The organism is Streptomyces sp. NPDC003720, from assembly GCF_042875075.1.
Classification (GTDB): domain Bacteria; phylum Actinomycetota; class Actinomycetes; order Streptomycetales; family Streptomycetaceae; genus Streptomyces.
In genome coordinates this window covers 205,661-257,350 of sequence record NZ_JBIANZ010000003.1, presented here as the reverse complement: position 1 = coordinate 257,350, position 51,690 = coordinate 205,661, and the positions used below count along the sequence as shown (strand labels likewise).

Annotated in this window: 58 protein-coding genes and 1 tRNA gene (1 of these 59 running past the window's edge); 18 read left to right on the top strand and 41 right to left on the bottom strand. The window is 71.3% G+C overall.

The annotated features are described in order from the left end of the window. The first annotated feature begins 4 nt into the window (after positions 1-4). Both ACFYU0_RS10090 and ACFYU0_RS10085 read left to right on the top strand, forming a co-directional pair. Entirely contained in the window at positions 5-2,722 is a 2,718-nt protein-coding gene (locus tag ACFYU0_RS10090; RefSeq protein ID WP_389299935.1) for an FtsX-like permease family protein, read from the top strand. Between the two features lie 328 nt (positions 2,723-3,050). Further along, on the top strand, positions 3,051-4,037 hold the full coding sequence (locus ACFYU0_RS10085) for an ABC transporter ATP-binding protein (protein ID WP_389299378.1): 987 nt from the start codon (positions 3,051-3,053) through the stop codon (positions 4,035-4,037). A gap of 88 nt (positions 4,038-4,125) precedes the next feature. On the opposite strand, the gene ACFYU0_RS10080 is transcribed toward ACFYU0_RS10085, so the two are convergent. The 3 genes from ACFYU0_RS10080 to ettA are packed head-to-tail and all read right to left on the bottom strand — an operon-like array spanning position 4,126 to position 6,899. Then, on the bottom strand, positions 4,126-4,803 hold the full coding sequence (locus ACFYU0_RS10080; protein WP_351659132.1) for a hypothetical protein: 678 nt from the start codon (positions 4,801-4,803) through the stop codon (positions 4,126-4,128). After that, on the bottom strand, positions 4,800-5,228 hold the full coding sequence (locus tag ACFYU0_RS10075) for a thioesterase family protein (protein WP_351659130.1): 429 nt from the start codon (positions 5,226-5,228) through the stop codon (positions 4,800-4,802). Before ACFYU0_RS10075 ends, ACFYU0_RS10080 begins: the two co-directional genes overlap by 4 nt. A gap of 6 nt (positions 5,229-5,234) precedes the next feature. Continuing rightward, positions 5,235-6,899: an energy-dependent translational throttle protein EttA gene (gene ettA, locus ACFYU0_RS10070; protein ID WP_351659127.1), complete on the bottom strand. Its 1,665-nt coding sequence runs from the start codon at positions 6,897-6,899 to the stop codon at positions 5,235-5,237. A 367-nt stretch (positions 6,900-7,266) separates the two neighbouring features. Between ettA and ACFYU0_RS10065 the strand changes: the two genes are divergently transcribed. From ACFYU0_RS10065 to ACFYU0_RS10055, 3 genes are all read left to right on the top strand, one after another. Then, complete coding sequence (locus ACFYU0_RS10065; RefSeq protein ID WP_351659124.1) at positions 7,267-7,545, top strand: hypothetical protein; 279 nt, start codon at positions 7,267-7,269, stop codon at positions 7,543-7,545. Continuing rightward, positions 7,542-8,153 (top strand): sulfocyanin-like copper-binding protein, encoded by a 612-nt coding sequence (locus ACFYU0_RS10060; RefSeq protein WP_389299373.1) that lies wholly within the window; start codon positions 7,542-7,544, stop codon positions 8,151-8,153. Before ACFYU0_RS10065 ends, ACFYU0_RS10060 begins: the two co-directional genes overlap by 4 nt. A gap of 197 nt (positions 8,154-8,350) precedes the next feature. Continuing rightward, on the top strand, positions 8,351-8,635 hold the full coding sequence (locus ACFYU0_RS10055; RefSeq protein ID WP_389299370.1) for a hypothetical protein: 285 nt from the start codon (positions 8,351-8,353) through the stop codon (positions 8,633-8,635). Positions 8,636-8,666: 31 nt separating this feature from the next. Here the strand turns inward: ACFYU0_RS10055 and ACFYU0_RS10050 are convergent, their stop codons facing one another. Further along, on the bottom strand, positions 8,667-9,503 hold the full coding sequence (locus ACFYU0_RS10050; protein ID WP_389299368.1) for a ribonuclease BN: 837 nt from the start codon (positions 9,501-9,503) through the stop codon (positions 8,667-8,669). Positions 9,504-9,747: 244 nt separating this feature from the next. Here ACFYU0_RS10050 and ACFYU0_RS10045 point away from each other — a divergent pair, with 244 nt between their 5' ends. Further along, a complete protein-coding gene (locus ACFYU0_RS10045) occupies positions 9,748-10,185 on the top strand; it encodes a hypothetical protein (RefSeq protein WP_351659113.1) in 438 nt (145 codons plus the stop codon). A gap of 61 nt (positions 10,186-10,246) precedes the next feature. On the opposite strand, the gene ACFYU0_RS10040 is transcribed toward ACFYU0_RS10045, so the two are convergent. From ACFYU0_RS10040 to ACFYU0_RS10025, 4 genes are all read right to left on the bottom strand, one after another. Then, positions 10,247-11,650, bottom strand: a complete 1,404-nt coding sequence (locus ACFYU0_RS10040; RefSeq protein WP_389299365.1) for a Cys-Gln thioester bond-forming surface protein — start codon at positions 11,648-11,650, stop codon at positions 10,247-10,249. A 294-nt stretch (positions 11,651-11,944) separates the two neighbouring features. Beyond that, positions 11,945-12,415: a single-stranded DNA-binding protein gene (locus ACFYU0_RS10035; RefSeq protein WP_389299932.1), complete on the bottom strand. Its 471-nt coding sequence runs from the start codon at positions 12,413-12,415 to the stop codon at positions 11,945-11,947. A 228-nt stretch (positions 12,416-12,643) separates the two neighbouring features. Continuing rightward, positions 12,644-14,989, bottom strand: coding sequence for a GTPase (locus ACFYU0_RS10030; RefSeq protein ID WP_389299363.1), 2,346 nt, complete (start codon positions 14,987-14,989; stop codon positions 12,644-12,646). Between the two features lie 3 nt (positions 14,990-14,992). Further along, positions 14,993-16,600, bottom strand: a complete 1,608-nt coding sequence (locus ACFYU0_RS10025; protein WP_351659104.1) for a dynamin family protein — start codon at positions 16,598-16,600, stop codon at positions 14,993-14,995. A gap of 272 nt (positions 16,601-16,872) precedes the next feature. On the opposite strand from ACFYU0_RS10025, the gene ACFYU0_RS10020 reads away from it, so the two are divergent. Next, positions 16,873-16,945, top strand: a tRNA-Arg gene (locus tag ACFYU0_RS10020). Between the two features lie 90 nt (positions 16,946-17,035). On the opposite strand, the gene ACFYU0_RS10015 is transcribed toward ACFYU0_RS10020, so the two are convergent. The 13 genes from ACFYU0_RS10015 to ACFYU0_RS09955 all read right to left on the bottom strand — a co-directional run bounded on the left by ACFYU0_RS10015 (position 17,036) and on the right by ACFYU0_RS09955 (position 24,987). Next, a complete protein-coding gene (locus ACFYU0_RS10015; protein WP_389299360.1) occupies positions 17,036-18,262 on the bottom strand; it encodes a tyrosine-type recombinase/integrase in 1,227 nt (408 codons plus the stop codon). Beyond that, a complete protein-coding gene (locus ACFYU0_RS10010) occupies positions 18,262-18,453 on the bottom strand; it encodes a helix-turn-helix domain-containing protein (protein WP_360662609.1) in 192 nt (63 codons plus the stop codon). Before ACFYU0_RS10010 ends, ACFYU0_RS10015 begins: the two co-directional genes overlap by 1 nt. After that, positions 18,450-19,829 (bottom strand): replication initiator protein RepSA, encoded by a 1,380-nt coding sequence (gene repSA / locus ACFYU0_RS10005; RefSeq protein ID WP_389299357.1) that lies wholly within the window; start codon positions 19,827-19,829, stop codon positions 18,450-18,452. The genes ACFYU0_RS10010 and repSA overlap by 4 nt, the downstream gene beginning before the upstream one ends. Further along, positions 19,822-20,010, bottom strand: a complete 189-nt coding sequence (locus ACFYU0_RS10000) for a hypothetical protein (protein WP_389299355.1) — start codon at positions 20,008-20,010, stop codon at positions 19,822-19,824. The genes repSA and ACFYU0_RS10000 overlap by 8 nt, the downstream gene beginning before the upstream one ends. Positions 20,011-20,095: 85 nt before the next feature. Next, positions 20,096-20,647 carry a GGDEF domain-containing protein gene (locus tag ACFYU0_RS09995; protein WP_389299353.1) on the bottom strand — a complete coding sequence of 184 codons (552 nt, stop codon included), beginning with the start codon at positions 20,645-20,647 and terminating at the stop codon, positions 20,096-20,098. Between the two features lie 80 nt (positions 20,648-20,727). Continuing rightward, on the bottom strand, positions 20,728-21,042 hold the full coding sequence (locus tag ACFYU0_RS09990) for a SpdD-like protein (RefSeq protein ID WP_389299350.1): 315 nt from the start codon (positions 21,040-21,042) through the stop codon (positions 20,728-20,730). Between the two features lie 23 nt (positions 21,043-21,065). Continuing rightward, on the bottom strand, positions 21,066-21,221 hold the full coding sequence (locus tag ACFYU0_RS09985) for a hypothetical protein (RefSeq protein ID WP_250399629.1): 156 nt from the start codon (positions 21,219-21,221) through the stop codon (positions 21,066-21,068). A gap of 10 nt (positions 21,222-21,231) precedes the next feature. Next, positions 21,232-21,423, bottom strand: a complete 192-nt coding sequence (locus ACFYU0_RS09980) for a mobile element transfer protein (protein WP_250399630.1) — start codon at positions 21,421-21,423, stop codon at positions 21,232-21,234. Between the two features lie 16 nt (positions 21,424-21,439). Then, positions 21,440-22,108 (bottom strand): DUF2637 domain-containing protein, encoded by a 669-nt coding sequence (locus tag ACFYU0_RS09975; protein ID WP_389299346.1) that lies wholly within the window; start codon positions 22,106-22,108, stop codon positions 21,440-21,442. Further along, positions 22,108-22,299 carry a hypothetical protein gene (locus ACFYU0_RS09970; RefSeq protein ID WP_389299344.1) on the bottom strand — a complete coding sequence of 64 codons (192 nt, stop codon included), beginning with the start codon at positions 22,297-22,299 and terminating at the stop codon, positions 22,108-22,110. Before ACFYU0_RS09970 ends, ACFYU0_RS09975 begins: the two co-directional genes overlap by 1 nt. Positions 22,300-22,354: 55 nt before the next feature. Continuing rightward, positions 22,355-23,710: an FtsK/SpoIIIE domain-containing protein gene (locus ACFYU0_RS09965; RefSeq protein ID WP_389299341.1), complete on the bottom strand. Its 1,356-nt coding sequence runs from the start codon at positions 23,708-23,710 to the stop codon at positions 22,355-22,357. Position 23,711: 1 nt separating this feature from the next. Then, positions 23,712-24,068, bottom strand: a complete 357-nt coding sequence (locus ACFYU0_RS09960) for a hypothetical protein (RefSeq protein ID WP_389299338.1) — start codon at positions 24,066-24,068, stop codon at positions 23,712-23,714. Between the two features lie 139 nt (positions 24,069-24,207). Next, positions 24,208-24,987: a GntR family transcriptional regulator gene (locus tag ACFYU0_RS09955; RefSeq protein WP_389299336.1), complete on the bottom strand. Its 780-nt coding sequence runs from the start codon at positions 24,985-24,987 to the stop codon at positions 24,208-24,210. Between the two features lie 18 nt (positions 24,988-25,005). On the opposite strand from ACFYU0_RS09955, the gene ACFYU0_RS09950 reads away from it, so the two are divergent. From ACFYU0_RS09950 to ACFYU0_RS09940, 3 genes are all read left to right on the top strand, one after another. Further along, positions 25,006-25,470, top strand: coding sequence for an NUDIX hydrolase (locus ACFYU0_RS09950; protein ID WP_389299335.1), 465 nt, complete (start codon positions 25,006-25,008; stop codon positions 25,468-25,470). Between the two features lie 8 nt (positions 25,471-25,478). Continuing rightward, positions 25,479-25,874, top strand: a complete 396-nt coding sequence (locus tag ACFYU0_RS09945) for a hypothetical protein (protein ID WP_389299332.1) — start codon at positions 25,479-25,481, stop codon at positions 25,872-25,874. A 521-nt stretch (positions 25,875-26,395) separates the two neighbouring features. After that, entirely contained in the window at positions 26,396-27,082 is a 687-nt protein-coding gene (locus tag ACFYU0_RS09940) for a hypothetical protein (protein ID WP_389299330.1), read from the top strand. 45 nt (positions 27,083-27,127) lie between these two features. On the opposite strand, the gene ACFYU0_RS09935 is transcribed toward ACFYU0_RS09940, so the two are convergent. The 3 genes from ACFYU0_RS09935 to ACFYU0_RS09925 are packed head-to-tail and all read right to left on the bottom strand — an operon-like array spanning position 27,128 to position 28,776. After that, positions 27,128-27,655, bottom strand: a complete 528-nt coding sequence (locus tag ACFYU0_RS09935; protein ID WP_389299929.1) for a transposase — start codon at positions 27,653-27,655, stop codon at positions 27,128-27,130. After that, on the bottom strand, positions 27,652-28,191 hold the full coding sequence (locus tag ACFYU0_RS09930; protein ID WP_389299328.1) for a winged helix-turn-helix domain-containing protein: 540 nt from the start codon (positions 28,189-28,191) through the stop codon (positions 27,652-27,654). Before ACFYU0_RS09930 ends, ACFYU0_RS09935 begins: the two co-directional genes overlap by 4 nt. 60 nt (positions 28,192-28,251) lie before the next feature. Next, entirely contained in the window at positions 28,252-28,776 is a 525-nt protein-coding gene (locus ACFYU0_RS09925) for a hypothetical protein (protein ID WP_389299326.1), read from the bottom strand. Between the two features lie 409 nt (positions 28,777-29,185). On the opposite strand from ACFYU0_RS09925, the gene ACFYU0_RS09920 reads away from it, so the two are divergent. Then, on the top strand, positions 29,186-29,764 hold the full coding sequence (locus tag ACFYU0_RS09920; RefSeq protein WP_389299325.1) for a DUF4352 domain-containing protein: 579 nt from the start codon (positions 29,186-29,188) through the stop codon (positions 29,762-29,764). Between the two features lie 158 nt (positions 29,765-29,922). Here ACFYU0_RS09920 and ACFYU0_RS09915 read toward each other — a convergent pair whose 3' ends face one another. After that, positions 29,923-30,600, bottom strand: coding sequence for an HNH endonuclease family protein (locus ACFYU0_RS09915; protein WP_389299322.1), 678 nt, complete (start codon positions 30,598-30,600; stop codon positions 29,923-29,925). Positions 30,601-31,719: 1,119 nt separating this feature from the next. On the opposite strand from ACFYU0_RS09915, the gene ACFYU0_RS09910 reads away from it, so the two are divergent. Continuing rightward, on the top strand, positions 31,720-32,385 hold the full coding sequence (locus ACFYU0_RS09910; RefSeq protein ID WP_389299319.1) for a hypothetical protein: 666 nt from the start codon (positions 31,720-31,722) through the stop codon (positions 32,383-32,385). Positions 32,386-32,916: 531 nt separating this feature from the next. On the opposite strand, the gene ACFYU0_RS09905 is transcribed toward ACFYU0_RS09910, so the two are convergent. Continuing rightward, on the bottom strand, positions 32,917-33,744 hold the full coding sequence (locus ACFYU0_RS09905; RefSeq protein ID WP_389299316.1) for a hypothetical protein: 828 nt from the start codon (positions 33,742-33,744) through the stop codon (positions 32,917-32,919). A 305-nt stretch (positions 33,745-34,049) separates the two neighbouring features. Next, on the bottom strand, positions 34,050-34,253 hold the full coding sequence (locus ACFYU0_RS09900) for a hypothetical protein (RefSeq protein WP_351659098.1): 204 nt from the start codon (positions 34,251-34,253) through the stop codon (positions 34,050-34,052). Between the two features lie 299 nt (positions 34,254-34,552). On the opposite strand from ACFYU0_RS09900, the gene ACFYU0_RS09895 reads away from it, so the two are divergent. Both ACFYU0_RS09895 and ACFYU0_RS09890 read left to right on the top strand, forming a co-directional pair. After that, positions 34,553-35,005: a S26 family signal peptidase gene (locus tag ACFYU0_RS09895; protein WP_351659095.1), complete on the top strand. Its 453-nt coding sequence runs from the start codon at positions 34,553-34,555 to the stop codon at positions 35,003-35,005. A 29-nt stretch (positions 35,006-35,034) separates the two neighbouring features. Beyond that, on the top strand, positions 35,035-36,909 hold the full coding sequence (locus tag ACFYU0_RS09890; protein ID WP_389299313.1) for a BTAD domain-containing putative transcriptional regulator: 1,875 nt from the start codon (positions 35,035-35,037) through the stop codon (positions 36,907-36,909). Here ACFYU0_RS09890 and ACFYU0_RS09885 read toward each other — a convergent pair. From ACFYU0_RS09885 to ACFYU0_RS09870, 4 genes are all read right to left on the bottom strand, one after another. Continuing rightward, positions 36,890-38,857, bottom strand: coding sequence for an ABC transporter ATP-binding protein (locus ACFYU0_RS09885; RefSeq protein ID WP_389299311.1), 1,968 nt, complete (start codon positions 38,855-38,857; stop codon positions 36,890-36,892). The two genes, ACFYU0_RS09890 and ACFYU0_RS09885, sit on opposite strands and share 20 nt — an antisense overlap. Continuing rightward, a complete protein-coding gene (locus ACFYU0_RS09880; protein ID WP_389299308.1) occupies positions 38,854-39,357 on the bottom strand; it encodes a TlpA family protein disulfide reductase in 504 nt (167 codons plus the stop codon). The genes ACFYU0_RS09885 and ACFYU0_RS09880 overlap by 4 nt, the downstream gene beginning before the upstream one ends. A gap of 10 nt (positions 39,358-39,367) precedes the next feature. Further along, positions 39,368-39,940: a MauE/DoxX family redox-associated membrane protein gene (locus ACFYU0_RS09875; RefSeq protein ID WP_389299306.1), complete on the bottom strand. Its 573-nt coding sequence runs from the start codon at positions 39,938-39,940 to the stop codon at positions 39,368-39,370. Positions 39,941-40,021: 81 nt separating this feature from the next. Next, entirely contained in the window at positions 40,022-40,219 is a 198-nt protein-coding gene (locus tag ACFYU0_RS09870) for a hypothetical protein (protein ID WP_351659082.1), read from the bottom strand. Positions 40,220-40,581: 362 nt separating this feature from the next. Here ACFYU0_RS09870 and ACFYU0_RS09865 point away from each other — a divergent pair, with 362 nt between their 5' ends. Continuing rightward, positions 40,582-41,250, top strand: coding sequence for a Type 1 glutamine amidotransferase-like domain-containing protein (locus ACFYU0_RS09865; RefSeq protein WP_389299927.1), 669 nt, complete (start codon positions 40,582-40,584; stop codon positions 41,248-41,250). 173 nt (positions 41,251-41,423) lie between these two features. Here ACFYU0_RS09865 and ACFYU0_RS09860 read toward each other — a convergent pair whose 3' ends face one another. Continuing rightward, positions 41,424-41,834, bottom strand: a complete 411-nt coding sequence (locus ACFYU0_RS09860) for a hypothetical protein (RefSeq protein WP_389299303.1) — start codon at positions 41,832-41,834, stop codon at positions 41,424-41,426. A gap of 82 nt (positions 41,835-41,916) precedes the next feature. After that, positions 41,917-42,357, bottom strand: coding sequence for a VOC family protein (locus ACFYU0_RS09855; protein ID WP_351659074.1), 441 nt, complete (start codon positions 42,355-42,357; stop codon positions 41,917-41,919). 268 nt (positions 42,358-42,625) lie between these two features. Between ACFYU0_RS09855 and ACFYU0_RS09850 the strand changes: the two genes are divergently transcribed. Beyond that, positions 42,626-43,243, top strand: a complete 618-nt coding sequence (locus ACFYU0_RS09850) for a TOPRIM nucleotidyl transferase/hydrolase domain-containing protein (RefSeq protein ID WP_389299300.1) — start codon at positions 42,626-42,628, stop codon at positions 43,241-43,243. Positions 43,244-43,376: 133 nt separating this feature from the next. On the opposite strand, the gene ACFYU0_RS09845 is transcribed toward ACFYU0_RS09850, so the two are convergent. Together ACFYU0_RS09845 and ACFYU0_RS09840 are read right to left on the bottom strand one after the other, a co-directional pair. Next, on the bottom strand, positions 43,377-43,784 hold the full coding sequence (locus tag ACFYU0_RS09845) for a hypothetical protein (protein WP_389299297.1): 408 nt from the start codon (positions 43,782-43,784) through the stop codon (positions 43,377-43,379). Between the two features lie 95 nt (positions 43,785-43,879). Further along, positions 43,880-45,892, bottom strand: a complete 2,013-nt coding sequence (locus ACFYU0_RS09840) for a hypothetical protein (protein ID WP_389299294.1) — start codon at positions 45,890-45,892, stop codon at positions 43,880-43,882. A 196-nt stretch (positions 45,893-46,088) separates the two neighbouring features. On the opposite strand from ACFYU0_RS09840, the gene ACFYU0_RS09835 reads away from it, so the two are divergent. Further along, positions 46,089-47,048 (top strand): D-2-hydroxyacid dehydrogenase family protein, encoded by a 960-nt coding sequence (locus tag ACFYU0_RS09835; RefSeq protein ID WP_389299290.1) that lies wholly within the window; start codon positions 46,089-46,091, stop codon positions 47,046-47,048. A gap of 100 nt (positions 47,049-47,148) precedes the next feature. Here the strand turns inward: ACFYU0_RS09835 and ACFYU0_RS09830 are convergent, their stop codons facing one another. Beyond that, entirely contained in the window at positions 47,149-47,760 is a 612-nt protein-coding gene (locus ACFYU0_RS09830; RefSeq protein WP_389299287.1) for a DUF2087 domain-containing protein, read from the bottom strand. 283 nt (positions 47,761-48,043) lie between these two features. Between ACFYU0_RS09830 and ACFYU0_RS09825 the strand changes: the two genes are divergently transcribed. Then, the gene (locus ACFYU0_RS09825; RefSeq protein ID WP_351659057.1) at positions 48,044-48,334 is read left to right on the top strand and encodes a chaplin; all 291 of its coding nucleotides are present in this window, start codon (positions 48,044-48,046) and stop codon (positions 48,332-48,334) included. A 70-nt stretch (positions 48,335-48,404) separates the two neighbouring features. On the opposite strand, the gene ACFYU0_RS09820 is transcribed toward ACFYU0_RS09825, so the two are convergent. From ACFYU0_RS09820 to ACFYU0_RS09800, 5 genes are all read right to left on the bottom strand, one after another. Continuing rightward, positions 48,405-49,271 carry a tyrosinase family protein gene (locus ACFYU0_RS09820; protein WP_389299284.1) on the bottom strand — a complete coding sequence of 289 codons (867 nt, stop codon included), beginning with the start codon at positions 49,269-49,271 and terminating at the stop codon, positions 48,405-48,407. Beyond that, positions 49,255-49,743 carry a tyrosinase family oxidase copper chaperone gene (locus tag ACFYU0_RS09815; protein ID WP_351659051.1) on the bottom strand — a complete coding sequence of 163 codons (489 nt, stop codon included), beginning with the start codon at positions 49,741-49,743 and terminating at the stop codon, positions 49,255-49,257. Before ACFYU0_RS09815 ends, ACFYU0_RS09820 begins: the two co-directional genes overlap by 17 nt. Positions 49,744-49,943: 200 nt before the next feature. Continuing rightward, positions 49,944-50,348: a DUF5949 family protein gene (locus ACFYU0_RS09810; protein ID WP_389299281.1), complete on the bottom strand. Its 405-nt coding sequence runs from the start codon at positions 50,346-50,348 to the stop codon at positions 49,944-49,946. A gap of 255 nt (positions 50,349-50,603) precedes the next feature. Next, entirely contained in the window at positions 50,604-50,894 is a 291-nt protein-coding gene (locus ACFYU0_RS09805) for a hypothetical protein (protein WP_351659046.1), read from the bottom strand. Between the two features lie 188 nt (positions 50,895-51,082). Continuing rightward, positions 51,083-51,690, bottom strand: partial view of a hypothetical protein gene (locus tag ACFYU0_RS09800; protein WP_389299279.1) — the 3' portion only. 241 nt of this gene lie beyond the right edge of the window; 608 of the gene's 849 nt are visible here — the last part of the coding sequence; its start codon lies beyond the right edge, outside the window; the stop codon is at positions 51,083-51,085.

The window sequence follows — 51,690 nt, the reverse complement described above, 5'->3', positions numbered from 1 at the left end:
TGACGTGCGTTCCGCACCGGCCGTGGTCGCGCCCTGGGTACGGACCCGGCTGCGGGCCTCCCCCGGCGCCGCACTCGCGCTCGCGCTGCTGGTCGCGCTGACCGCGTGCCTGGCGGCCGCGCTGCCGCGCGCGGTGGACCGGTACGAGGACGCGGGCCTGCGGCAGGCCCTCGACCAGGAGGGCCCCGACCACACCACCGTACGGGCGACCTCGTCGACACCCGAGTACGGCACGTCCGGCGAGGACCCCGCCGTCCCGTTCAGCCCCGGGGTCCTGGAACGGCAGTACCGGAAACTGCTGCCCGTGGTTGACGGTGCGGTGCCCGTCGACCGCGCCCGGTCGGCGTACGGCGTGACCACCCAGGGAGGCAGCACGGCGACCGAACCGTGGCTGCCCCGCCCGACCGGCCTGCCCGCCGAGGTGACACTGGTCGCGCAGAGCGGCCTGGCCGGACACGTGCGCGTCAGCGAGGGCCGGCTGCCGCGTGCCACGGGCCGGGTCGACGCGGACGCGCGCCGGACGGAGGCCGCCGTCTCCACCGCCACCGCGAAGACCCTGCACATCAAGCTGGGCTCGGTCATCCGCGTGCCCAGTGTCGACGGCCTCCTCTCCGTCCGCATCACCGGGATCGTCGCCCCCCGCGACCCGGCCGGGGCCTACTGGTCGACGGTGCCGCTGCTGCGCACGCCCACGCTGGAACGGCTGCCCGACCCCGGCCCGCCGCAGACCTACTGGCACGGCGCGCTCCTGCTCTCGCCGAAGGCGACCCTCACCGTGATGGGCACCGGCAGGAACGCCTTCCGCTACTGGCACTTCGCTGCGGACACCCGCGGGCGGCACGCCCATGACGCCGGCCGGCTGCGGTCCGCCGTCGCGTCGCTGGAGTCCGGCCCGGGTCTGCGGCAGGCCCGTTCTCTCACCGATCCCGACCTGGACGTGGACACCGGTCTGGACGACGTGGTCATCGCCTTCGAGCGGCTGCGCTCGGGCGTGTCCCCCCTGGTCGGGGTGGCCGCCGCCGGCACCGCCACGGTCGCCGTCGTCGTCCTGGTCATGGCGGGCGGCCTGGCCGCCGACCGGCGCCGCGCCGAACTCGCCCTGCTGCGTGCCCGGGGCGTCTCCCTGCCCGGCCTCTTCGGCCGGCTGCTGGCCGAGACCGCCGTGGCCGCCGTGCCCGCCGGGGCGGCGGGTCTCGCGGCCGCCCGTGTCCTGCTCCCCGGCGCCCGCGACGCCCACTCCGTCGCCGCCGCGCTCGCCGTCACCCTGGCCGGCTGCGCCGCCCTCCCGCTGCACGCCGCTCTCGCCCACCGCTCGGTGCGGCTGACCGTCCCCCGGGAGGACATGGTCTCGGCACGCCCCTCCCGCCGTCGCGCGGTCGCCGAACTGACCCTGCTGGTGCTGGCGGCCGGGTCGGTGGCCACCCTGCGCGGCAGGGGCACCTCGGCAGGCCGACTGGTGTCCCTCGCACCGGTGCTGACCGGCGTCGTCGCGGCCCTGCTGCTGCTCCGCGTCTACCCGCTGCTGCTGCGCCGCCTGGCCCGCCCGGCCGGCCGGCTGCGGGGCGCGGTGGCCCCGCTGTCGCTGGCCCGCGCCGGCCGCACCCGCGCCTCGGCGGTACTGCCCCTGCTGGCCCTGCTCACCGCCCTGACCACGGCGGCCTTCGGCGGCTCGGTCCTGGCGGGTGTGGCCGAGGCCCGCGACAACGCGGCCCTGCTCACCGTAGGGGCGGACGCCCGCCTGGACTCGGCCACCGCGCTGCCGGCCGGCCTCGCCGCCCGGGTACGCGCCCTGCCCGGGGTCGGCGGGGTGACCCCGGCGGCCATCACCTACGAGGCGACCCCGACGGACGGCGTGGAGACGGTGCCGCTGGTGGGCGTGGACCCGCCCGCGTACGCCGGGCTGACCGCCCGGACGGGGCTCGGCGCCATCACGGCGGACCAGCTCGAGGGGCGGGACCCGCACTCGCTCCCGGCCCTCGCGTCCCCGGCCGTCGCACGGAACCACGGCATCCGGCAACCCTTCTCGGTGCGGCTCGCGGACGGGAGCACGGTCACCGTCCGGATCACCGCCGTCCGCGACCGCACCCCGGCGGCTACCGCCGGCGACTTCCTGGTGGTGGACCGCGCCGGGCTCCCGCCGTCCGCCGCCCGGCCTACGACGCTGCTGCTGACCGGCGCCCACCCGGACGCCGCCGCGCTGCGCCGCACGGCCCCCGCCTCGGCCACCACCCGGGTCCTCGCCGAGGAACGCGCCGGGTACGCGGACTCGCCGCTGCAGGCCGGCGCCGGGCGCGTCTACAAGGCGGCGGTGGCGGCGGGCGCCGGCTTCGCCGTCCTCGCCCTGCTCCTCGCCCTGCTGCGGGCGGCCCCGGAACGCGCCGCGCTCCTCGCCCGGCTGCGCACCATGGGGCTCACCCGGGCCCAGGGCCGCCGCCTCCTCGTCCTGGAGTCCCTCCCGCAGGCCCTCCTCGCCGCGGCCGGCGGCATCTTGACCGGCTGGGCCGCCATCCGCCTCCTCTCCCCCGGCATCGACCTGACGACCATCGCCCTCGCCTCGTCCCAGACCCCGGTGGGCAGGGCCGTCCTCCGCCCGGACGCCTGGTCCCTGGCCCTCCCGGCCCTCGCGGTGGTGGCCCTGGCAGCAGCGGTAGCCACCACCCAGGCCTGGTGGACGACCCGCCGAAGCTCGGTCAGAGAACTCCGAGCGGGAGACCCCCGATGACCCCACCCCCCGCACCCGGGCACACGTCCCCCGCCGAAGCCCCGGACACAGCCCCGGACACGCCCGCCGCCCCACCTGCGGGCATGCGTGCCGCTAAGGGCGGCACGGGTGGGCGATGGGGGTCCCCCCGCTCGAGCGAAGCCGAGAGTGGGGAAGGCACCCCGCAAGCGCGGGCAAGCGGAACGCCCCCGGCCGACACCGACCCCCCGCACCCGCAAACACCGGCACCCGAAACACCCTCGTCCGGCACCGTCACCGCACCCCCGCAATTCCCCGCACACGAAACACCCCAGCCCCGGCAGCACAGGGCACCCCAGCAGGAGACCCCATGACAGCCGACCCCACGAGTACAGACACCCCGCGAACAGACACCACCCTCACCGACCTCACCACCCGCCTCACGGAGTCCCGCAACAACCCCGCCTACGGCCACGACGCCCTCATCACCTGCGACCGCCTCGTCCGCATCTTCTCCGCGGACGGCATCGAGGTGCAGGCCCTCCAAGGCCTCGACCTACTGGTCCGCGAGGGCGAGTTGATGGCCCTGGTCGGCGCCTCCGGCAGCGGCAAGTCCACCCTGATGAACATCCTCGCCGGCCTGGACACCCCCACCGCCGGCGGAGCCCACGTCGCGGGCCGCGACCTGCTCACCATGACCGCGAAGGACCGCCTCGCCTACCGCCGCGAGGTCGTCGGCTTCGTCTGGCAGCAGACCTCCCGCAACCTCCTGCCCTATCTCACCGCGGCCCAGAACGTCGCCCTGCCGCTCCAGCTCTCCGGCACCCGCGTACGCCGCCGCGCCCGCGCCGAACGAGCCCTGGAACTCCTGGACCTGCTCCAGGTGGCCGACTGCCGCGACCGGCGCCCGCACGAGATGTCCGGCGGCCAGCAGCAGCGCGTCGCGATCGCCGTGGCCCTCGCGAACGCCCCCGCGGTCCTGCTCGCCGACGAACCCACCGGCGAACTCGACTCCCAGACCGGCGCGCAAATCTTCGACGCCTTCCGCACGGCGAACGAGACCCTCGGCACCACCATCGTCATCGTCACCCACGACCAGACGGTGGCCGGCGAGGTCCGCCGCACGGTCGCCATCCGGGACGGCCGGACCTCCACCGAGGTGCTGCGCCGCAGCGAGGTGGACGCCACGACCGGCCACGAGACGGTGGTCGCCCGCGAATACGCCATGCTCGACCGCGCGGGCCGCCTCCAGCTGCCCGCCGAGTACACCAGGGCCCTGAACATGCGCGACCGCGTGGCCCTGGAACTGGAACCGGACCACATCGGGATATGGCCGGACGACAGCGGCGAGGTATGACCAGGAGAGGAAGCGGCCCGCGACGGAGGACCGGCGGCCGAACGGCAACGGGACACAAAGCCGCCCCCAGCCGCCCCGGCCGAACCCCTCAGCGCACGCTGACACCCAGCGCGCCGAGCCCCGCCCGCCGCACGGCGACGGACCCGTAGGGCGTCCGCAGCCTCAGCCACGCCCCCGAGGAGAACAGCCCGGTGTCGGCCGCGCCGGTGCCCGGCCGCAGGAAACCGAGGGACTGGGCCGCGTGCACGGCCCGGACGGGAAGCGGGGTGTCCCCGACCTCCCGGGACCAGATGTCCCGCCCTATGCCGTCCAGCTCCGCACGGGTGCGCCGCTCCGGCGGCAGCTCCTCGGTACGGGACCGGAACTCGGCGACGGCCTCGGCGACCGTCGTGCGCAGCGCGTCCGGCACGGGCAGCCCGGGCTCGGGCCGCCAGCCGCCGCGCGGCGGCAGCACACCGGCCCACGGCGGTCCGGTGACCGCGGCCGGCACGGCGGCCGTGGCCGCCCGTTCGTCGACGGACTCCAGGAGCTCACCGGCCGAGACGGTGACGTCGAGCGTGACGTCCAGCCCGTTCTCGTACGGCTTGGCGAGCCGCACCGCGCGGATCGTCAGCACCTCGAAGGACGGCGGCCGGCCGAACACGGCGAGCGCCGTACCGGCCGCCTGCAGGCGCACCGCGGCCCCACGGTCGTAGTGGAGCAGCCGGGAGAGGAAGGCGGCGAGGTCGGCCGCCTCCGTCTCGTCGGCGAGGTGCAGGACCGTCATGCGGCGACGGCCTCCTCCGAGGACTTCGCGTCCTCGGCGGCGTCCGTGTACTCCTGGAGGAACTCCCGCTCCTCCTGGGTGATCCGGCGCGGCCGCTGTGCCTCGAAGTCGAACGGCACGATGACGGTGGAGGCCCGTACGTAGACGAGATCCCCGTCCTTCACCTCGTAGGAGATGGTGAAGGACGCGGCACGGATCTCGGTGACCCACAGCTCGATGTCCACCGGGTGGTGCCGGTGGACGAGCTGCCGCTTGTAGTCGATCTCGTGGCGCGCCACCACGGACCCCTGCTTGAACTCCTTGTCCGGGCGGAACAGGAAGTCGATACGGGCCTCCTCCAGATAGCGGAGGAACACCACGTTGTTGACGTGGCCGTACGCGTCCATGTCCGCCCAGCGCAGCGGGCAGCGGTAGATGTGGCGCAAGACCGATCAGCCCCGGGTCAGCTTCTTGTAGGTGGCACGGTGCGGACGCGCGGCGTCCGCGCCGAGGCGCTCGATCTTGTTCTTCTCGTAGGACTCGAAGTTGCCCTCGAACCAGAACCACCTGGACTCACCCTCGTAGGCGAGGATGTGCGTGGCGACCCGGTCCAGGAACCACCGGTCGTGGGAGACGACGACGGCGCAGCCGGGGAACTCCAGCAGCGCGTTCTCCAGGCTGCTGAGGGTCTCGACGTCGAGGTCGTTTGTGGGCTCGTCGAGGAGCAGCAGGTTGCCGCCCTGCTTCAGGGTCAGCGCCAGGTTGAGGCGGTTGCGCTCACCGCCGGAGAGGACGCCGGCCGGCTTCTGCTGGTCCGGTCCCTTGAACCCGAAGGCGGACACGTACGCGCGCGACGGCATCTCGACCTGTCCGACGTTGATGTAGTCGAGCCCGTCGGACACGACCTCCCACAGCGTCTTCTTGGGGTCGAGGTTGGCGCGGCTCTGGTCGACGTAGGAGATCTTGACGGTCTCGCCGACCTTGATGTCGCCGGAGTCCGGGGTCTCCAGGCCCTGGATCATCTTGAACAGCGTGGTCTTGCCGGCGCCGTTCGGGCCGATGACGCCCACGATGCCGTTGCGCGGCAGCGTGAAGCTGAGGTCGTCGACGAGGACCTTCTCGCCGAAGGCCTTGTTGAGCTTGTCGACCTCGACGACGACGTTGCCCAGACGCGGGCCCGGCGGGATCTGGATCTCCTCGAAGTCCAGCTTCCGCATCTTGTCGGCCTCGGCGGCCATCTCCTCGTACCGGGCGAGACGCGCCTTGGACTTGGCCTGACGCCCCTTGGCGTTCGACCGCACCCACTCCAGCTCTTCCTTGAGCCGCTTCTGCCGCTTGGCGTCCTTCTGGCCCTCGACCTTCAGACGGGTGGCCTTGGTCTCCAGGTACTTGGAGTAGTTGCCCTCGTAGCCGTGCAGGCGGCCGCGGTCGACCTCGCAGATCCAGCCGGCCACGTTGTCCAGGAAGTACCGGTCGTGGGTGACGGCCACGACGGTGCCCGGGTACTTGGCCAGGTGCTGCTCCAGCCAGTTCACGGACTCGGCGTCGAGGTGGTTGGTGGGCTCGTCGAGGAGCAGCAGGTCGGGCTGCTCGAGCAGCAGCTTGCAGAGCGCGACGCGGCGCTTCTCACCACCGGAGAGGTTGGTCACCGGCCAGTCGCCGGGCGGGCAGCCCAGCGCGTCCATGGCCTGCTCCAGCTGGGCGTCGAGGTCCCAGGCGTTGGCGTGGTCCAGCTCCTCCTGCAGCTTGCCCATCTCGTCGAGCAGCGCGTCGGAGTAGTCGGTCGCCATCAGCTCGGCGATCTCGTTGAACCGGTCGAGCTTGCCCTTGATCTCGGAGACGCCGTCCTGGACGTTCTCCAGGACCGTCTTCTCCTCGTCGAGCGGAGGCTCCTGCAGCAGGATGCCCACGGTGTAGCCCGGCGACAGGAACGCGTCGCCGTTGGACGGCTGCTCCAGACCGGCCATGATCTTCAGCACGGTCGACTTACCGGCGCCGTTCGGGCCGACGACACCGATCTTCGCTCCCGGCAGGAAGCTCAGGGTGACGTCGTCGAGGATCACCTTGTCGCCGTGCGCTTTGCGCGCCTTGCGCATGGTGTAAATGAACTCAGCCAAGAGAAACCGTCCGGCAGCTTGAAATCTGGCAGTGGGCAGATACACCCCATCTTGCCGTACCGCCACCCCTAGGCGGAAACCCGTCTGCTCCGGGCGCTCTGAGCTGGGGTTTCACAGGTGGCAGCGGTGACTCGTCCGTCAGCGTCGGGCGCCGCCGGTCGGCCCCGGCCACCGTCGCAAGGCCATCCGGCTGCACGGATACCGGGTCAGGGTCCGGGAGCCGCGCGAAGGGTGGGGCTGAGCGGTCCGTCCGCGCCGCGCATTGGGCCCTACGGCCCGCTGGTGGGGAGCTATGGCCCAGGCCGGGTGACGACTCACCGATCCATCCTGGCATTGACACAGTCGTCTGCCGAGGGAAGTGATCGGCATGATGTGGTACGACGGCGGATGGGGCTGGGGCGGCTGGTTCGTCATGACGGTGTCCATGGTGCTGTTCTGGGCCGTGCTGATCGTCGGACTCGTCGCGCTGGTGCGCTACCTCGCCGGTACGCGTCATCACCGGCAGCCGGGCCCGCAACCCCCGGCCGGCGAGGGCTGGGGACAGGAGCGGCGGGCCGAGAGCCTGCTCGCCGAGCGGTTCGCACGCGGCGAGATCGAAGAGGACGAGTACAGACGCCGGCTCGCGCTGCTCAGGGAGCACCGGTGACCAGGCGTGGCGGCCGCGGGGTCTGGCCGGCGGTCGCCGTCGCCGCGGCGGCCCTGGTGCTGGGCATCGTCACGACGGGTCTGATGGCCGCGTCCGGAGCCTTCCACCGGACGGCGCCGGCGTCCCTGCGGGCCGGGGGTGCGCGGTGCACCGCACCGGCCGCTACAGGCGCTGGGGTCGACGTGACCGTGTGGGACTCGGGCCGCATGATGACGGGCCCGAACCGGCCCGCGCCGAGCACCGGTCGTCCCGGCCGGCACGGCATGGGCATGATGCGCCTGGTCGTCCATCCCACGACGGTCCCGGCGGGGAAGGCGACGCTGCGGGTGGTCAACGCGGGAACCGTCGCACACGAGGTGATCGTGCTGCCGCTGCCGGCGGGCCGGGCCGCCGGGGACCGCGCCGTCGGATCCGACGGTCGGGTGTCCGAGGCGGGCAGTCTCGGCGAGGCGTCCCGGACCTGCGGCCGCGGCGCCGGGGACGGCATCGCCGCCGGCTCGGCGGCCTGGACCACGGTGACGCTGCGGCCGGGCCGCTACGAGCTGCTGTGCAACGTCCCCGGCCACTACGCGGCCGGCATGTACGCGGAGCTGGACGTCCCCAAGTGAGCACGGAGGACCCGTCCGTCACCGCCGTCCGGCACCGCCGTTCGCCGGCGGCCGGTCGCGGCCGGTCTCCGTGCTCGGTTCGGATGACGCCGTGCGCCCGGTCGAGTGTCTTCCGGGCGCGCCACGAGCGGGACACCGGCGTCGACGGGTAGGTCGCTTCGAGCAGTGCGTGATCGGGAGCGACGAGGAGATCAGCGATGTACGCAGTGGTTCGGCGGTACGAAGGGGTGACGGATCCTGCCGAGGCGGGCCGCCGGGTGGACGAGGGGTTCGTACCCCTCCTGCGCCAGGTCCCCGGATTCGTGGCCTACTACTGGGTCGACGCCGGGGGCGGAGTGATGCTCTCCACCAGCGTCTACGAGGACCAGGGCGGAGCCGACGAGTCGGTCAAGCGGGCGGCGGACTTCGTACGCGACAACCTCGCGTCGCTGCTCCCCAACCCTCCGCAGGTCACGGCCGGCGAGGTCGTCGCCGCCGGGTGACGACAGCCGCCGGCGGGCTGGGCGTGGCGGTTCACCGGAGGGCCCGGCCGACGATCGCGCCCAGGTGGATCACCACGCCGACCGCCACCAGCCAGGACAAGATGACCATCACGACGCCGATGGGCCCGTACTTCTGCTCGTTGGCCACGATCGCCGCGGAGAAGTAGCGGGCGGAGAAGAGGCCGAGGCCGGTCCAGCACACGCTGGTGACCAGGGCCGGCGGGAGGAGGGCACGCCAGGACACCCGCCCGGCGAGCAGCGCGTACATGCTGCCCCACCAGAAGACGACCGCCCAGAGGAAGCCTGTCAGGCCGGTCAGGAACCAGCCGTGGAGCACCCTGACGAAGGCGGCCTGAGCCGCCGCGTAGGCGAACATCCCGGCGAGCCAGACGAGCCGGGCCGTGGTCTTCCACTTCGCGTTCTCCGGGATGTCGAACAGCATCCGGTACCAGCTCTGCAGGGTGCCGGCCACGGCCAGGACTCCGAGCAGGAGCAGTACGGCGCTCGTCCCGGTCAGGGTGTACGAGGTCGTGGTGGGCGCGAACAGGGTCGCCACGGCCTGGGCCGCCTGCTCGTTCAGCCCCAGCCAGCCGGCGATGACCGCGGCCGTGTCCTGTCCGGCCGCGGCCGTCAGGATGATCAGGAACGGGAAGAAGCACAGCAGCGCGAGCGCGGCCAGCTGGAACGAGTGCCCGAAGAAGTCGACCGCCGAGAGCCGGACCCACAGCCGGCCCGGCCCGCTCTCCTCGAAACGGCGGAACCCGTCCTGCCACGCCTGCTCCGCACGCCGTCGGAGGCCGGTGTGTGACGGGTGGGGTGTCTTCCTGCCGTCGTCCATGCCGTGATGCCCCAGGGTCCGGTCCGCCATCCGCCGGATGCGGGATCCCCCCTGAGTGACGGCGATCGCGAGTCAAGCGTAGGCACCCCCCTGTGCGGGTGCGCGTCGAAGCGGGCGGGCGGGGTGAAATCACCCGGGCCGAGTGATGTCACCGCTCCTCGCCAGGCGCACTGTGGATCCGCAGACGTCGTCCGGAGCCCGGGGAAGGACGAAGGGAAGCGCCCTCACTGATCGCCGGACGCAATCGCCGGACGCAATCGATCGAGGCCCAGAAATGACCACGACACACACCACACAGGCCCGCAAGCAGCAGTGGGCCGGCGGGTTGATGCTCTTCGCCGCCGTCATGCTGATGATCGCCGGAGTGATCGACATCTTCCGCGGCATCATGGGGATCGCCGCGGACGACGTGTTCATCACGACACGCGGTTACGTCTTCCGGTTCGACCTGACCGGCTGGGGCTGGGTCACCCTCATCCTGGGCGCCGTCGCCGTGGTGATCAGCCTGGGGCTGTTCCAGACGGCGAAGTGGGCGCGGATCTCCGGCATCGCCGTGGCCGGGCTGATCATCCTCGCCAACTTCCTGTCCCTGCCGTACTCCCCGCTCTGGTCCACCCTGATGATCGCCTTCGCGGGCGTCGCCATCTGGGCCATGTGCGTGGCCCAGCCCGGGGAGACCGGCCCCGGCGGCGGCACGCCGCGCGCCGGCTGACCGGCGGCGGCACACGACTCACCCGGCCGCCCGGATCAGGGAGTACCGGCGCGGCCGGGCCTCACTCGCCCGCCGCCGTTTCCTTCCCGCGCAGGATCACCAGCACCGCGCCGCCGATCACCACGAGTCCGATGGCCACCCCGGCGATCATCGGGGTGATCGCCGAACTGCCCGTGGCCGCGAGGTCGGTGTCGGGAGCCGTGCTGTTGCCGCCGACCGTCGCGGGGCTGGGCTCGCTGAGGGTCTGGGTGGACTCGTTGGTGACCGTGCCCTGCGTCTTGCAGTCGAGGACCCCGGTGAACCGGTGGCTGAAGCCGTTCGGACCGGTGATCGTGAAGTCGTAGGACTGGTCCTCCTGGAGCGGGACCGTCACCGTGCGGGCGGCCCCGGCCGGGATGGTGTGCTCGGCGCCCATCAGCTCGAAGGCGAAGGGCTGGTCGCCCTTGTTGACCGCGGTGATGTCGACGCCGCTCTTGGCGCAGTTCTTCCGGGCCGACACCGCCACGCCGCCCTTTTCCGCCCAGGTGGCGCCCGCGGTCGCGGAGACCGTGGACTCGCTGGAGCCGGCCAGTATCTGGGTCTGGCTGCGGCTCTCGGAGGCGAAGGCCCGGCCCACCGGGACGGTGGTGGAGGCCTGGACGGTCAGCTGGGCGGAACCGTCCGCCGCGCCCTCGGGGACGTCGAAGAACAGCTGACTGCCGTTCTTCGCCGAGGTGATCACCTTGCCGGTCCTGTCGATGATCCGCACCCCGCCGGCGCCCACGCCGGCCGGTGCGCCGACCGTCACGCCGCGCGCGTTGGTGTGCACGGTCACCGGTCCGAGCAGATCGCCGGGACGGCCGGAGACGGAGGGCGGGTCCAGGGTCAGCGAGGCCTGCGGCTCGACGCTGTCGCGGGCGCTCTTCTCCAGGTAGTCCGCGAGCTTCTCGGCCTGCGGGTCCACGGCGTCGACCTTCGCCCCGTCCGAGTAGCGCCAGATGGCCACCTGTGTGCCGGCCGCCGCGTCCTGCTCGCTCAGGCCGCTCACGCCCGCCCGCCCGGCGAGCGTCGCGAGGTCGTTCACCTGGGGGTAGGAGTTCTGCAGGATCCAGCGGATCTTACCGGCGTCCTTGTTGGTGCCCAGCGAGGTCCCGCTCCAGGGGGTCTCCTGGTAGTGGGCGTCGCGCTGGGTGGGGTTGTGGATGTCGACGCAGTAGGTCTGCAGGGTGCCGCCGCCGTCCACGGACATCTCGAACAGGCCCGCGGACACCTGCTGGTCGCCGCCGTCCTCGTGGATCACGGCCTGGCCGTACGTCTTCAGGCCGCCTATCGTCGCCGTCGCGCCGCCCTGGGTCTGCGGTGTCTCCTCGGCCGCGGCCGTACCCGCGCCGAACAGCACGGTGGTCGCCGCGAGGCCGGACGCGAGCGTCACGGCCGCGAGGCGGGCCACGCGGAACCGAGTGAACCCAGTGAACGCAGCAAGCACAGAATTCCCCTTCGAGCAGGACCCGTTGGATGTGGGGGACGGTCCCACCAGCAGAATCGGCTGCCCCGAGGGGCATGCCCGGCATCCTATGGATCACGGGGACCGCGCTTGCCGGTCGGATCGTCACATGAGGCGATCCGATCCGGAATCGTTATCGCCGATGCGGCACGCCGGCCTGGCAGGTCGACAAATACACCGTGCACAGAGCCCAGTTCGGCACGCTCAGTGGCCACCTGCCGACAAGGGGCGACAGCCGCCCGACCGGTCGGCACCGGGGCAGCGTTGCAACTGACGTCACGTCACCGCCGCTGCCGTCATGACCGGTTGGGCGGGCGGTTCGTGCTCGGCCCCGGTGGCCGGCGTCTCCCAGTTCGGCTCCGGCCTGGCCGTCGCCGGCGTCTCCGGTCGCACCGCGCGACGGAAGAGCGCGGTGCCCCGGGCGAGGTCGTGGCCGATGGCCACCGCGTCGATGTCGGCCGACGTGCGGCCCTGTTGCCCGTCGCGGACCTCCGTGCGCACCTTCAGCCTGCCCTGGACGACGACGGGCTGCCCCACCTCGACCGAGGCCGCCACGTTGACCGCGAGCTGACGGTTGGACCACACGGTGAAGAAGTTGGTGTGCCCGTCCGTCCAGGCGCTCTTCTGCCGGTCCCAGTAACGCGCGGTCACCGCCAGCCGGAACCGCGCCGAAGGCCCGGCGGCCGTCTCCCGGTACAGCGGCGGCGTCGCCACGTTGCCCACCACGCACACCACGGTCTCGTTCATCATGAACCCCTCCCTCGGCCGGCCCCTCACGGCCGGCGGACATGCGTACGGGCCCGTCCCGTACGGCGGCTTCTGCCCTGCGGCACGATCGCCGCGGGAACAGACTGCCTCCGCCGGGCCGGGCCCGCTGAGCGCTGTGCACCACCGCCGAGCTGTGGAGAACTCCGTCACCCGCACGAGTGAGAGACGGGCAGAGAACTCCTCCGCCCTCCCCTCACCGCCCCGGTCTCACCCGACTCCCACCCCCGACTGCACGACCCGGCCGTACTGCTCCCGCACCTCCCGGTACCGCAGCAGCTCCGCCGCCACCGGGTCGAGCACCCGGGCCCGGCCGCAGCTCGCGGCCGCCTCCCGCAGCCGCCGTTCCGCGTCCTGGCCGTACCGGCGGGCGGGTCCCCGGGCCGCCATCCGGCAGCCCCATTCCACGAGCGGCCCGCCGACGATTCCGCACACCATCAGCAGCACCGGCACGCCGAGGTTGGGTGACATGACGCCGGCGATCTGCCCGGCCAGCCACAGGCCGCCCACCACCTGCAGCAGGGTCATGGCCGCCTGGACCAGCACGGCCACCGGCCACCAGCCCGGCCGGGGCGGCCGTCCCGGCGGCAGTCCGGCCCGGGCCGCCAGGTCGTCCAGCGCCTCCGGCAGTCCGTGCGAGCCGCGCACGGCCGCCTCGCGCACCGCCTGCGCCCACGGCGTGGGCAGGCCGGCCGAGGCCCGGTCGGCCACCGTGCGGACCGCCTGTTCGACGCGCTGGCGGGCGGTGGCCTCCTCGTCGGCCTGGTGGCGTACCGCCATCCGGCCCGTGCTGGGCCCGCCACGGCTCTGGTACCAGCGCCACAGCCGCAACCAGGGTGTGCCGCAGGCCCGGTTGGCGTTGCGCAGCCAGGCGCGTTCGGCGGCCTCGCCCGCCGCGGTGGCGCCCACCGCGTCGGCGAGTCGGTCGGCGAACTCGTCGCGTGCCTCCTCGCTGAGGCCGACGCGCCGGCCGGTGGCGTAGACGGGCCGCAGCTGGGCCGCGGCCGCGTCCAGGTCGGCGGCGACCCGGCGGGTCGCCGCACCGCGCTCCATCACGAAGTGGCCGAGTGCCTCGCGCAGTTCGCCGACGCCGTCGCCGGTGAGCGCGGACAGCGCGAGCACCGTGGCGCCCGGCTCCCCGAACTCGCCGAGCGCGACGCCGTCCTCGTCGAGCAGCCTGCGCAGATCGTCCAGCACCTGGTCTGCCGCCTCCCCGGGCAGCCGGTCGACCTGGTTGAGGACGACGAACATGACCTCGGCGTGCCCGGCCATGGGCCGCAGATAGCGCTCGTGGAGCATGGCGTCGCCGTACTTCTCCGGGTCGACCACCCAGATGACCGCGTCGACCAGCTTCAGGATCCGGTCGACCTGTTCGCGGTGCTCCACGGCGGCGGAGTCGTGGTCGGGCAGGTCCACCAGGACCAGGCCGCGCAGTTGCCCCTCCGCCTCCGCGCTCTGCAGGGGGCGCCGGCGCAGCCGGCCCGGGATGCCGAGCCGGTCGATGAGGCCGGCCGCGCCGTCGCTCCAACTGCACGCGATGGGCGCGGCGGTGGTCGGGCGACGCACTCCCGTCTCCGAGATGGCCACCCCGGCCAGGGCGTTGAACAGCTGCGACTTCCCGCTGCCGGTGGCGCCCGCGATGGCGACGACGGTGTGCCCGCCGGAGAGCTTGCGGCGGGCGGCCGCCTCGTCCAGGACCCGGCCCGCCTCGGCGAGGGTGCGGGTGTCGAGGCGTGCGCGGGACAGGCCGACGAGCTCGCGCAGTGCGTCGAGCCGGGAGCGCAGGGGACCGTCGTACGCCAGGGGCGCAGGGGTGTGGACACTGGGGGCGCGTACGGGTTTGTCGAGGGCGGGGACGCGCTCGGCGCCCTCCGTCACCCTGCGGGCGATGAGCCCGTCGTCCCAGGCGTCGGCCCCGTCGGCGTCCGCGTCGTCGGGGCCGGCCCTGCCGTCGTCCTCCGCGAGGCGCTGCACGCCGCCGTCGGTCCCGGTGCCGTTACCGCTATGGGAAGCGTTCGCGCGCGCGTGCGGCTCGCCGGCGTCCTGCCGGCCCTCCTGTGCCTGTGCGCCCGCGCGCGCGTGCGGCTCGGTCGCCCGTTGTCCCGCGGGGGCGGATGCCTGGTCTGCCCGCTGACCCGTGGGGGCGGATGCCTGGTCGCCGCCCTCATGGGAGGACGCGCCTTCCTCACGGTCGGAACGCTTCCCGGGCACGCGCGCGTGCGGTCGGCCGTTCGTCTCCGGCTCCCACTCGTTCCGCTGTTCCTCGGCGGCTCGAGTGGCCTTGGCCGCGGCGCCTGCGCCGGTGCCGTCACCGGCGTCCGCACCGAGCACCGTGCCGGAGCCGGCGTGCGCGGAGCCGCCCGCGGCCTGGGTCCGGCCGCCGGCCGTGTCGCCTTCTCCCCCGGCCCGGCCGTCGGGGCCCGCTGCAGCGGGACCGGCGTGGTCCGAGGGGCCCACGTGCGTCGTGCGGTCCATGCGGTCCATGTGAGTCATGTGATCGGTGTGGTCCCTGTGGTCCCTGTGGTCCGTGTGATCATGGTCAGTGACGGCTGTCACCGTTCACCTCTCCTTCTGCAGTACGGACAGCGCGGCGATGAGCTCCGCCTGGGGCTCGGCACGAAGGTCCAGGGCGTCGAGCGGTGCGAGGCGCCGCTCGCGTTCGGTGTGCACGACACGGTCGACGGTGTCGTTGAGCAGCCGCTCGGCCCGGTCGCGCAGCCGCAGGGCGCCATGGGCCCCGATCCGCTCGGCCAGCCGCTCGCCCGCGGTGCGAGCGCGGCTCCCGCCCAGCAGCGCGGTGGCGACGAGTGCGGCGACGCTCTCGGAGTCGGGAGCGGTGTTGCGCTCGATGTCCCGCACCTCGTCCTCGGCGTACTCCTCCAGCTCGCGCCGCCAGCGACGGGCCGCGAGCCCGATGCGGTGCTCGGCCTTCTCCGGGGAGGGATGCCGGTCGGCGAGCCCCGGAGCGGCAGCGCCGGGTTCGCGCCGCCATGCCTCGTCGACGCGCTCGTCGGCGGCCGTGACGGCGCACAGCAGCAGGGCGCCCAGGCTCTCGACGAGGGCGTCCAGCAGTTCACCCGCCGTGCAGTCCAGCGGGAAGGCACGCCAGCGCTTGAGCGCGTCGCCGGCGAGTACGGCCCCGGACTGCAAACGGCCCCGCACGCGCGCGTGCTCACCGTCGTAGGCGCTCTCGACGGCGGAGGTGAGCCGGAGGGCGGCGGCGTACTGAGCGGCGACGGCGGCGGCCAGCTCCGGCATGCGCGACTTGAGCGAGTCGAGCAGGCCGTGCGCCGTGCGGGCCATGACGTGCTCGCGGGCCGCCGCGTCCTGCGCGTGGTGCACGAGCCAGGTCCGCAGGGCCGCCACGGCGGTGCTGGGCAGCAGACCGGCGCCCCAGGCCGACTCGGGCAGCTCGGGCACGGTGAAACGGGGCACGTCGCCGAGCCCCGCCTTCGTGAGCAGGGCGCCGTACTGCCGGGAGACCTCCGAGACCACCTGGTGCGGCACCCGGTCGAGGACGGTCACCAGGGTGACGTCGTACTCCTTGGCCGTGCGCAGCAGATGCCAGGGCACGGCGTCGGCGTAGCGGGCGGCCGTGGTGACCATGATCCAGATGTCGGCGGCGCAGATCAGCTCGGCGGCCAGCACACGGTTGTCGGCGAGCAGCGAGTCGATGTCGGGGGCGTCCAGCAGGGCGAGCCCGCGCGGGAGGCTCTCGGCGGTCTCGACGCGCAGCACGCGCGCGGGGGCCACGCCGGGGAGCAGCAGATCGTCTCCGCTGTCCGCCTGGGGTCCCCACACGCGCGTGAGGTCGGGGAGCACGCGCATGCCGCTGAACCAGTGATGATCCTCCGGATGGCAAACCAGGACCGGTGTCCGGGTCGTCGGCCGGAGCACGCCCGCTTCGCTGACCCGGCGCCCCACGACGGAGTTCACGAGGGTCGACTTGCCCGCCCCGGTGGACCCGCCGACGACGGCCAGCAGGGGGGCGCCGGGATCTTTGAGCCGGGGCACCAGATAGTCGTCGAGCTGCGCGAGCAGCTCGTCACGGTTCGCACGCGCGCGTGGGGCCCCGGCCAGGGGCAGCGGAAAGCGTGCGGCGGCGACACGGTCGCGCAGAGCGGAGAGAGTGTCGAGCAGCTGAGGCCGAACGTCCAAGGTCACCACATGTGAAGAATGCCCAATTTTAGGGGAATTCTGAAGCATATGGACATCTCAGCGCGCCGATGGAACACATCGGACGTAAGGGACGACTGGTACGAGGGCACAGTCCAGGCATAACGAGTGGACAACACCCGGTGCGTCGGAGGCCAAAAGCGATGCACGATTCGTACCTGCCTGCGATTATCAGGACCGCTTCACCGAACCTCCACATCGAGCCACGGAGGCGAAGCGACAGGGTCGGGGAACAAGGAGCTTTATCCTTGTCCCGCCACCAGGCCCCCGTAGCTCAGTGGATAGAGCAGGCGCCTTCTAAGCGCTTGGCCGCAGGTTCGAGTCCTGCCGGGGGCGCAAGCTGCCACCAGCAAAAACGCCCCAGAGGGGATCTCCCCTCCAGGGCGTTTCGTGTCTCTGACGGCAACGCTGACGGCAACGGGCCCGTCACTCGTCGTCGGCGAGCAGGCCCCCCAGCTGGTCTAGAGCGGCCCTCTTCTCGGTCATGTCGGCGTGCGCATAAATGTTCATGGTCACGTCCAGGGCACTGTGCCCGACGATGTCGCGAACGATGTGCGGTGGGACACCGAGGCCGAGAAGCAGCGTCACGCAGGTGTGCCGGAGGTCGTGGAACCGCACATCCAAGCCAAGCCGCTCACGTATCGGGTAGAAGTGCCGGTTCAGGTTCCGGGGCTCGATCGGAGTGCCCCGCCTCGTGGTGAAGACGAGACCGGTTTCCCGCCACTGCTCCCCCGCCGCCCGGCGCTCCTCGGCCTGGCGAACACGGTGCCGGAGAAGGGCGTCGACGCACACGGCGGGCAGCGGTACGGGCCGCTCCGAGCGACGCGTCTTGGGCGCGGTCAGCGTCAGTTCTCCGTTGACCCGCTGCAGGGCTGTACGGATCTCCAGCGATCCCCCGTCCAGGTCAACATCCGACCAGTGGAGCCCCAGCAGCTCACCCCGTCGCAGCCCCAAGTACAGCGCAAGCACGTAGGCGGCGCTCAGGCGGTCGTCGCGCAGGTCGCCCAGGAGCCTCTTGGCCTCGGCGACGGACAGGCCGCGGCCGACCCGGTACCGGGGAGTCTGCACCTGGACGAGCTTGGCGACGTTGCGCTGCACCAGCTCCTCGCGAACCGCGTGCTGAAGGGCGTTCCGCAGCACCGCGTGAAGGTACTGGACCATGCGGGGAGACAGCCGCCGCTCGCAGCACCGCTTGGGGGTGGCGGCGCAGCAGCGACGCGCGGCGGCCGGACGGGCGGCGTCGCGCTTCTGCGCGCAGCACTGGCATGCCTGCCGAGCCCAGTCGAGGAAGAGGCGCACGTCCTTGGCGGTGAGCCTGGCCAGCTTCTTCTTGCCGAGCCGCGGGATGATGTACGCGTTGACGCACTTGCTGTAGCTGTAGACCGTCGACGGCCGCACCTTGTGGCTCACGATGTGCTCAAGCCAGTAGGTCAGGTAGGTGTCGAGGCTTTCCGTCGTGTCCGCCGCCGGGATGCCCTGATCGCTCTTCGCGAGCAGTTCGGTGAGCTTCCGCCGGGCTTCCTCCCACGTCTTGCCGTAGACCCGCCGGCGCTTGTAGGTGCCGTCAGGCATCAGGACATAGCCCGCGCCCTCGTAACGGCCGTCCTTGCGGCGGTAGATGGTGCCTTCTCCGTTGGGGTTGCGCTTGGCCATCAGGCGGCCTCCTCGATCTCGTGGTTGATGAAGTCGCGCAGCGCGTCAGCGGGCACGCGGCGGGAACGCCCGACGGTGATGGAGACCAACCGGCGGGAGCGGATCAGGTCGTAGACCGTGGAGCGGCCGAGCCTGAGTCGCGCCATGACCTCGGGCACCGTCAGCAGTTCGGCAGTGGCAGTGGTGCTCACGCCGCAGCTCCTTCCTGAGCGAGCAGGTCGCGTAGGGCATCGCGGCCGGTTTCGCGGTTGAGTTGGAGATCGCGGGCGATGGTGGCGGCGAGCACGGATTCGCCGGGGGTGTGGCCGTGGCCGGCGTACTGCCAGTCGGCCAGGACGAGGACGGTGTCCGGCTCGGTGTCCTCCAGGCCGAGGGCTTCGCGTTCCTGGGCTGCGCGGAAGTCGGCGCGTTCCTGGCGGAGGGCGCCGAGGGTGGTGGAGTAGCGGCGGGACTTGGTGGAGAAGTGGCCGCGGAAGCCGAGCATGTGGGCCCAGGCCCAGAGGCGGCGGTCGGGGTAGAGCGAGTCGAGTTCCTTGCAGGCCGTGATGAGGCGGCGGGTGTGGTCGGGGACCTGGTGGCGGTCGAGTTCGGCGAGTTCGCCGATGCGGCGGTCCAACGTGCCGGTGTTCTCTGCGGCCTTGGTGGCGTACTTGGCAACGTAGGAGGCGACGGCCTGTTCGGTGATGTCGGAGCCGTCCCCGAACGCCTTCACGGGCCGGACGTCGAGCTGGGTGCCCCAGCGGAATGTCCGGGCCGGTTGGTCCTCGGTGGCCGGGACGGAGACCGACGTGTAGGAGTGCGCCGCGGCGGCGCGGATGGCGTCGGCGAGGAGGTCGACGGTGGCCCAGGCGGGCGGCGGCGTGTCCGGGCCGTCGGGACCGTCCAGCCGGATCACGGCGTGGAAGTGCAGGGCGCCACGCTTCTGGAACTCGGCGACCTTGCCGTAGGAGACGCGGCAGTGCTCGGCGAGTTCGCGGCGGGAGAGGCCGGCGCGGGCGGCTATCTCGCGGCGGAGTCGGGTAGTGAAGCGTTGCCAGAGCTGTCCGGCGTGGTTGTTGAACAGCACTGTGCCCGCGTAGTCGTACGTTTCCGGGTCGAGGGCGGTGCCGAGGGTGCGGTCGTCGGCCGGGTGGCGGGTGCCGCAGCGGCAGACGCCGTGGTCGGGCCGGTTGTGGACCCGGCCGAAGGACGGGGCGGTGAGGGTGGCGAAGACGCGGGGGTGGTCGCGGACGGTGGCGGCGATGTCGCGGCGGTCGTCACCGGCGAGGCCGGCGCGGATGAGGTGGTAGGTGTCGCCCGCATAGGTCCAGGCGCAGGCGGGGCATCGGGAGGCGCGGCGGTTGCCGCAGGCCAGGCGCAGGCGTCCGCCGGGTTCGCTGGCGGTGGAGTAGTGGTGCAGAGTCTCGCCGGTGGTCTTGTCCTTGGTGAGGGTCCAGCCGGTCAGGTGGATGGGGTCGGCGCAGCCTCCGGTGCGGCGGATCTGGTCTTCCCACCGGTGGTAGTCGGGGGCCGAGGCCACCCTCAGCAGGTCGCCGAGGGTGGTCGGGTCGAGCAGCGTGTCAGGCACGGGCGCCCTCCCGGTCGCGGCGGCGGGTGGGAGTGGTGCCGGTGCCGTGGCAGGCCGGGCAGTGCGCGGTGATGGTGCGGAGGTGGCCGCGGGCGTCGCGGCCGCCGAGGGTGATGGCGACGGAGGCGAAGCCGTCGCAGACCGGGCAGATCCTCGGCGGGGGCGGTGTGTGCTGGGCCATGATGGTGGTTCCTTTCGATTGCGGTTGGAAGGAACGGCCCCGGGTGGCGGCGTGCTTGGCGGCTTGTGCGCCACCCGGCGGCCTTTTAGCGAGAGGTGCGTGAGCCCCGGCGGCCACGGCCCTTGGCCGCGTACATGGCCGCGTCAGCAGCGGCGAGGGCATCGGTCAGCGAAGGCACGGGCAGCTCGGCGACGAGGCAGGCCCCGACCGAGGCGGCCAGCGGCAGCGCCGTACCGGCGTAGGGCAACGGCCGGTGAAGTGCGGCGGTGAGCGCGTCGAGGTCGGCGGCGGCCAGGTCGCGGACGACGGCGACGAACTCGTCCCCTCCCAGGCGTCCGGCGATGCCGTGGCAACCACACCAGGAGCGCAGGCGGTCGGCGGTGGCGGCGAGGGCGGCGTCTCCGGCGGCGTGGCCGTGGCTGTCGTTGAGGGTCTTGAAGTGGTCGAGGTCGACCAGGAGCACGGCGGCGGTCGGGTGCCGGCGGATGAGGTGTTCGGCGCGGGCGGTCCACCCGGCTCGGGTGTGCAGGCCGGTGAGCGGGTCGCAGCGGGCGGTGGCGAGACGGCGGGTGAGGATGCCACCGGGCACGGCCCAGCCGAGTAACGGCGCGACGCTCGCGGCGAGCTGCAGATCCATAACTTCTCCTTGGCGATGGCGGTTGGTTCGGCGCGGGAGGCGGCGGAATGCTTGGCGGCTTGTGCGCCCCCGGCGGCGGGTCAGCGGTGCTTGGTGCCGCTGTTGATCAGCGAGCGGACCACGAGGGCGCAGACGGCGACGGACGCGCCGGTGATGGCGACCGCAAGGAGCATCGAGACCAGGACGGCGCCGACGACCAGGACCACGGCTGTGCCGCCGCCTACGAGGGCAAGGGCAGTGCCCGGGGTGAGCTGGACGCTGGGCCGGGACCGCACCTGCGCGACGGTGGCGGGCGTGGGGGCGGTGTGCTGGGCCACGGCGGTCGGTTCGATGACGGCGGGCGCCGTGCTGACCCCGGTCGGAGTCGGCATGGTGGGGAGCTTCGGGCGGAGCATGGCTGTTCTCCTTCCTGAGCGGGCTACTTGATGAAGCCGTTGATCGCGGGTGCGAGGACGCTGTCGGCGAGGAGGAAGCCGCCAAGGAGCAGGACGGCGACGAGCCAGGCCGGCGGCCGGATGAGCTTGATGCCGAGGTAGCCGACCACGGCGAGGGCGAGCCAGAGCGGGACCTGCACGACGGGCCTCCTAGCGGATGCGGCAGCGGTGGGTACGGGCGGCGAGCTGGGCGGCGGAGGCGCTGGTGTAGTCGGCGGACCAGCCGCAACCGTCGGCGGTGCACACGGCCGCGTGCTTGGTCTGGCCGTGGCGGTCGCGGTGGGTGCCGATCTGCACCGGGCCGATGCTCAGCAGCGAGTGGAAGTGGTCGCGGGCGGGCATGGCGTTGTCCTTCCTGTCAGGCGAGGTGGGCGGCGATGGCATCGGCGAGGTGGGGCGGGACGCCGAGGCGGGCGCGCAGCGTGTCGGTGTCGATCGAGGAGCCGGTGCGGGTGCGGTACTCGTCGGCGACCTTGCGGGCGTGGTCGATGAGGACGGCGGGAACCGCGGGTTCCTGGGTCGTGGTGAGAAGGGCCGCAGGAGCGGGGTCTTTCGCAACCAGTGCCGGTGCGGCCTCAGGCTTCGGCTCGGGTTCTACGACCGGCTCGGGCTCGGTGGTTGCGTCGTCTGGGGTCGAGGCGGGTGCCGGCGGAACTGGCTCGGCATGGTGGGCGGAGTGAGCGAGGAGGGTTCCACCGAGGAAGGCCAGAGCGGGCCATCCGGCGATGCCGAGGCGGAGCAGGCCGGGTGGGTCGTCCAGGTCGAGGAAGCCAGCGGTGGCGATGTTCGCGCCGAGTGAGGCGAACAGCGCGACCAGGAACCAACACCAGGCCAGCCGGGACGGGCCGTCGCTGCGGAGGCGTCGCCAGGCGGCGACCAGGAGCAGGTCGACGCTGACCGGGTAGGCCCATGCCTTCCAACCGTCCTGACCGGCAGCGGCGGCCAGGTCGTGGAGGTGGGCAAAGGACAGGGCTCCGGCGATGACGGCCTGGACCAGGACCGCGTCGACGCGAATCCGGGCGGCCATCAGGCCTCCTCGGTCGACGTGCCAGGAGGCTCGGGCAGCGAGGCGGCGAGGGAGGGGCTGACGGCGTCCACGAAGTCGAGGTCGGCGCCGGCAGTGTCCGCGTAGAGGGCGAGTTGGCCGAGCAGGAGCACGGTGCGGGCGAAGTCCTCGCAGTCGGGGCACATGGCGGTGGAGCTCCCTTCTTCAGGCATGGCAGGGGTAGGGACCTGGCGCGAAGGCGGTCGCGCCGACCGGAGGTGCGGGAGATCAGGCCGTGACGGGAGCTGTCTCGGGCAGCGGCACCCAGTCATGGGCGGTGCTGGTCAGCACGGGTTGGAAGGCGGCCAGTTCAGGCACGTACGGGGTGCGATGGGCATGCCGGTTGCAGATGTTGACGGCCTGCCGCAATGAGGTATGCGGGGCGCGGATGCGGTGCCAGCCACCCGTGGAGTCCCCGGCGATGGCGATCCCGCGCATCTCGGCGGGAATCTGGATAGCGGCCAGGACGGCGTCCGGGGAGATGTCACCGAAGGCCATGTTGGCGCTGGTCTCGTCGTTGACGCGATGGGCGGTGCGGCCGGTGAGCTGGGCTCGGAGCATCGTGATGCCCTTACCGAGTTCCGAGCCGAAGCGCTGTCCGCAGATCTCCAGGTAGATGCCGGCGGCGCGGCCAAGCTGGGCGAGGCGAACCAGGGCGGTGATGATGCGGTCCCGTCGCTTCTCTTCTTCCTTGCTGGCGAAGAGGGCGAGTTCGGCGACCTCGTCGACCAGGACCACGACTGGGGTCGGGCGGAGGTGTTCAGGCAGGTCCCAGATGTCAGCGGCGATTTCCGCATCCGGGACGCCCGCGGCGATGCGCTGCTCGTCGCGGATGAGCCGGTAGACGTCCTGCATACGGGCCACTAGGGCATCGAGCAGTTCGGCGGCAGAGTCGGGGTTGTCGGCGAGCGCGGAGAACCGGCGAGCCAGCGGGAACAGCTCCACCCCCTGCTTGCAGTCGATTCCGACCAGGGCGACGTCCATCGGGGCGAGTCCGGTGACCAGGTTGCGTTGGTAGACGGACTTGCCTGACTCAGTCGCGCCGAGCGTGAGGGCGTGGGGTATCGCCCGGTAGTTGCGGTAGTGGACCGAGCCGTCCGCGCGCAGTGCGACCGGAACCAGCATCGGGCGAGTGTCTGTCTTGGCGGGCATCTGCACCCGCTTGAGCACGTCGTAGCCGGTCATCCGGACCTCTACGACGCCGGAGCGCAGTTCCCGGCAGGTGACGCCGTACATCGAGAACGAGTGCCGCATCCGGTCCGAGGCGGCGGCGATGTCGAAGGCGTCTTGGCCGGGCCGCAGCTTCAGCCGCAGAACCAGACCGGTCCTGGACGGCCGCAACCCGAGGATGCGCGGTGGGCGGGAGTCCGACACGGGCCGGTTGGCCATCCGGGCTAACGCCAGCCGCCAGCGGGACGGCGGCACGGTAAGCCCGCAGGCGTCCATGACGGAGCCGTAGCGGAGCAGGACTCGCAGCGCCGCGAGGGTGACCCCGAAGCTCAGCCAGTACCAGGTGGGACGCCACCACCGCAGCAGGCCCGCAGCAGCGACGACCGACACGAGCGCGACCGTTAAGGCGGTCATGTCAGGCCGCCTTCGGCTGCGCGGCGCCGGCGGCGAGCGAGGTGACCGCGACCGCACGGAACGCGATGCCGTGCCGCTTCTGCCCGTTGAAGTCGTTCTCCCACGGCCGGGCGATCAGCCCGGTGAGCGCGACCGGCGTGCCCATGGCCAGCTCGCCCGTGATGCCGGGCTCCGGGACAGTGATGGACAGGATCTCCACCTCGTCGTTCGCCGCGAACATCACGTCCACGGTCATCAGCTTCGCGCCGGTCTCGATGTCGGTGGCGATCTCACCAGTACGGCGGTCCTTGACCTTGGGCTGGGGGGTCTTGGCGACCATCACGGTCGCGGCGGAGGTGTCGACGGGGATCTGACGCACAGCGAATCACTCCTGTACAGAGGCTGAAGTCCGTCACTCATGTACATGAGTGACATGAAGAAGAGTGCATCACTCCTATACATGAGTCAACCCGCCGCGAAGAAGAACTCGCGGCGGGTCAGCAGGACTTGAGCGCCCGTCAGTCCTCGGCCGGGATCCGGTACTCGAAAACGAACTGGTCAGCGGCCATGAGCGTGTCGCAGACCTCGACGACCCGCCCTTCAGTCGTACGAGCCTCCCGCACCAGGTGAACCACAGGGGCACCGGCGCTCAGAGCGAGCTCGGAAGCCTCCGCCTTCGAGGCCGGACGCGCCTGCAGTGTCTCGACGAACTCGGCGAACTCGTGGCCGTGGTCCTCGAGTCGGGCATAGATGCCACCACCGCCGGGATTCTCGGCGAACAGCTCGGGGATGTCCTTCACGACATCCCACGGAAGGTACGAGCTCGCCGTCTCGACGGGAGTGCCGTTGCGGAAGTAGAGACGCCGTCGCGCGAGCACCTGGGTGCCGGCGGGGACGTCCAGTCGGCGGGCCGCATCCTCTGGGGCCTCCATCGGACCGATGTACAGGACGCTCACCTTGGCCGTGGCGCCGGACTGCGCCGACTCGGCGAGATACGCGGCCTTGCCACCCCTACGATGCGACCGCCGGAAGCGATCGGAGGAACGATGCCGCACCGGCGGTCGATCCTTCACCGTCGAACCCTTGCCGTGCCGCGTCTCCACGAGCCCGCTGGCACGCACCTCAACCATGGCCTTGCGAATCGTGCCGCCCGAAACGCCGTAGCGATCGACCAGCTCGGACTCACTCGGCACCATCTCGCCGGGCTTGAGGACACCCGCCCGAATCTGCTGCACGATCTCTTCGGCGATCTGCACGTACCGAGGTACGGACCTCTCACCTCCTACCGCGGTTCCCATAGTCCTTCTCTTCCTCCTATGCTCCTGTACATGAGTAACAGCGCCCCGGAAGGCCAGTCAACGCCACTGCACTCCGTGTCTGTGGCCGGGGTGGTGATGCGTGAGGACGGCAGGCTCCTGGCGATTCGCCGTGCCGACAACGGCACTTGGGAGCTCCCCGGCGGCGTCCTCGAACTCAAGGAGACCCCGGAGGCCGGCGTCGCCCGCGAGGTCCTGGAGGAGACCGGCATCCACGTCGAGGTGGATGAACTCACCGGGGTCTACAAGAACACGACCCGGGGCGTCGTCGCCCTGGTCTTCAGGTGCAAGCCCTCCGGCGGGACCGAGCGCACGTCCAGCGAGTCGACGGCCGTCGACTGGCTCACGCCGGAAGAGGTGTCGGAGCGCATGTCGGAGGTCTTCGCCGTCCGCCTCCTGGATGCACTGGACAGTGACGGCCCGCACGTGCGCAGCCACGACGGCAAGCACCTGCTTCGCCGGTAGGGGCGGTCATGACACCGGAGAACACCGCATCCAGGGAACCCAGACAACTCACTGAGCTGCGAAGCGTCTACGAGTTCCTCGACGAGATACGGCAACGCCCTGGCATGTGGGTGCGCCACCGCTCCCTCCAGCACCTGGACTCGATCCTGATCGGCTACAGGGTCGCCATGGAAGTCCACGGCATCCGCGAGGAAGAGTTCCCCTTCTGGGGCGTCGACGGTCGTGGCCCGTTCGAAGAGTGGTTCCAGCAGCGTCGCGGCCAGCACAGCGCTCTGGGATGGCCAGTCGAGATTGAGCGTGACGCCGAAGCGGCAGGCGTACCCGCGATCGAGCTGTTCTTCAGCCTCCTCGACGAGTACCGAGCCGAGCGGTCCCAGTCTGTCGAGTCTGGGTCCGAGGGATAAGACTTTCCCTACTTCATCAAGCCCTGGCTGCGCTCCGCTCCGCCGGGCGCGCTCCCGGCTCCGCTGCGGGCGCCGCTCCTGCCTTCGGCCCGCTCCGCCCGCGCTGCGCCGACGCGCGCCCTAGTCAGGGTTGGCCGGCAGCATGAGGTCAGAACATGTCGTGGCTGGGGCGGTCGGCTCCACGGCTTTAGGCAGCCACCTTGGCGCGAGCCTCGAAGATCATGGCCCCAACGTCGTGCTTTACCGGGCAGGTCCACAGACTGCCCGACGCGCCGGAAGCTTACGGGGCCATGATCACTCGCGCCAAGGCAGCTCCAGCCCAAAGCCGCTACGCCGACCTCTGCATACCTACTGACCTTCAAAGCGTGGTGTCGTGAGGGGGCGGCGGGGCGTGATCTCGGTGGTCTGTTCCAACCCAGGCGGTAGGAACTCGATCGCTCTGGCTGTGGTCGGTGCGCTAGAAAGGGCCGGTGACCTTGACTGTTGAGCGAACAGACGCACGCACATGGCCCGATGAGCACATGCAGGAGCTCTTCAGTGAGGGCTTCCCGGAGTTCATCTCAGCCGATCGGCTGGCCAAGCAGTACATCGGCAGGATCAGGGAGTGGTTCGCCGACCTTGATCTCATGCTGGTGGACGACCGCGGTGTGCCTGTCGCGGCCGGCTGGGGTATCCCGATCCGGTGGGACGGGCGAACGGAGACACTCCCCACTGGCTACACCCAAGCCACGATTCGCGCTGTGGAGGGCCGAGAACAAGGCATCGAACCCGACACCCTGGTGATCTGCGGGGCAATCGTCACCCCGTCGCGCAAGGGACGCGGCCTGGCCGGGGAGACCCTCAAGGCGCTGCGCCAGCTCGCCGAGGATGCAGGATGGCCGCGCGTTATAGCTCCGGTGCGCCCGACGTTGAAAGCCCGCTACCCGCTGACGTCCATCGATGCCTTCATGAGGTGGACCCGCGAGGACGGTATGGCCCTGGATCCATGGATCCGGACGCATCAGCGTCTGGGCGCCCGCGTTCTCGCAGCGGCTCCCGAGTCGCAGACTATGACCGGCACGATCGCTGAGTGGGAGCGTTGGACCGGCATGGTGTTTCCCGAAACGGGTGACTACGTCATCCCTGAAGGGCTGAGCTTGCTACAGCTCGACCGTTCTGCTGATCTGGGCACCTACGTAGAGCCCAATATCTGGATGCAGCACGTCTGAGTCCCGAAAGCGCTCGCTTACCACGGCGTTGAGGGCGTGATGTCGTCATGGTGGCCGGCGTTGCAGGCCGGTGCCGGTGAAGCAGCCGTCGAGGACGTCGTGGCGATACTGGAGCCGGCGCAAGCCGCGCCGGACGGCGGTGATCAAATCATCGGGATCGGCGAACGCACGGTTGGCTGTGGTGGTGCGTCGCAGGACGGACCAGATGCCCTCGACCGGGTTGAGGTCGGGCGAGTAGGGAGGCAGTTGGAAGACGGTGAGCCAGTCGCGGTCGGCGATGTAGCGGCGCATGCCGGCCGTCAGGTGGGTGTTGAGGTTGTCCCAGACCAGCACGATCGAACCACCGAGCTGCTGGTGGGCGCTCTGGATCAGGTCGCGGTAATCCTTCCAGGAGAAGCTCTTGCGCCCATCGGGCCGGGCGTCCGGGCAGGGCCTGTAGATCAGCCGAGGTCGCTCGCCAGTCTTGTAGCAAGCCAGGGCCGCCACCGATAAGCGGCGGCGCAGGCGGCCCCGTACGCGGACCACGGGGGTGTGGCCGCGGCGGGACCAGGTGCGAGTGGTCGGCGGCGTCATCGAGAAGCCGGCCTCGTCCTCGAAGACGAGCCAGGCATCGAGCGCCGCCACGGTCCTTCCACCTGGGGCCAGGTCTCCTTCGCCCAGCCGTCCACCAGGGTCTCGTCCCGCTCGATCGCCCGCCGGGCCGGCACCTGGCAGCTCCAGCCGTGCCGCTTGAGCAAGGCGGCCACCCCTTGCGCGGTGTAGCTCTTGTGGAAGCGGCGCCCGATCAGCGTCTTGATCCGTGACAGGGTCCAGGTTTGGTCCGGCCAGCCGTGTGCCACCGGTCCCTTGGCCAGCTCACGCTCCAGCACGGCGAACAGTTCGTCGCTGAGCATCGGCAGCGATGCCGGACCCTTCGAGGCCAGGGCTCTCGTACCACCCTGCGACCAGGCCTGGCGCCAACGCTGTACCGACCGAACGCTGACCCGCAGGTCGTGACCGATGACCGTGTTCTCGTCGCCCTGGCTGAACCGCTCGGCCGCCTCCCAACGCAATTTCTCGCGGAAGGACCGCCGTTCGTCGGTCAGCCCACCCCCTTGCGGATACCTCATGCAGTCGGCGTACCGCAGGGATCACGAAACGTCAGCCCCTACGACACCACGCTTTGAAGGTCAGTAGTCCAGGCGCAGTGCCTTGCGGGCCGCCTCGGCAAAGGCATCTAGAGCGCGGTGGAAAGCAGCGACGTCGATGTCAATCTCGTCTGGATAGGCTTCGCCCCTGTCCATGTTCTGCGCAACGATTTGATCAAGGCGTGTCGACACACGCCGGGCCTCTATCTCAGCCGCATCGTATGCGCTGGCGACTAGGGGCGGACCCACCAGCCTGATTTCACCTGTGCGGTGCATCATCGCCTTATAGCTGTCGCGCACCGTGTCGTTTGCTTCGCGCACGCCCTCTGATATGCCTTTAGCTTGGAGTGCGGCCAACTGGAAAGACCACGCCACATGCGCGGTGAGAAGCTCGATGCACGCTGTGTAGACGTCTCGGCGGTACTCGTAGGCGCGTGTTTGTCGCTGGTCTCGCAGTTGCATAGCGAGTTGGCTCCGCCCGGCCAGCCACGTGATCCCGCCAGTGATCAAGCCAGCAGCCAGAGCCGACGCCGAACTGATCAGCGCAACAGAAGTGTCGGACATCATCCCCCCAGCCCAGCGGACCAGGTAAGCACAGGGGCTTCTGATCATCAAGCGTCGGAACAGATGCCGGGCCGTCCCGGGGCCGTCAGAGGGTGCTCAACGACGACCAACGCTGACAACCACCGACAGCTATGTCGCAGGTCGCAGCGTTGATCGATTGCGCGGCCGCAGGTCAGGGACCCGGCCCTTCACTTCTTCGGCTACTGGTCGCACCCCGCTGCGCTTGCTCGAACCTCCCGGTCACCGTCACAACGGCGCGGTAACCGCGAGTGGAGGGGTGCAGCCTAATACTCAGCGGCTATTCGTTCTCCCCGCCGGGACTACCTGGGATCACAACCTGGACACAGCGCCTACGCGTTGGCTCCACCGCATGCATGATGCACCTTCAGCACCAGAGAACCCTGGGGGGACCATGCACATCCGCACAACCGCACTCGCCGGCTCCCTGCTCATCATCGCCGCCGCCACCGGATGCAGCGGCGGCGACGCCAAGCCGGCACCCACCGTCACGGTCACGAAGTCGACGACGGCCAAACCCAGCACCGATGACTCGCAGGTCACCGACGGCGTTCTGAAGATGGGCACCAAGAAGAACATCGACGACGACGCCAACGACGTCCACATCACCGTGCAAGCCGTTGAATACCAACAGCCCTACAAGGGGCCGCAACCGCAGAAGCCCGAGGACTTCCAGGGTGGAGACATCTGGGCCACGATCAGCATCAAGGTCTGCAACATCAGCGGCCCCAACATAAACGTGAGCCCTACGCCGTGGTCGCTGGCATACGAAGACGGCACAAGCATTGAGGCCACGGGACTCTCCGGCGGTGACATGCCGAAGCCAGAATTCCCCATGGATAAGCCTGTCAAGGCAGGCCGCTGCGCAGCCGGGCTTGTCGCCTACCCGGTACCGAGCAGCAAGCACCCTGAGCGCATCGTGTACGCACCGGACGGCACCGACCCCATCGAGTGGGCGGCAACGAAGTCCTGAGAGCGGACGGCGTCACGGGAAGAACCGACCGCCTCACCAAGCCCTGCCCGCATCTCCTAAGCACCGGTCTTACGGTGCGGTGGCCTTTGGGCGAGCGTGCCAGACGTGCACGAGGCCAATTTGGTGGCCCCGCCCTGTTCGCAGGCGGGGCCACCGCGCTACGGAGCGGGCTCGAAGGTCACCATGGTGCCGGGGCACGCTTCTGCGAGTTGTGTGAGTGCCTCGCGTTCGACGGCGTCGACGGTGAGTCCCCAGCGGAGCTTGGTCGCGACCCACTCGGAGGTGTATCGGCAGGTGACGTCGACGGCCGGCGGCAGCCACTCGGCCGGGTCCTGGTCCGCCTTGCTCCGGTTCGAGGCCGCGGAAACAGCGACCAGGGAGGCCGGGACGGCGAGGTCATTGGCGTACGCCTCACGCCGCTGAGCGGTCCACTGCGACGCCCCGGAATCCCAGGCTTCGGCCAGGGGCACCATGTGGTCCACGTCCAAAGCGGACGCAGGGGTCATCCACTTGGCGTCGTAGTACGACCACCATCGCCCCCCCGAGAGCTTGCAGCCGGGGAGGACCTCCGGCGGAGCCACGGCCTCGGAGATGAGCAGCTCCGCTCGTGTATTGCATCCGTCGGTGGGGTTCTGGCCCACGTTCCAGTGCTTGAAGCTGGTGCGTTGGTATCCGTCTCGCACTTCCGCCGCAAGGGGGAGGACATGGACCGCGGCCGACATCGGCAGTGTGTAGCTCGGGATGGACCGATCACGCGCGTGGGCCGGCGTGGGTGCCACGAGGGGCACGGCGAGAAGTGCGGCCGCAATCGCGACGCGCCTGAGATTGCTGATCACGCATCGCAGGATCGACTGGCAGTACTTCAATCATGAGATCCGACTCGAACGAATGAGCCGAACAGGCGCATGCGTTCACCTGGCAGGTGTGCCACCTGTGCGTATCCGAGCAGTCGCCGCACGGCCAACTAGGGGTGCGCAACAGGCACGACGGACACACGAGCGCCCTCCCGGGCCGTCCTGGGCCATGGAAGGGCGCTTGATGACCGACGCCGACAGCTGCCGACAGCTCAGCAGCAGCTCAGGACGGTCGTCCACGATCACTCCAAGTTGGAGGTCAGCCACAAACGAGGCGATCACGCCAGAGGGAGCCGCCGGGCCGATGAGACCGCAGCCGGAAGCCGAGCCGGGACCGCTCGACGAAGGAGCCGTGCCACTCGCGTGCCAGATCCGGCGGGGAACCACGGGGAACAGCGGATTGTGGCCGCGGCGACGGCGAGGCCTCAACGCCACACCACCGCAGGTCAGCCCAGCACCCGTCGCCGCAAGACCCGAGCTTCCCAAGCTGATTGCCGTGGGCGCAGGGCCGGACAACTGTCACAACCCAAAGATGCAAACTGGCGCTCCTGCTCGCCGTGGCCACGTCAGAATCGGTTCATGGGGCGTTGCGCTGGTGTGACACGGCAAGGGCAAGCATGCCGTAATGCTGCGGGCTGGAACGGCTTCTGCCACCTACACGGCGGTGCCAGGCGAAGTCGGGCACCCAGGCTCCGCCGGCCTCCAGCACCCGCAGGCGTGACGCACGGTCTGGGGCCTCAGCGCCTGAGGCGACGGGCAGGCTGGATGTGGAGGCTGCGGTATCTCTGCGTGAGCTGGTTCGAAGTGCTGTGCAGTGCTATCGGTCGGCGCCGGCGACGTTAGAGACTGGGGCGGAGCTTCGGCGGCTGGGCCGTCCTTGGGCCGTCCGAGGCCGCTCGACAGTGGCCAATGACGACCAAAGGCGACCACCAGGCGCACGACCCCACCGCTTCTGAGCAGCAAAAACCCAGCTCACCAAGATCCCCGGCAAGACCCAGGGCAAGAAGCAGTATCGACGCGCGAAGATTCACTCGCACAGGCTGGCGTTGCAAGGTTGCATGGTGATCAACTTAGTCTTAATTTAGCGATGTGAGCCGACTAGTGAAGTGGATTTTGGCAATTACCCTGTCGGTGATCGTTTTTGTGGCGTGCTGGTGGAGCTTAGAAGCTGGCGCCGGCTGGGCACAGGGAGACGCCTTGGCCCTAGCGGCAGTACCGTTCAGCTTGGTTTTCGGCGTATTGACCTGGTGGGCTGCTCGAGACCAGGCCCGTCCCGTCCCGCATAGCGCTGACGATATTGATCAACTTCGTTCCCGATACGGCGTCAGGAGAATCAGCGAGGCCGAAGACGGTCTATCTTTGCATGAGCTTCCATTCAACACCTTTGGATTCACCACGCCATGGGCATTGAATGATATATTTGCCGGTTTTGGATTCACCAAGCGGCGGCGAGCTCTCAATTCGATAAAGCATCGGCTCGATTTGGCTTCATCACCAGGCGGCACTGTAGTCCTTGAAGTCCATCACCTTCAAGGCGGGGCCGTCGAGGTAGTTGGCTACACAAGTGCCGAGGAGGCCATCAAACTGTGTAATCCTGTCCGCGCGATCCCGTACGATCTGACCTTGTACATGGACGCCACGAATACCAAGGTCAGGCCTGTTGCAATCCCTGTCTGCCTGATTCGCCGCTGGAAGCAACGGAGTATTCGTGGGCACTATGTGGCAGACGTAACGGTCAACCGTTCCTCTCACCGTCGGTGGCGATGAGTTACTTTACCGCCCGGGGTGGCGCTGGTTGCCGGGACGTTGAAGGACCTCACGTGACATCCACGCCTGACATCAACGGCGACGAACGCCGACAGCCGCCTATGGCCCTTGGTAGCCGGTTAGTCCTTACGGATCCAAGGCATAGCCGGGCAGTGATCGAACTCCTAAAGCGATGGTCAGACGCCGTCGCCGCCGACAGCAGTGACGGCAATGCCGACGGCAACGACAGCGGACGCCAGCGGCACTCAGCAGCCCGGCACGGCGTCGGCGGCGTGTTGGCTGACCGCCACGCCACCATGTGCCCGCATCTTCTAAGCGCTTGGCCGCAGGTTCGAGTCCTGCCGGGGGCGCTCACCCTCAGCCCTCCCCTTGGGAGGGCTTTTTGCTGGTCAGCGCAGGTGCCGGCCGACACGACGAAGCCCCGGACGCCCTCTCGACGATCAAGGGCGGGCTCCGGGGCTGTCCGGCTGTCACCGGGTTTTCGCGGGTGGCTGTGTCGAATACGTGTCGAAGTTCTCGACCGGCGGGAGATCAGCCAGCGCCCGGCTCCTCCTCCGGAAGGCCACCCGCAGCTTCCAGCCGCCGTTTCAGGTCAGGCAGCTGCCCGTCGACGCAGCGGGCGTAGGTGGTTAGGAGCACCGCGACGCTGTTTCCGGCCCACTCGGCCACCTGGACGGGCGGGATGCCGTCGTTGAGCCACTTCGTCAGGCGCGTGTTCCGGTTGTCATAGACGCGCGTGAGGGCCGGATGCCCGGGAACGGTGCGTGTCTCACCCTCCGCACGTCCTTTCAGATCGCGTCGCTCGTGGATCTCCCCCGTGTCGGTCCACTGCTTCCCGACCTCCAGGGTCGCCGTGTGGATCAGCGGCTCGCACCACTGGTCGTCGGCACCTGGCACGGGCAGCGTCACGTCCTCGACGCGCATGGCTACGGCATTCTCAGGCCGGGGCCCGCAGTACAAGGTGGCGACGGCGTTCGTGGTCTTCGTGAGGGCCGTGGACTCCTTGCCCTTGGGCAGTGGGCTGGCCCGCAGGATGCGCCGGCGGACCGCGTACTTCATGGCGACGTTGAGGATGCGGCGGTTGCGTTTCCTGGACCAGGCCGCCGCCTGCTTGCCGTCGAGGCGCGTGTCGATGGCGAGCAGGACCTGGTCGACCTTCTCGGGGTCCTCCCAGGACGAGACGGGCAGGGAGTTCCGCTCGACCCATCGAAGGATGGCCGGCACGTCCCGGGGCGCCTCCGGGCGTCGGTTGGTGTTGAACGCCCATTCGCGCAGAGCGGTGCGTACGGCCGCTGGTGCGAACTGGGTGGGCTTGGCCCGCAGCAGCGCGATGGTGGTCGCGGTCAGGGTCTTGGCCATGTTCTTGCGGCTGTTGCCGCCGAGTTGGGGCCAACGGGCGTCCACGTACTCGACGGCGAACGGAGGGGAAGCCCTCGGCGAGCGCGACGGTGTCGAAGGGCTCGCGCCACTGCAAAAGGCTCTGTTCATGCTGCCGCCGAGAGCCGCCACCGAACTCCAAGGACAGATCGAGCGCCTGCACGCGGTGCTGCTCAGGCGAACGCACCACGACCCAATGACAGATCGACGGCTGAGCGGCCTCCGGGCGAACAGCGCGCCGATCGGGCCGCGGACGACGCGTCCGCGGCCCGATCGCCATGTCACCGTCAGGCCGACGACCGGCAGGGCGAGCTGAGGTAGCAGGTGCCGCAGGAGGTGTAGCCACCGACCACATGGCAGATCTGCCGGTAGTAGAAGCTGTTGCGCTGGCTGCAGTAGCAGATCTTCTCGAAGGTGGTGTCCGCCTGGGCCACGGCCTTGGGCACGAGCCTGCCCAGAATCTTGTCGCCCATCGCCCCCATGAATCCCATCACTGCCGTTTCCTTTCGAGTACGCACTGCCGGAAAGAAGCAGATTCGACCGTAGCAACGGCAGATACGGCGCTTCCTACAGTTCGGATACAGCGAGCGGAAGAGGCCGGTCCGCAAACCGTGTCCAGCGAACCGCCCGATACGCCCATATACACTCAACTTCTACGCGAATTGCAAAGGGCGCGAACAGGGCGCGACGCACCCCCGGGTTTCCCGCGGGGGTAAGAAGAAATACATTGACAGGCAATACGGCGGGCGGGCACGATCACACCGACCGGCGGAACCCACGGGGGGTGTCTGTGCCTGTTCTGTTGATTGCCGTTGGGTTCCTTGTCGGCCTCGCCGGCGCCGTCCTTGCCGCGCTCCGCATACGCGGCCGATACACCGTGGTCACCGTGGAAGGCACCAGCATGGCGCCGACGCTTTCGCCCGGCGACCGGGTGGTGGTGGAACGCCGCACCGTCGACCGGGTGCGGACCGGGGACATCGTCGTACTGCAGCCCCCGCGAAGGACGGGCGACTACGAACCGCTGAGCGACCGCGCATGGAACATCAAGCGGGCCGCCGCGCTTCCCGGGGACCGTATTCCGGAAGGAATACCGGGAGGCGGAGACCTCACCGAGGTCCCGGACGGGCGGCTGGTGGTGCTCGGCGACAATCCGGACAGTATTGATTCCCGTCATCGGGGATTTTTCGAGGCCGACCGGATCATGGGCGTGGCGGTCCGCCGACTGGGCGGCAGTGCTTTATAAAAATCACATACCGGGGGACAGCCACAAGCATGACCGTCGAGTTCCGGGCTCTCGGCCCGCTGGAAATCGTGGACGGTGGCCAGACCGTCCGTATAGCCGCTGACAAACAGCGCACCATTCTCGCGATGCTGGTCGCCCACCGGGGCGGCGTCGTCTCCGTGCCCGCCCTCGTGGAAGAACTCTGGGGCGGCACGCCGCCCCGGTCGGCGGTGCCCAATCTGCGCACGTATGTGATGCAGTTGCGCCGGCTCCTGCCGCCCGCCGCGGACGGCACGCACCCCCGGCTGATCACGTCCCGCTCCGGCTACGCGCTCCGGACGGACGACGGCGAGACCGACATCGCCCGCTTCGAGGCCCTCGTCGAGCGGGCACGGCAGGCGGCGGCCGGGCACGACCTGGCGGGGGCCGCCCGCGCACTGGGCGGCGCCCTGGCACTCTGGCACGGGGCGCCACTGGAGAACGTCGTCAAAGGACCCGCCCTGGAGGGCATCGCGGCGGACCTCACCGAGCGGTACCTGAGCGCGATCGAGGCACAGGCGGACGTGGAACTCGCGCGCGGTACCGGGGCGGCCGTGGTCGACACCCTGCGCCGGGCCGTGCGCCGGCATCCCCTGCGCGAACGGCTGCGCAGCCGCCTGATGCTCGCCCTGCACCACAGCGGCGACACGGCCGGGGCGCTCGCCGCCTTCACCGACGCCCGCGAAACGCTGCGCAACGAACTCGGCCTGGACCCGGGGCCGGAGCTGTGCCGCACCCAACAGGCCGTGCTGCGCCGGGAACCGGATCCGACGTCCGTCCCGGAGGTCACCGCCCTGACGACGGCGCGGCCCGCGCACCCGGCCACCGGTACGGTGCCGCGCCAGCTCCCCCGGGCTCCCGGGCCGTTCGCCGGACGGGCGCACGAGACGTCCCTGGTGCGGGACGCTCTGCGCACCCGGGACGGGACGACCGCCGGGGCGCCGGTCGTGGTGCTGCACGGGCCGGCCGGACGCGGGAAGTCGGCGCTGGCCCTGCACGTCGCCCACCGGGCCGCCGCGGACTACCCCGACGGCCAGCTCTACGTCGATCTCGACAGCCCGCGGGCCGGCGCCGGCCCCCTGACCCCGGTCACCGTGCTGCGCCACTTCCTCCGCTCGCTCGGCATGCCCAGGGCGGACGTGCCGACCGCCCTCTCCGAGGTCTCGGCCTACTACCAGTCCATGGTCGCGGGTCGGCGCGTCCTCGTGGTCGTCGACAACGCCTTCCACCGCGGCCAGGTCCTTCCGCTGCTGCCCGCAGGCCCGGGGTGCGCGGTGCTGGTCACGAGCCGGAGCGTCCTGCCCGCGCTGGACGCGGTGCATGTGCCGGTGGACCCCCTGGACGAAACGGACTCCGTCCGCCTGCTGTCCCTGCTGGCCGGGGACGCGCGCGTCACCGCGGAGCCCCGGGCGGCGCGGGAGATCGCACGGCTCTGCCACGGAAACCCCCTCGCGCTCAGCATCGCGGGGGCCCGCTGCGCCGGCCGCCCGCAGGGGAGCCTCGCCGGACTCGCCGCCCGGCTGCGCGACCCGGCGCGCACCCTCGACGAATTACGGGTCGCCGACCTGACGATGCGCTCGTCGTACGCCAGGAGCTACCGGGAGCTGTCCGCCCACGACCCCGAACACCGCGCCGCCGCACGGGCGTTCCGCCGGCTGTGCACCCTCGGGGCGTCCTTCAGCGCGACGCGCGCCGCCGAGGCCATCGGCGCCGCCCTGCCTGCCACCGAGCGGGCCCTGGACTGCCTAGTGACCGTCGGGCTGCTCACTCCGGTGGCGCGCGAGGGGTTCCGGATGCCTGATCTCGCGGGCCTGTACGCGCGAGAGCTCGCCGCCCGCGACCAGGTCCGCCACAGGGAGCCGGTGCTCAGCCGATCGGCGATATGACCGCGTGCGACGGCTCCGCCGCCGGGGCCCCGGGCCGGTCCGCCACGTCCGGACGAGCCGGTGCGTCCACGGCCTCGGGTGCGTCCGGGGCGTCCGGGGTGCGATAGCCCTCGGCCTGGATGGCGAACAGACGCGCGTACTCGCCCTCCCCGGCCATGAGCTGCTCGTGCGTTCCCCTTTCCACGATCCGGCCGCCCTCCAGCACGACGATCGCGTCCGCCTCGCGGACCGCGCCGAGCCGGTGGGAGACGAGCAGGCTGGTGCGCCCCGCCCGGTGTTCGCGCAGCCGGGCGTGGATCTCCGCCTCCGCCTGGGCGTCCAGGCCGGCACTGGGCTCGTCCAGGATCAGCAGGTCCCGGTCGTCGCGCAGCAGGGTGCGGGCGAGCGCGAGCCGCTGCCACTGGCCGCCGGAGAGCACGACCCCGGACTGCGGGTCGTCCTCGGCCTGGTCGGCGAATATGCGGCTGAGCATGGTGTCGTAGCCACGGGGCAGCCGCTCCACGGTGGCGTCGGCATCGGCGAGCCGGGCGGCCTCGCGCAGTCGCGGACGGTCGTCGAGCGCCTGGAGTTCCCCGACGCCGATGTTCTCCGCGGCCGTCAGGTCGTAACACATGTAGTCCTGGAACAACACGCCCATACGACGGCGCAGTTCGGCCGGCGGCACGTCGCGGATGTCCACTCCGTCCCAGTAGATCGCCCCTTGGGTCGGATCGTAGAAACGGCAGAGCAGTTTGATCAGGGTGCTTTTCCCCGCGCCGTTCAGCCCGACGAGGGCGACCGCGGTTCCGTGCGGGACGGTCAGGTCGACGCCCCGGAGAATCCACGGATGGTCCTCGGCGTACCGGAACCAGACGCCGCGCAGTTCGATGCCCCGGCGCAGGGCCGGCAGTCGCCCCGAAGGGTCCGCCGACGGCAGGTCGTCGGGGAGCGACATCACCTTGTCGTGGTACCCGAAGACGAGCAGCGCCTCGTGCGCCATCGCGACGTTGTCCACCAGACCGGTCAGGGCGGCCTGGGTACCGGCCACAGCGGCGACGAACGCCGTCACGTCGCCCACGCTCAGGGCCCCGGTCGTGGCGGCCCGCACCGCCCACACGAGTCCCAGTCCCGCGACCACCGTGGACAGCAGCGCGAGGAGGGACTGCGTCCGCGCCTCCTGGCGGTCGAGCCGCTGTTCACCCTCCTGCCGGATCGCGAGCTCCGTGAGCATGCGCCCCTTGAGGAAGTCGCCGAGGCCGAACAGCCGGGTCTCCATCGCGCTGCGGACGTCGGTGAGAAGCAGCGAGTAGAAGACCTGGCGGCGGACCGCGGGGGAGACTCCCGCGAGCATGCCGACCCTGCGCCGGGACAGGGAGAGCCGCGCGAGGAGCGCGGGGACGGCGGCCACCGTGACGAGTACGGCCATCGACGGGCTCAGCAGCGCCAGCGTCCCGAGCAGGCTCACGAGCGTGATGACGTTGCGCGCGGTGTCGAACAGGCCCGTGGTGACGGGGCCGAGCCCGCCCCCGGACGCCTGCATGGCCATGTTGAGGTCGTTACGGAACCCGGGGTTCTCGAACCGGGACAGCCCCTGCAGCCGGTTGACGGCGCCGTACAGGCGGTCCTGCATCAAGCGGTCCAGCCGGCGGCCCAGTTCGTTCTGCAGGTAACCGCTCAGGTGCGGCAGCGCACCGGCCGCGAGGCCCACGGCGGCCAGACCCGCCGCCAACTCCAGCACGTGGTCGGGTCGTCCGCCGACCAGGTCGTCCACGACGAGTTTCGTCAGCCATGCCGTGGCGGTGGGCAGCAGGCCGAGGACGACGGTGACGAGCGAGTACGCCAGCGCGTGCCACGGTCCCGCCCGCCAGCACATCGACCAGGCGACCCCGAGGTGCCGCACGGTCCGCCTCGGCCCCGCCGTGACCGCCCGCCCGGTGGGCCCGGCCTGCGGTCCGTTCTCCACGCTCACGCCGCCGGGGCCGGCTCGGGCAGCTCGGCCAGCTCGGTGGACGCCTGCACCACGGAGCCCTCCCCGTCGACCAGGACGAAGGTGGGGAAGGCCTGGATGCCCATGTCGTCGGCCACGGCGTGGGCGTCCTCACCCCGGATCACCGCCGTGTCCGGACCCACCGCGGCGACCAGCTCGTCGGCGCGCGCCCCGTCGCCCGACACCACCGCCAGCGCCCCGTACCGGCGGGCCCGGACGGCGAACTTCGGCGCGTGGTCGTGGCAGGTGTCGCACTGCGCGTCGAAGAAGGCCACGAGGGTGGCGCCGGATGCCTGGGCGGCTTCCGGAAGCCGGTGGCCCACCAGCATGCCCGGGTCGTACGAGGAGAAGCCGGGCCGACCCGCCAGCCGTTCGAGTTCCGCGGTGTGCTCGCGCAGCCGGCGCAGCACCGCGAAGGTGAGGAGCAGGTCGAACAGGCACAGCACACCGACCAGGACGACGGCGGCAATCAGAAAAGGCATGAAGGGGACCTCACTTGTGGACGGCGCGTGGACGGGCGGCGACCGGGGCCGGCCGGCCGGTGCGGAAGAGGGCGGCCAGGTCGTCGAGCCGGGCGACCAGCAGGGCCGCGATGATCGCCGCGACCGCAGCGACCGCGCCGCCGCCGGCGTGAGCCGGCCATCCGGCGGCGGGCAGCGCGGTCATCACCGCGAAGCCGGCCGCGCCCGTTCCGGCCAGGATCAGGTTGCGGACCACGTGCAGCGGTCCCAGCGGAGTGGCCGATGCTCCGAAGCAACGGCACGGGGCGCGGCGTCCGCCGCGCAGTGCCATCACGATGCCCGCGGTGAAGGCGAGCAGCAGGAGCACCGCGGCCGCCAGCCCCAGGGGCGCCGTTCGCGGGGGCACGAGCAGCAGAAGTACCGCGACTTCTCCGGCGATCACCGCGGCGCCCGCCGCCCTCGACACCTTCCGGGGAAAGAGCCGCAGGTCAGTGATCGACCGGGCGAACGAGGCGAAGGCGGTCCTGCTGCGCACCTTTCCGGCGAGCGCCAGCAGAAAGACACCGAACAAGAGAATCCGGCATGCGAAAGCGACGTAGGTCATGCGCGAAGTCCTCGTATGTGGGGCACGGGAGCGGACGGCCCGGACGCGTGCCAGCGCCGCCCACCCCGCACTCGTGTTCTGTCAGCAGCCGATGTAGCGGACGTTCTCGCACTTTCCGCACGAGGTCCGTCCGCCCACCACGTGACACAGGCGGTAGATCTTGCGCCAGTCGGCGGTGCAGTAGCAGTAGTCCCACCAGCTGGTGTCCGCGGACGCGGACGCCTTCGGCACGAAACGCTCGAGCACCCGGTCGGCGACCTTGCTCAATGACGGCATCATGAGTTCCCCTCCTCCTTTCGGCAGACGGTACGCACGGGCCATAGACCGGCCCGTACAGCGGACATACAGCGGCCGCCGGGCCCGCGCCGGTACGGGAGTCCGGGGCGGGGCCCGGGGCCGGCTCCTCAGCTTCCGGCCGGGAGCGTCACGCTGCTGAGCCCGGTCCTTACGGTCATCCGCGTGCCGGGCGGAGTGGTGCAGCGTGTAGCCGTGGTCGGTGGAGATCAGCACCACGCCGAGCCGGTGCCCCATCTCGACGGCGTAGTCCTGGGGCTGCATGGCCCAGCGCAGCCGGCCTGATGCGGTGTTGGTGGATTCCGGGTTCGTTGCGCGGGTCCCGTGAGTCGTGTTTGGCTCGCCCGATGAACTTTCTGTTGACGGCGAGTGGCCTGCGTAACGAGACGCTGCGGGATGCGCTGCGGGACATGCTGGGTAGGCCGTTCGGATCGGCGAACGCCGTGTACGTTCCCACGGCATCGGTCGCCGAGTCCGGGGACCACGGGTGGTTCCTCGCGGACATGAACCGGGTGCACGGACTCGGCTGGCGGGAGTTCGACGTCCTGGAGCTGAATGGACTGCCCCGGCAGATGGTCCTCGACCGGCTGCTCCACGCCGACGTCATCTATGCCGGGGGCGGCAACCATTACCACCTCGCGCGCAGCATCACCGGCAACGGCCTGACCGACGGCTTCCTGGAAGCGCTGGAGAGCCGGGTCTATGTGGGGTTCAGCGCCGGATCAATGATCTTCAGCCGTCATCTCACCGAACACTCGGCCGACGTCATCGGGGACACCACTGACCTCCACGTGCTCGGCGCGGCGACCGTGGAGCCGCCGTTCGGCCTCTTCGACTGGTATCTCAAGCCTCACCTGTACTCGCCGGACTTCCCCGAGCGGGACGACGCCTGGGCTGATCGCATCGCTGCGCGCGCGGACTTCCCGATCTACTTCATCGACGACGAGACGGCCGTTCGAGTCAGGGACAACGAGGTGGAAGTCATCTCTGAAGGGCGGTGGCGGTTCCATCCGTGACCACGGCATGCGCGTGGGGCCCCGGGTGCCGCCTGCCATGCGCCGTCCCCTACGTGTGCCGGATGAGGAACGCGGCGGGTCGTGGGAGTACTGCCGCCGGAAGGGCGTCGGTGTGCACGGGTCACGGAGGCTCGGGTGGCCAGTCGGTCAGGCGCGCTCGGGCTCGCGGCTGATCAAACGGGGATCCAGTCGGGCCACCGGGGCGGGACGTTGCCTGCGGGGCAGAGGCCGGAGTCGCCGGGGTAGCCGTCCAGTGTTCCCCGGCTCGCGAAGAACCACCAGGCGAGTCCGACCGTCGCGGCGACCACCAGCAGTGTCGGCAGTGCGGCACGGACTGCCCTCGGCACGCTGGGCACCAGGCGCTTGCCGAGGGCCCGTGCCAGGAGTCCGACCAGTGCTTCGCCTCCCACCAGCAGAGGGAGCAGGAGGTTGAGCTCGAAGCGCCCGCCGGGGTCGTAGCCCGCGTCGCAGTAGGCGCGGGCCCAGACCTTCAGTGACCAGGCGGCGCCCCCCATGGCGGCTCCGAACAGCGCGGAGCCCGCCCAGGGGAGACAGGAGTCGGATTCCGGCTGCACTGTGTTCACGACATGACACGACACCGGACACACGACGCACGGTTCCGCCATGGGCGAGTGAGTGTCCGACCGCGTGACCGGCGACTCCTTCTCAGCGCAGTTGCTCGGCCAGTCCGACGATGACGCCCTCCGGGCCGCGGACGTAGCAGAGCAGATAGCTGTCCTCGAACCGGGCGATCCGGCCCAGGAGTTCCGCGCCGTGGGGGCGCAGGCGGGCGACGGTGTCCTCGATGTCGTCGACGGCGAACATGACGCGGTGCGTGCCCAGGATGTTGTGCGGCCGGTCGCGCGGACCGGCGCTGATGGCCGCGGGGCTGCGGTACTTCGCCAGCTCCAGCCTGCTGTGTCCGTCCGGGGTACGGACCATCGCGATGTCACAGCGGACGCCTTCGAGCCCGGTGCACTGGTCGGCGAAGGGGCCCTCGATCTCCGCCCTGCCCTCCAGCTCCATACCGAGTTCCACGAAGAACGCGATGGCGGCGTCCAGGTCCTCGACGACGATGCCTACGTTGTCCATCCGCTGAATCGCCATGCCGGCCTCTCCTGTCCTGCTTCCTGGTGCGGCCGGTGCCGGCCGCTGATGTCCCTGGGACGGAGCCGGTGGCACGTTCTCGACATCCCCGGGCCGCGGACTGCCCCCGACCTCTGCTCGGCGGCCCGGCTGTGCTCCGGGGACGTTGTGAGGCAGCGCGGGTCGGTGGCGGAGTCGGAGAGACGTTACCGGCTGCCCTCGGTGCTTCAGGCGGCCGACGCGGGAAATCGCGTGGCGGCGCGGGCGCGGAGAGGCGGAGACTCGGGGCGTGGCTGACATGGGGGCGTTGCGGGATGCGGTCGGTGTGTGGGCGGCCGGTGGGGACGGTGAGCGCGCGCGGGAGCTGGCCGGGCAGGTGTCCGTGCGGGTGGCCGTGCTGCTCGAAGGGCCGAGCGACGTCGCTGCCGTCGACGCTCTCGCGGCGCGCCGGGGGCGGGACTTGGCGGCCGAAGGCGTCTGCGTGGTGTCGATGGGCGGCGCCATGAGCGTCGGGCACTTCGCCCGGGTCCTCGGACCGCCCGGTCTCGGGCTGCGGCTCACGGGGCTCTGCGACGAGGCGGAACGTGGTCACTACGTCCGCGGGTTGGAGCGGGCCGGTGCCGCGTGGCAGGGGTGCTTCGTCTGCGCGGCGGATCTGGAGGACGAGCTGATCCGCGCGCTGGGCGTGACAAGGGTGGCGGAGCTCGTCCGGGCGGAGGGCGACGAGCGGGCACTGCAGACCTTCCTGCGCCAGCCCGCGCAGCAGGACCGCACCGCGCAGCAGCGGTTGCGGCGCTTCTTCGGCACGAAGAAGGGGCGGAAGATCCACTACGGGCGGGTGCTGGTGGAGGCTCTCGACGCCGATCGCGTTCCGGCGCCGCTCGACGGTCTGCTCGCCGCTCTCTGACGGGCGGGACGCAGCCGCGCGGGGCCACGACGTCGGGCCACGACGTGGGGGCCACCACGTGGGGCCCCCTGACCGAGTCCACCGCCCAGATCCGCCGCCCGGCTCCCTCGAGTCCGCCGCGGCTCCCCCGCGCTCAGACTCCGGCGCCCCGTCGTTCGCCCCGCGTCGCCGTCGTGATCACGGCGGACACGACCGTGGTCGCGGCGAGGCTGCCCAGCATGACCATGCCCACGCCGACCACGAAGAGGCCGCTGGAGTCGTCCGACCAGTCGTAGTACGCGGCGGCGGTCAGGCCTGCCGAGGTGCCGAGCACCGCGGCGGCGACGTGGTCACGGAACGCCGCCCAGCACACCGGTACCAGGAGGGTCAGCACGAGCCCGATGACCTGCCACGCCTCGTACGGGCCGGTCGTCGAGCCGTCGGGGTGGACGTCCCGGTGCTGGTCCCAGCCCAGCCAGGCCGCCCACAAGGCCATCGACACGCCGGCCAGGACGAGGACCGACAACAGCTGGAGGGCGGGCTTCCGCGGTTCTCTGCTCATGGGTCAAGCGTCGCGGCCCGCCCCGGTACGCGAACAGGGCGCTGGTACTCAGGTCCACCCGAGTACATCAGCGCCCCGTCCGCCGGGTCTTCCGCTCAGGCCGCCAGTTCCGGCGTCGCCTCCTCGGCGCGCTCCGCCGCCGCCTTCGCGGCCAGGGCGTTCGCGGCGGCGTTGAAGCGCTCCATGGAGGTCGGGTGGTCCGGGCCCAGGACGTACTCCTTGAGGGTGCGGCGGTCCAGGGCCATGGGGTCGGTGTGCGGGGCACGGACGGAGTCGAGGATCTCCGTGAGGCGGGCGCACTCGCTGTCGAGGAGGTAGGCGCCGCCGGCCGTGGTGTAGGCCGCCCGGAACTCGTGGTCGGGCAGGTCGTGGGCGTTGGTCAGGACGTACGGCTTGAGGCTGGCGACGAAGTCGGCGACGACCGAGGAGACGTCGCTGATGAGCATGTCCGCCTGGTTGAAGCACTCGTAGAGGGTGGGGAGCTGCTTGAGGATCACGTTGTGGCGGACCGGGCCCTGGGCCTCCCAGAAGATCCGGTGCCACTCGGCGCGCAGCTCCTGCCATTCGGCCGCCGCCGCGCGGTCCGGCACCCGCGCCTCGCGCATCTGCTCGGCGTCGTCTCCGCCGAGCCGGCCGGACAGCTCGTCGAGGCGGGCCTGGATCTCCTTCAGCCGGGGCTTGGCGGCGGCCGCCGCGGCCTCCGCCTCGGCGGCGCCGCGCCGCTCGTTGTCGGTGCGCAGCAGTTCGCGGATCGCCTTGTCGGCCGCGGCCGCCTCGGCCGAGCGCTTGCCGGTGAGCGGGTGCGGCTTGTAGACGACCCGGACGTTCTCCGCGAGGAGCTTCTCGATCAGGCGTACGCCCATCGGGATGAGCGAGGTGTGGCAGTCGTCGTCGCTCCAGCCCTCCCACGTGGGCGCGTACAGGACGACGGGCAGCGGGCCGGGCGTGTGGTCGGCGTGCAGCCGGATCGGCGAGAGCTGGGGACGGCCCACCTCCACGATGGCGCTGTCGCTGATAGCGTGCCGCACCCGCTGGTAGCGGTCGCGGCCGGCCCGGCCGGCCACCCAGATCTCGTCGTACACCTTGCTGACCCGGTTGCTGCTGGCGAGTTTGTCGCTGTCGCCGTGGCCGATGAAGACGTGCTTGGCCTCGGCCACCCGCAGCATGTGCACGTTCTTGCCCGCGTTGCCCGGGTAGAGCACGACGCGCACCCCGGACAGCTCGAGTTCGGCCAGGTCGTCGGCCTTGGGGACGCAGACCACCGGGATCCAGGTGCGGCTGAGGTAACGGAACGAGGCCCGTTCCCGGAGGATGATCACCGGGCGCATGTCGAGCTGCTCCAGCGTCTCGATCCACATGTTCACCTGGTACATGAAGTCACGGGAGACGGACGCGAAGCTGAAGTAGAGCGCGACCTCCGGGCGGTACCCGGCGAGCTGCCGGTTGACCTCGGCGAACACCTCGTCCTGCGCGGGCATGCGCAGGACCCTGCGGTACTGGTCCAGCAGCGCGACGACGGCCGCCACGGTCACGCCGACGGTGACGGCGAAGGCCCCGTACGCCGGCTGCCAGGAGCCGACCGCCAGCGCGACGAGGAGTCCGGCGTGGGCCGGCAGGTCGAGGTGGAGGAGCTTGCGCAGGAAGCGCCGGTAGAGGAGGGCGGGCGGCTGCTTGGGTATGGGCAGCCCGCTCAGGTCCAGGTTGCGCACGACCAGCGGCATCACCCGGCGCCTGCGGACGGCGTGGTGCACCGCCGTGTACAGCATCATCATCGCGAAGTGGGCGCTGAAGACGGCGAGCGCCGCCACCAGGACCGCCTCCGGCGCGTCCATCCGGGTGGCCAGCGCGAGCAGCATCACCGTGCGCACCGCGAACCGCAGCGGCCTGGTGAGCTGCAGCGCCGCGAGCCTGCGCACGAAACCGGGAGCCCGGGAGTGCAGCACCTCGTCCACGACGTACGTCACCGTCGACGCCACGGCGAAGCCCCGCCAGTCGGGCAGCAGCGCGAAGACGGGCAGCGCGGCGAAGCCTGCGCCGAGCAGGAGCACGAGAAGCAGCTCGGTCACCCCGCGCACGCGCAGGGCACCGCACAACCGACGGATCGTCATGGTCAAGGTTTCCTCTTCCGGGCAGGCGTGCACGTTGGGGGCAAACGCCGTTGTTCGTCGGTTCGACCTCGGAAGGGGGTGAAGAGTTGTACACCAGAACGAAAGAAGCAGTTCAGGTTCCGTTTGCCTGGGTATTCGAATGAGTTCGGGCCTTCCGACCGGCAGGTAGGGTCGCCGTGGGGAAGGGAGAGATCACGTGCGACTTCGCTGCGCGGTGCTGGACGACTACCAGGGGGTGGCCACCACCTCCGCCGACTGGTCGGTGCTCGGGGACCGGGTGGAGGTCGTCGCGCTGCGCGAGCACCTGGAGGGCGAGGACGCCCTGGCCGCGGCCCTCGCCGGCTACGACATCGTCGTCACCCTGCGCGAGCGCGTCCCCTTCCCCGGTTCGCTGATCGCCCGCCTGCCCCGGCTGAGGCTGCTCGTCGCCTCCGGGATGCGCAACAGCGTCATCGACTACGCCGCCGCCGAGACGCACGGCGTCACCGTGTGCGGTACGGCGAGTTCGTCTACGCCCCCTGTGGAGCTGACCTGGGCGCTGCTGCTGGGCCTGGCCCGCGGGATCGTCGAGGAGAACGGCGCGCTGCGCTCGGGCGGGCCCTGGCAGTCCACCGTCGGCGCCGATCTGCACGGGCGCCGGCTCGGTCTGCTCGGACTCGGGAAGATCGGCAGCCGGGTGGCGCGGGTCGGGCTCGCCTTCGGCATGCGGGTGAGCGCCTGGAGCCGGAACCTGACGGAGGAGCGGGCCGAGGAGGCCGGCGTGGAACTGGCCGCCGGCAAGGAGGACCTGCTGGCGAACAGCGACTTCGTCTCCGTCCACCTCGCCCTCGGCGAACGCACCCGCGGACTGATCGGCGCCGCCGAGCTCGCCCTCATGAAGCCGACCGCCTACCTGGTCAACACCTCCCGTGCGGCGATCGTGGACCAGGACGCCCTGCTGGCCGCGCTGCGCGAGGGGCGGATCGCCGGGGCCGGCGTCGACGTCTTCGACCTCGAGCCGCTGCCCGCGTCCCACCCGATGCGCACCGCGCCCCGCCTGCTCGCCACACCTCACCTCGGCTATGTCTCACAGGCCAACTACGCGACGTACTACGGCCAGGCGGTGGAGGACATCCAGGCGTACCTGGCGGGTACGCCGGTACGCCGGCTGCCCTGACGCTCGCGGGTACGGCGGCTGCGGCTGCCGGCGCTCGGCCTTCGACCGCGGGGCCTTCGGCCGCGGCTGCCGGTGTCCGACCGGCCGGCTCAGCGGGCCTTCAGCCGGCTGGGGAGACTTCCGGGCGGCGGTAGATTCCCTCGCTCCGGTGCAGATGGTGGAGGTCCACCAGGTAGCGCCGGAGCGTCACATGGTCGATGCCGTCGGCGTCCTCGCACCAAGCCCGCAGACGCTCGTTCACGACCCGCTCCGGGTATGCCACGCCCGGCTCGAAGGTCTGCTCGGCGATGTGCCGCAGCACCAGCTTCTTCCGGGTCCACTGTGCGGGCAGCCGTACCAGCCGCCCGTGCCGGACGAAGGTGTCCAGGACGGCGGCGTCCGGCCCGGTCCCGGCCCGGGGTGCGGGCCGCTCCCGCCGGGCCAGTTCACGGAACAGGCCGTAGGAGACGGCGAGCGCGCCCGCCGGACCGTCCGTCACCGCGCCCTGTTCGCGCAGCCGGAGCAGCGCCAGGGCCGTGTCCTTCGCGGACAGCCCGGCCGCCTCGGCGACCCGTTCGGGGGTGTCCGCGCCCAGGGCCACGGCGGCGAGGGCGCGCAGCCGGCGCTCCTCGGCCAGCAGCCCGATCAGCTGCCGGGCCCGCTCGCCCGTTCCGGTGCCGTCGTCGCCCGGGCCGGAACATGCCTCGGCGGCGGTGTCAGAGTCCGTGGTCATGACCGGAGGCTAGGCGGACCGCCCCACCGGACGCCTCCCAATTACCGCGTGCCGACGTACGCGCGCCGGGCGGGCGCCGGGCACCCATCGGCCCCCTGGTGCACTGCGGCCCCGGTGTCCCGCGCGCCCCGCCCCACGCCCCGCCCGGCTCCGCCGTCCGCTCGTCCCGTTGAACGGGTGATCCCCGGCAGGTCGGCCGTGACCAGCCCACTCCCGGGCCGTTGAACGGGGAGTGCGGCGGCTCGTCCTGCCGCCGTACCCCCCGAGCAAAAAGGAGAACCTGATGTCTCGCATCGCGAAGGCGGCCGCTGTCGCCCTCGGCACGGGTGCCGTGGTGATCGGCGGCGCCGGCCTCGCCCTGGCCGACGCGGGCGCCGAGGGCGGAGCCCTCAATTCGGCCGGCGTGCTGTCCGGGAACGCGGTCCAGGTTCCGGTGCACGTCCCCGTGAACGTGTGCGGGAACACGGTCGACGTCATCGGCGCGCTGAACCCGGCGTTCGGCAACGTCTGCGCGAACGGCGGCGACCACAAGGCGACCCCGGGCAACCCCGGCCCCGGCGCCTACGGCAACTGATCCGGCCGTACGCACCGCGAAGAGCCCCGGCGCCTCGAGCGCCGGGGCTCTTCCCGTGTCCGTGCTCCGCTCACGCGTACCGGTAGATCCCGCTCACGTCCTCGAGCTGGTCCGGCGTGACGTTCCAGGGCGGCAGCTTCTGGTGCCGGGCGACGATCCTGCCGTGCTGCCGGTCCCCCGCGGGGGGCGGACTCGCGGGCAGGTAGCGGTGGTTGCGGTGGGCGAGCTGCCACCGGTGCCACTGCATGTCGAGGAAGGCGTGGTGCAGCCAGAACACCGGGTCGTTGACGGACGCGCCGCCGAGCATCACTCCGCCGACCCAGCGGTGCACCCGGTTGTGGTTGCGCCAGGAGGCGCTGCCGCTGCCGGGCCCCCAGCCCTCCAGCTTGTTGCGGAATCCCGTGCCGGCCGTCGAGTCCCAGGGCCGGGCGTCGTAGACGGGGTCGTCGAGGGCCCACTGGAGCTGGCTCCTGGTGGGCAGCGCGATCGGATCGGCGGCCCGGCCCAGGTCGCGGGTGAGGAACTTGCCGTCCGTGATCCCCACCCTGATGGTCCAGTGCCCCGCCGTGTAGGCGAACGGGCCGGTCATCACCTGCCGGTCGGAGCGCCGCCCGTTGCCGCCGAGCACGTCCGACGTCCACGGCACGGAGGTCGCCGTGCGGTTCCGGGTCCAGTCCCAGTACGGCACGGTCACCGAGGAGTCCACCCGGCGCAGCGCGCGCTCCAGGTCCAGCAGGAACTGGCGGTGCCAGGGCAGGAAGGACGGGGCCATGTGGGCGGAGCGCAGCCCGGTCTCGCCGTCGGCGGCGTAGTGGTCGATGTGCATGCGCACGAACTCGTCGTACTCGCCGCGCCGTTTCAGCTCCAGCAGCGCGTTGACGAACCGGCGGCGCTCGGTTCGGGTGAGCGTGCTGACGTCCTTACGCACGTACGCCATGTCGGCCTCCCATGTGGTGCCCGGCCATCCCGCCGCCGACCGGGCCGGGGGCGAGGTCGCGCAGTTGCTGTCCGGGGCCGATCTCGTCCACCGCGGCCCGGGTCGCCTCCAGCGCGGTCGGGTACGAGGCGTAGTGGTCGACCATGCTGAGCCAGGTGCCGTCGGCCCGGCGCATGAGGTGCAGGGGGTGCCCGTCGATGGTCACCTCCCATTCGCCGTCGGCCCTGCGGCGCCCGGCGATCGGCACCAGGGCGCCCTGGATGCGGCGGCCCCGGTACGTCTCGTCGAAGGAGCTGCGCCCGGGGCCGGGTCCGGCCGGCAGGGGGCGGGAGGCGGCGACGACCGGGGCGAGCGCCAGGGCGGCCCCGGTGGCCAGCAACGCCCGGGCCGCCTCTCTGCGGGAGACTCTGCGACCGCCCGCCGCGACCTGCTGACTCGCCCCCACCGCGACGCCTCCGGCACCGACGACCATCTCTCACTCCTCGCTCGGGATCAGATGTCCGTATCGGTAACCGACGGGACCCGGGACGAGTCACCGGTGAGGGCCATCCGGCGGTACGCGGCGTGCGGAACCCGGGCGTGTGCCCCGGCTGTTCCGTCCGGGGAGGCCTCGGACGGGCGGGCGAGGTCTCGGCTGCGGGGCTTGAACGGACCGGCCGGGGCCTGCGGTGGTCAACCGCGCAGGCGGCGGGCCGGCAGGACGACGTGCGCCGCGGCCGTGAGGGTCTCCTCGGCGCCGGCGAACGCGGCCGGCGCGGCCGGGTCCAGCGCCCTGCCGGGCTCGCCCTCGGGCCAGGCACGGGTGGTGAGGACCAGGCAGGCGTAGCCGCGTGCGGCCACGGCGGCGGCGAGCCACTCCGGCGGGGCGGCCGCCTGCGCGACCGGCTGGGGCATGGTGACGACGGCCTGCCCCGCCTCGACGAGCAGGGTGACGGGGAGGCCTGGCCGGCCGGCGCCGTCGACCGGATCGCCGCCGACCGGCAGCCCGTTGCTCACCAGCAACCGCTCGACCGCGGCGGCCGTCGCCTCCGGGCCGCCCTCGGCGTCCCCGAGCGAGTAGCCCAGCAGGCCTCTCACCCCTTCGGCCCGGTGCCGGATGCCGCTCCGCACGATCGGGGGAGGCGGTGTCGAACGCGAGGGGGGCCGGTCGCGCGGAGGCCGGTCACACGAAAGGCCGGTCGCTCGGAGGCCGGTCGCACGAAAGGCCGGTCGCTCGGAGACCGGTCGCGCGGAGGGCCGGTCGCACGAAAGGCCGGTCGCTCGGAGACCGGTCGCGCGGAGGGCCGGTCCCGCGTGGTGCGGGACCGGCCCTCGCGAGGCCTCGCCGGTGCGTCAGCCCTGCAGGGGGACGCCGCCGAGCAGCGGGGCCTGCTGGTTCACGGTGGTGGTGGCGTCCTTGACCGAGTGCAGGACGGAGTCCTTGTTCTCGGTGCTGAGCGCGTCCGACTGGTGCTTGAGCGGCATCACGTCGTGCACGGTGAGGGGGTGGTGGGCGAGCGTGTCCACGGCGCCGTTGAGGCTGGTGGGCCTGAGGTCGGCCGAGTTCTGGGCGAACGCGGGCGCTGCGGCGCCGGCGAGGGCCAGGGAACCGGCAACGACGGCGGCGGCCTTGAGGGACTTCATCGTGTTCCTTCCTTCGGCAACTCACGTCACCCCGGGGAGATCTGACGCCGTGCCTAACGAGTCGCCGCCGGACCGGAAACCCCGCGAGGGAAAGGCATATGAGATGCCTTCGGGTCTGGGGAAGGGAAAGGCCTCGGCCGTCCTGCGCACGGGTGCGCAGGACGGCCGGGGCGGAGGCGGGGAAGCCGTCACCCGGTCGGCAGCGCCGGGACCGCCGGCAGGCTCGGCAGGGCGGGCAGACTGGGCAGGGCGGGCAGGCTGGGCAGGGCGGGCAGGGCCGCCGTGCTCGGCGTCGGGGTCCCGGTGCCGGGGAGGACCGGCTTGAGCAGGCCCAGCAGGCCGTTCACCACGCCGGTGGCGGCCGGCAGGACATCGTCGAGGGTGGAGACGACGGCCTTGACCAGGGCGTCGATCGCACCGGTCAGCGCGGCGAGCGCGTCGCCGGCGGCGTCCCGGGCGGTGGGCGCCGCCGTGCGGGCGGCGTCCTTCGCGGCCGGCTGAGCCGGCGCGGGTACGGGCAGGCCGAGGGTCTGGCTCATGGCGCCGTCCGCGGGCAGGGCGGGCGTGGCGGGAGCCGCGGGGCCGGTCGCCGTGGAGGGCGCCGCCGTGGGCGCGGCCGACATGGAGGGCGACGCGGCCGTGGACAGCGTCGGGTCCATCGAGGGCGCCGGGGTGTTCGCGGGGGCCGCGGGCGTCGCCGCGGTGGTGGGCGTGGCGGCGGTCGCGGCGGCGGCGGCCGCCTCGGTGACGGAGCGTTTGGCCGCCTCGCCGAGCCGGTGGGCCTCGCCGGGGGTCA

Coding starts and splice junctions, on each gene's coding strand:
- ACFYU0_RS10085 (WP_389299378.1), top strand. CDS start 3,051: ATGACAGCCGACCCCACGAGTACAGACACCCCGCGAACAGACACCACC.
- ACFYU0_RS10080 (WP_351659132.1), bottom strand. CDS start 4,803: ATGACGGTCCTGCACCTCGCCGACGAGACGGAGGCGGCCGACCTCGCC.
- ACFYU0_RS10065 (WP_351659124.1), top strand. CDS start 7,267: ATGATGTGGTACGACGGCGGATGGGGCTGGGGCGGCTGGTTCGTCATG.
- ACFYU0_RS10055 (WP_389299370.1), top strand. CDS start 8,351: ATGTACGCAGTGGTTCGGCGGTACGAAGGGGTGACGGATCCTGCCGAG.
- ACFYU0_RS10050 (WP_389299368.1), bottom strand. CDS start 9,503: ATGGCGGACCGGACCCTGGGGCATCACGGCATGGACGACGGCAGGAAG.
- ACFYU0_RS10045 (WP_351659113.1), top strand. CDS start 9,748: ATGACCACGACACACACCACACAGGCCCGCAAGCAGCAGTGGGCCGGC.
- ACFYU0_RS10035 (WP_389299932.1), bottom strand. CDS start 12,415: ATGAACGAGACCGTGGTGTGCGTGGTGGGCAACGTGGCGACGCCGCCG.
- ACFYU0_RS10015 (WP_389299360.1), bottom strand. CDS start 18,262: ATGGCCAAGCGCAACCCCAACGGAGAAGGCACCATCTACCGCCGCAAG.
- ACFYU0_RS10000 (WP_389299355.1), bottom strand. CDS start 20,010: ATGGCCCAGCACACACCGCCCCCGCCGAGGATCTGCCCGGTCTGCGAC.
- ACFYU0_RS09995 (WP_389299353.1), bottom strand. CDS start 20,647: ATGGATCTGCAGCTCGCCGCGAGCGTCGCGCCGTTACTCGGCTGGGCC.
- ACFYU0_RS09990 (WP_389299350.1), bottom strand. CDS start 21,042: ATGCTCCGCCCGAAGCTCCCCACCATGCCGACTCCGACCGGGGTCAGC.
- ACFYU0_RS09980 (WP_250399630.1), bottom strand. CDS start 21,423: ATGCCCGCCCGCGACCACTTCCACTCGCTGCTGAGCATCGGCCCGGTG.
- ACFYU0_RS09975 (WP_389299346.1), bottom strand. CDS start 22,108: ATGGCCGCCCGGATTCGCGTCGACGCGGTCCTGGTCCAGGCCGTCATC.
- ACFYU0_RS09970 (WP_389299344.1), bottom strand. CDS start 22,299: ATGCCTGAAGAAGGGAGCTCCACCGCCATGTGCCCCGACTGCGAGGAC.
- ACFYU0_RS09965 (WP_389299341.1), bottom strand. CDS start 23,710: ATGACCGCCTTAACGGTCGCGCTCGTGTCGGTCGTCGCTGCTGCGGGC.
- ACFYU0_RS09955 (WP_389299336.1), bottom strand. CDS start 24,987: ATGGGAACCGCGGTAGGAGGTGAGAGGTCCGTACCTCGGTACGTGCAG.
- ACFYU0_RS09950 (WP_389299335.1), top strand. CDS start 25,006: ATGCTCCTGTACATGAGTAACAGCGCCCCGGAAGGCCAGTCAACGCCA.
- ACFYU0_RS09945 (WP_389299332.1), top strand. CDS start 25,479: ATGACACCGGAGAACACCGCATCCAGGGAACCCAGACAACTCACTGAG.
- ACFYU0_RS09940 (WP_389299330.1), top strand. CDS start 26,396: ATGCAGGAGCTCTTCAGTGAGGGCTTCCCGGAGTTCATCTCAGCCGAT.
- ACFYU0_RS09935 (WP_389299929.1), bottom strand. CDS start 27,655: ATGACGCCGCCGACCACTCGCACCTGGTCCCGCCGCGGCCACACCCCC.
- ACFYU0_RS09930 (WP_389299328.1), bottom strand. CDS start 28,191: ATGAGGTATCCGCAAGGGGGTGGGCTGACCGACGAACGGCGGTCCTTC.
- ACFYU0_RS09925 (WP_389299326.1), bottom strand. CDS start 28,776: ATGATGTCCGACACTTCTGTTGCGCTGATCAGTTCGGCGTCGGCTCTG.
- ACFYU0_RS09920 (WP_389299325.1), top strand. CDS start 29,186: ATGCACATCCGCACAACCGCACTCGCCGGCTCCCTGCTCATCATCGCC.
- ACFYU0_RS09905 (WP_389299316.1), bottom strand. CDS start 33,744: ATGGCCAAGACCCTGACCGCGACCACCATCGCGCTGCTGCGGGCCAAG.
- ACFYU0_RS09900 (WP_351659098.1), bottom strand. CDS start 34,253: ATGGGATTCATGGGGGCGATGGGCGACAAGATTCTGGGCAGGCTCGTG.
- ACFYU0_RS09890 (WP_389299313.1), top strand. CDS start 35,035: ATGACCGTCGAGTTCCGGGCTCTCGGCCCGCTGGAAATCGTGGACGGT.
- ACFYU0_RS09880 (WP_389299308.1), bottom strand. CDS start 39,357: ATGCCTTTTCTGATTGCCGCCGTCGTCCTGGTCGGTGTGCTGTGCCTG.
- ACFYU0_RS09875 (WP_389299306.1), bottom strand. CDS start 39,940: ATGACCTACGTCGCTTTCGCATGCCGGATTCTCTTGTTCGGTGTCTTT.
- ACFYU0_RS09870 (WP_351659082.1), bottom strand. CDS start 40,219: ATGATGCCGTCATTGAGCAAGGTCGCCGACCGGGTGCTCGAGCGTTTC.
- ACFYU0_RS09865 (WP_389299927.1), top strand. CDS start 40,582: ATGAACTTTCTGTTGACGGCGAGTGGCCTGCGTAACGAGACGCTGCGG.
- ACFYU0_RS09855 (WP_351659074.1), bottom strand. CDS start 42,357: ATGGCGATTCAGCGGATGGACAACGTAGGCATCGTCGTCGAGGACCTG.
- ACFYU0_RS09845 (WP_389299297.1), bottom strand. CDS start 43,784: ATGAGCAGAGAACCGCGGAAGCCCGCCCTCCAGCTGTTGTCGGTCCTC.
- ACFYU0_RS09840 (WP_389299294.1), bottom strand. CDS start 45,892: ATGACGATCCGTCGGTTGTGCGGTGCCCTGCGCGTGCGCGGGGTGACC.
- ACFYU0_RS09830 (WP_389299287.1), bottom strand. CDS start 47,760: ATGACCACGGACTCTGACACCGCCGCCGAGGCATGTTCCGGCCCGGGC.
- ACFYU0_RS09825 (WP_351659057.1), top strand. CDS start 48,044: ATGTCTCGCATCGCGAAGGCGGCCGCTGTCGCCCTCGGCACGGGTGCC.
- ACFYU0_RS09820 (WP_389299284.1), bottom strand. CDS start 49,271: ATGGCGTACGTGCGTAAGGACGTCAGCACGCTCACCCGAACCGAGCGC.
- ACFYU0_RS09815 (WP_351659051.1), bottom strand. CDS start 49,743: ATGGTCGTCGGTGCCGGAGGCGTCGCGGTGGGGGCGAGTCAGCAGGTC.
- ACFYU0_RS09805 (WP_351659046.1), bottom strand. CDS start 50,894: ATGAAGTCCCTCAAGGCCGCCGCCGTCGTTGCCGGTTCCCTGGCCCTC.